Origin of the sequence: Sphingomonas fuzhouensis, from assembly GCF_034659795.1 — a bacterium.
Lineage (GTDB): Bacteria > Pseudomonadota > Alphaproteobacteria > Sphingomonadales > Sphingomonadaceae > Sphingomonas > Sphingomonas fuzhouensis.
Genome location: NZ_JAXSQY010000007.1, coordinates 108,339 through 162,917, shown reverse-complemented (window position 1 = coordinate 162,917; position 54,579 = coordinate 108,339). Strand labels below are relative to the sequence as shown.

58 protein-coding genes and 1 tRNA gene (2 of these 59 running past the window's edge) are annotated in these 54,579 nt (G+C 66.3%); 28 read left to right on the top strand and 31 right to left on the bottom strand.

The genetic code is table 11. The features are described from left to right. Window positions 1-862: the 5' portion of a glutamate-5-semialdehyde dehydrogenase gene (locus U1H82_RS15260; RefSeq protein ID WP_322965786.1), read on the bottom strand. 413 nt of this gene lie to the left of the window's left edge; the window shows 862 of its 1,275 coding nt (coding positions 1-862); it begins with the start codon at window positions 860-862; its stop codon lies beyond the left edge, outside the window. Window positions 863-1,126: 264 nt separating this feature from the next. Between U1H82_RS15260 and U1H82_RS15255 the strand changes: the two genes are divergently transcribed. Beyond that, on the top strand, window positions 1,127-3,871 hold the full coding sequence (locus U1H82_RS15255; protein ID WP_322965785.1) for a [protein-PII] uridylyltransferase: 2,745 nt from the start codon (window positions 1,127-1,129) through the stop codon (window positions 3,869-3,871). A 389-nt stretch (window positions 3,872-4,260) separates the two neighbouring features. Here the strand turns inward: U1H82_RS15255 and infC are convergent, their stop codons facing one another. The 6 genes from infC to U1H82_RS15225 all read right to left on the bottom strand — a co-directional run bounded on the left by infC (window position 4,261) and on the right by U1H82_RS15225 (window position 9,910). Then, window positions 4,261-4,794, bottom strand: a complete 534-nt coding sequence (infC, locus tag U1H82_RS15250) for a translation initiation factor IF-3 (protein WP_037569087.1) — start codon at window positions 4,792-4,794, stop codon at window positions 4,261-4,263. 114 nt (window positions 4,795-4,908) lie between these two features. After that, a complete protein-coding gene (gene thrS / locus U1H82_RS15245; protein WP_322965784.1) occupies window positions 4,909-6,912 on the bottom strand; it encodes a threonine--tRNA ligase in 2,004 nt (667 codons plus the stop codon). Between the two features lie 90 nt (window positions 6,913-7,002). Continuing rightward, the gene (locus U1H82_RS15240; RefSeq protein ID WP_322965783.1) at window positions 7,003-7,752 is read right to left on the bottom strand and encodes an EAL domain-containing protein; all 750 of its coding nucleotides are present in this window, start codon (window positions 7,750-7,752) and stop codon (window positions 7,003-7,005) included. Window positions 7,753-7,870: 118 nt separating this feature from the next. Then, entirely contained in the window at window positions 7,871-8,080 is a 210-nt protein-coding gene (locus U1H82_RS15235) for a con-10 family general stress protein (RefSeq protein ID WP_322965782.1), read from the bottom strand. A gap of 238 nt (window positions 8,081-8,318) precedes the next feature. Continuing rightward, complete coding sequence (locus tag U1H82_RS15230; protein ID WP_322965781.1) at window positions 8,319-9,002, bottom strand: SIMPL domain-containing protein; 684 nt, start codon at window positions 9,000-9,002, stop codon at window positions 8,319-8,321. 92 nt (window positions 9,003-9,094) lie between these two features. Beyond that, a complete protein-coding gene (locus tag U1H82_RS15225) occupies window positions 9,095-9,910 on the bottom strand; it encodes an LD-carboxypeptidase (RefSeq protein WP_322965780.1) in 816 nt (271 codons plus the stop codon). A 74-nt stretch (window positions 9,911-9,984) separates the two neighbouring features. Between U1H82_RS15225 and U1H82_RS15220 the strand changes: the two genes are divergently transcribed. The 4 genes from U1H82_RS15220 (at window position 9,985) to U1H82_RS15205 (ending at window position 12,363) form a co-directional block, all read left to right on the top strand. Further along, window positions 9,985-11,376, top strand: coding sequence for a UDP-N-acetylmuramate--L-alanine ligase (locus U1H82_RS15220; RefSeq protein ID WP_322965778.1), 1,392 nt, complete (start codon window positions 9,985-9,987; stop codon window positions 11,374-11,376). A gap of 63 nt (window positions 11,377-11,439) precedes the next feature. Beyond that, window positions 11,440-11,850, top strand: coding sequence for a hypothetical protein (locus tag U1H82_RS15215; RefSeq protein ID WP_322965776.1), 411 nt, complete (start codon window positions 11,440-11,442; stop codon window positions 11,848-11,850). Beyond that, window positions 11,847-12,047, top strand: coding sequence for a helix-turn-helix transcriptional regulator (locus U1H82_RS15210; protein ID WP_322965775.1), 201 nt, complete (start codon window positions 11,847-11,849; stop codon window positions 12,045-12,047). Before U1H82_RS15215 ends, U1H82_RS15210 begins: the two co-directional genes overlap by 4 nt. 61 nt (window positions 12,048-12,108) lie before the next feature. After that, window positions 12,109-12,363: a DUF6356 family protein gene (locus U1H82_RS15205; protein ID WP_322965774.1), complete on the top strand. Its 255-nt coding sequence runs from the start codon at window positions 12,109-12,111 to the stop codon at window positions 12,361-12,363. A 42-nt stretch (window positions 12,364-12,405) separates the two neighbouring features. Here U1H82_RS15205 and U1H82_RS15200 read toward each other — a convergent pair whose 3' ends face one another. After that, a complete protein-coding gene (locus U1H82_RS15200) occupies window positions 12,406-13,266 on the bottom strand; it encodes an alpha/beta fold hydrolase (RefSeq protein ID WP_322965773.1) in 861 nt (286 codons plus the stop codon). A gap of 37 nt (window positions 13,267-13,303) precedes the next feature. Between U1H82_RS15200 and U1H82_RS15195 the strand changes: the two genes are divergently transcribed. From U1H82_RS15195 to U1H82_RS15165, 7 genes are all read left to right on the top strand, one after another. Further along, window positions 13,304-14,680: a protein adenylyltransferase SelO family protein gene (locus U1H82_RS15195; protein ID WP_322965890.1), complete on the top strand. Its 1,377-nt coding sequence runs from the start codon at window positions 13,304-13,306 to the stop codon at window positions 14,678-14,680. 10 nt (window positions 14,681-14,690) lie between these two features. Beyond that, a complete protein-coding gene (gene astD / locus U1H82_RS15190; RefSeq protein ID WP_322965772.1) occupies window positions 14,691-16,106 on the top strand; it encodes a succinylglutamate-semialdehyde dehydrogenase in 1,416 nt (471 codons plus the stop codon). Between the two features lie 63 nt (window positions 16,107-16,169). Beyond that, window positions 16,170-16,961 carry a uroporphyrinogen-III C-methyltransferase gene (gene cobA / locus U1H82_RS15185; protein ID WP_322965771.1) on the top strand — a complete coding sequence of 264 codons (792 nt, stop codon included), beginning with the start codon at window positions 16,170-16,172 and terminating at the stop codon, window positions 16,959-16,961. Further along, on the top strand, window positions 16,958-17,254 hold the full coding sequence (locus tag U1H82_RS15180) for a DUF2849 domain-containing protein (RefSeq protein WP_322965770.1): 297 nt from the start codon (window positions 16,958-16,960) through the stop codon (window positions 17,252-17,254). The genes cobA and U1H82_RS15180 overlap by 4 nt, the downstream gene beginning before the upstream one ends. Before the next feature lie 11 nt (window positions 17,255-17,265). Continuing rightward, a complete protein-coding gene (locus U1H82_RS15175) occupies window positions 17,266-18,891 on the top strand; it encodes a nitrite/sulfite reductase (RefSeq protein ID WP_322965769.1) in 1,626 nt (541 codons plus the stop codon). After that, window positions 18,884-19,342, top strand: a complete 459-nt coding sequence (locus U1H82_RS15170) for a DUF934 domain-containing protein (RefSeq protein ID WP_322965768.1) — start codon at window positions 18,884-18,886, stop codon at window positions 19,340-19,342. Before U1H82_RS15175 ends, U1H82_RS15170 begins: the two co-directional genes overlap by 8 nt. Then, on the top strand, window positions 19,335-20,081 hold the full coding sequence (locus tag U1H82_RS15165; RefSeq protein WP_322965767.1) for a phosphoadenylyl-sulfate reductase: 747 nt from the start codon (window positions 19,335-19,337) through the stop codon (window positions 20,079-20,081). The genes U1H82_RS15170 and U1H82_RS15165 overlap by 8 nt, the downstream gene beginning before the upstream one ends. Window positions 20,082-20,281: 200 nt before the next feature. Here U1H82_RS15165 and U1H82_RS15160 read toward each other — a convergent pair whose 3' ends face one another. Next, window positions 20,282-21,775 (bottom strand): replicative DNA helicase, encoded by a 1,494-nt coding sequence (locus U1H82_RS15160; RefSeq protein ID WP_322965766.1) that lies wholly within the window; start codon window positions 21,773-21,775, stop codon window positions 20,282-20,284. A gap of 98 nt (window positions 21,776-21,873) precedes the next feature. Here U1H82_RS15160 and U1H82_RS15155 point away from each other — a divergent pair, with 98 nt between their 5' ends. The 4 genes from U1H82_RS15155 (at window position 21,874) to dcd (ending at window position 24,672) form a co-directional block, all read left to right on the top strand. Beyond that, window positions 21,874-22,356 carry a UPF0262 family protein gene (locus U1H82_RS15155; RefSeq protein WP_322965765.1) on the top strand — a complete coding sequence of 161 codons (483 nt, stop codon included), beginning with the start codon at window positions 21,874-21,876 and terminating at the stop codon, window positions 22,354-22,356. Continuing rightward, window positions 22,356-23,030 (top strand): GH25 family lysozyme, encoded by a 675-nt coding sequence (locus U1H82_RS15150; RefSeq protein WP_322965764.1) that lies wholly within the window; start codon window positions 22,356-22,358, stop codon window positions 23,028-23,030. Before U1H82_RS15155 ends, U1H82_RS15150 begins: the two co-directional genes overlap by 1 nt. Further along, complete coding sequence (locus U1H82_RS15145; protein WP_322965763.1) at window positions 23,027-23,479, top strand: cytidine deaminase; 453 nt, start codon at window positions 23,027-23,029, stop codon at window positions 23,477-23,479. Before U1H82_RS15150 ends, U1H82_RS15145 begins: the two co-directional genes overlap by 4 nt. A gap of 638 nt (window positions 23,480-24,117) precedes the next feature. After that, the gene (gene dcd, locus U1H82_RS15140; RefSeq protein WP_007405039.1) at window positions 24,118-24,672 is read left to right on the top strand and encodes a dCTP deaminase; all 555 of its coding nucleotides are present in this window, start codon (window positions 24,118-24,120) and stop codon (window positions 24,670-24,672) included. A gap of 365 nt (window positions 24,673-25,037) precedes the next feature. Here dcd and U1H82_RS15135 read toward each other — a convergent pair whose 3' ends face one another. From U1H82_RS15135 to U1H82_RS15115, 5 genes are all read right to left on the bottom strand, one after another. Further along, window positions 25,038-25,385: a tetratricopeptide repeat protein gene (locus U1H82_RS15135; RefSeq protein ID WP_322965762.1), complete on the bottom strand. Its 348-nt coding sequence runs from the start codon at window positions 25,383-25,385 to the stop codon at window positions 25,038-25,040. 403 nt (window positions 25,386-25,788) lie between these two features. Continuing rightward, on the bottom strand, window positions 25,789-26,214 hold the full coding sequence (locus U1H82_RS15130; RefSeq protein WP_322965761.1) for an ExbD/TolR family protein: 426 nt from the start codon (window positions 26,212-26,214) through the stop codon (window positions 25,789-25,791). A 34-nt stretch (window positions 26,215-26,248) separates the two neighbouring features. Continuing rightward, complete coding sequence (locus U1H82_RS15125) at window positions 26,249-26,722, bottom strand: ExbD/TolR family protein (protein ID WP_322965760.1); 474 nt, start codon at window positions 26,720-26,722, stop codon at window positions 26,249-26,251. Between the two features lie 100 nt (window positions 26,723-26,822). Further along, window positions 26,823-27,617 (bottom strand): MotA/TolQ/ExbB proton channel family protein, encoded by a 795-nt coding sequence (locus U1H82_RS15120; RefSeq protein WP_322965759.1) that lies wholly within the window; start codon window positions 27,615-27,617, stop codon window positions 26,823-26,825. A 55-nt stretch (window positions 27,618-27,672) separates the two neighbouring features. After that, window positions 27,673-28,356, bottom strand: coding sequence for an energy transducer TonB (locus U1H82_RS15115; RefSeq protein WP_322965758.1), 684 nt, complete (start codon window positions 28,354-28,356; stop codon window positions 27,673-27,675). A 215-nt stretch (window positions 28,357-28,571) separates the two neighbouring features. Here U1H82_RS15115 and U1H82_RS15110 point away from each other — a divergent pair, with 215 nt between their 5' ends. After that, window positions 28,572-29,465, top strand: a complete 894-nt coding sequence (locus U1H82_RS15110) for a hypothetical protein (RefSeq protein ID WP_375339541.1) — start codon at window positions 28,572-28,574, stop codon at window positions 29,463-29,465. Here the strand turns inward: U1H82_RS15110 and U1H82_RS15105 are convergent. Both U1H82_RS15105 and U1H82_RS15100 read right to left on the bottom strand, forming a co-directional pair. Beyond that, window positions 29,441-29,728: a Rossmann fold domain-containing protein gene (locus U1H82_RS15105; protein WP_322965756.1), complete on the bottom strand. Its 288-nt coding sequence runs from the start codon at window positions 29,726-29,728 to the stop codon at window positions 29,441-29,443. The genes U1H82_RS15110 and U1H82_RS15105 overlap by 25 nt on opposite strands. A 5-nt stretch (window positions 29,729-29,733) precedes the next feature. Beyond that, window positions 29,734-30,102, bottom strand: coding sequence for a dihydroneopterin aldolase (locus U1H82_RS15100; protein ID WP_322965754.1), 369 nt, complete (start codon window positions 30,100-30,102; stop codon window positions 29,734-29,736). 121 nt (window positions 30,103-30,223) lie between these two features. On the opposite strand from U1H82_RS15100, the gene U1H82_RS15095 reads away from it, so the two are divergent. From U1H82_RS15095 to U1H82_RS15080, 4 genes are read left to right on the top strand one after another with little or no spacing between them, the layout of a single operon-like run. Further along, window positions 30,224-30,733 carry a GNAT family N-acetyltransferase gene (locus U1H82_RS15095; RefSeq protein WP_322965889.1) on the top strand — a complete coding sequence of 170 codons (510 nt, stop codon included), beginning with the start codon at window positions 30,224-30,226 and terminating at the stop codon, window positions 30,731-30,733. Window positions 30,734-30,783: 50 nt separating this feature from the next. Then, window positions 30,784-31,356 (top strand): DUF1285 domain-containing protein, encoded by a 573-nt coding sequence (locus tag U1H82_RS15090; protein WP_322965753.1) that lies wholly within the window; start codon window positions 30,784-30,786, stop codon window positions 31,354-31,356. Next, window positions 31,353-31,946, top strand: a complete 594-nt coding sequence (locus tag U1H82_RS15085; RefSeq protein ID WP_322965751.1) for a CoA pyrophosphatase — start codon at window positions 31,353-31,355, stop codon at window positions 31,944-31,946. The genes U1H82_RS15090 and U1H82_RS15085 overlap by 4 nt, the downstream gene beginning before the upstream one ends. Further along, complete coding sequence (locus tag U1H82_RS15080) at window positions 31,934-33,094, top strand: CCA tRNA nucleotidyltransferase (protein WP_375339544.1); 1,161 nt, start codon at window positions 31,934-31,936, stop codon at window positions 33,092-33,094. The genes U1H82_RS15085 and U1H82_RS15080 overlap by 13 nt, the downstream gene beginning before the upstream one ends. Here U1H82_RS15080 and U1H82_RS15075 read toward each other — a convergent pair. From U1H82_RS15075 to U1H82_RS15065, 3 genes are all read right to left on the bottom strand, one after another. Then, window positions 33,085-34,755, bottom strand: coding sequence for a putative bifunctional diguanylate cyclase/phosphodiesterase (locus U1H82_RS15075; RefSeq protein ID WP_375339540.1), 1,671 nt, complete (start codon window positions 34,753-34,755; stop codon window positions 33,085-33,087). The two genes, U1H82_RS15080 and U1H82_RS15075, sit on opposite strands and share 10 nt — an antisense overlap. A gap of 113 nt (window positions 34,756-34,868) precedes the next feature. Continuing rightward, window positions 34,869-37,121: a DNA topoisomerase IV subunit A gene (parC, locus tag U1H82_RS15070; RefSeq protein ID WP_322965749.1), complete on the bottom strand. Its 2,253-nt coding sequence runs from the start codon at window positions 37,119-37,121 to the stop codon at window positions 34,869-34,871. Between the two features lie 48 nt (window positions 37,122-37,169). Beyond that, a complete protein-coding gene (locus U1H82_RS15065; RefSeq protein WP_322965748.1) occupies window positions 37,170-38,951 on the bottom strand; it encodes a chloride channel protein in 1,782 nt (593 codons plus the stop codon). Window positions 38,952-39,016: 65 nt separating this feature from the next. Here U1H82_RS15065 and U1H82_RS15060 point away from each other — a divergent pair, with 65 nt between their 5' ends. Next, window positions 39,017-39,415, top strand: coding sequence for a MarR family winged helix-turn-helix transcriptional regulator (locus U1H82_RS15060; RefSeq protein WP_322965747.1), 399 nt, complete (start codon window positions 39,017-39,019; stop codon window positions 39,413-39,415). Window positions 39,416-39,490: 75 nt separating this feature from the next. On the opposite strand, the gene U1H82_RS15055 is transcribed toward U1H82_RS15060, so the two are convergent. After that, a complete protein-coding gene (locus U1H82_RS15055) occupies window positions 39,491-39,883 on the bottom strand; it encodes a hypothetical protein (protein WP_322965746.1) in 393 nt (130 codons plus the stop codon). A 277-nt stretch (window positions 39,884-40,160) separates the two neighbouring features. Between U1H82_RS15055 and purC the strand changes: the two genes are divergently transcribed. Genes purC through purQ form a run of 3 tightly spaced genes read left to right on the top strand, consistent with a single transcriptional unit; the run spans window position 40,161 to window position 41,838 of the window. Continuing rightward, window positions 40,161-40,940: a phosphoribosylaminoimidazolesuccinocarboxamide synthase gene (gene purC / locus U1H82_RS15050; protein ID WP_007405170.1), complete on the top strand. Its 780-nt coding sequence runs from the start codon at window positions 40,161-40,163 to the stop codon at window positions 40,938-40,940. Then, window positions 40,940-41,170 (top strand): phosphoribosylformylglycinamidine synthase subunit PurS, encoded by a 231-nt coding sequence (gene purS / locus U1H82_RS15045; RefSeq protein WP_175313981.1) that lies wholly within the window; start codon window positions 40,940-40,942, stop codon window positions 41,168-41,170. Before purC ends, purS begins: the two co-directional genes overlap by 1 nt. Beyond that, complete coding sequence (gene purQ / locus U1H82_RS15040; RefSeq protein WP_322965744.1) at window positions 41,170-41,838, top strand: phosphoribosylformylglycinamidine synthase subunit PurQ; 669 nt, start codon at window positions 41,170-41,172, stop codon at window positions 41,836-41,838. The genes purS and purQ overlap by 1 nt, the downstream gene beginning before the upstream one ends. Before the next feature lie 320 nt (window positions 41,839-42,158). Here purQ and U1H82_RS15035 read toward each other — a convergent pair whose 3' ends face one another. Beyond that, complete coding sequence (locus U1H82_RS15035; RefSeq protein ID WP_322965743.1) at window positions 42,159-42,893, bottom strand: queuosine precursor transporter; 735 nt, start codon at window positions 42,891-42,893, stop codon at window positions 42,159-42,161. A gap of 83 nt (window positions 42,894-42,976) precedes the next feature. Between U1H82_RS15035 and U1H82_RS15030 the strand changes: the two genes are divergently transcribed. Then, window positions 42,977-43,053 (top strand) — tRNA-Arg (locus tag U1H82_RS15030). 222 nt (window positions 43,054-43,275) lie between these two features. On the opposite strand, the gene U1H82_RS15025 is transcribed toward U1H82_RS15030, so the two are convergent. From U1H82_RS15025 to U1H82_RS14980, 10 genes are all read right to left on the bottom strand, one after another. Further along, the gene (locus tag U1H82_RS15025; protein ID WP_375339539.1) at window positions 43,276-44,529 is read right to left on the bottom strand and encodes a spinster family MFS transporter; all 1,254 of its coding nucleotides are present in this window, start codon (window positions 44,527-44,529) and stop codon (window positions 43,276-43,278) included. A gap of 282 nt (window positions 44,530-44,811) precedes the next feature. Further along, window positions 44,812-46,365 (bottom strand): glutamine-hydrolyzing GMP synthase, encoded by a 1,554-nt coding sequence (gene guaA / locus U1H82_RS15020; RefSeq protein ID WP_322965742.1) that lies wholly within the window; start codon window positions 46,363-46,365, stop codon window positions 44,812-44,814. 32 nt (window positions 46,366-46,397) lie between these two features. After that, window positions 46,398-46,946 (bottom strand): hypothetical protein, encoded by a 549-nt coding sequence (locus U1H82_RS15015; protein ID WP_322965741.1) that lies wholly within the window; start codon window positions 46,944-46,946, stop codon window positions 46,398-46,400. Window positions 46,947-47,200: 254 nt separating this feature from the next. Further along, complete coding sequence (rplQ, locus tag U1H82_RS15010) at window positions 47,201-47,623, bottom strand: 50S ribosomal protein L17 (RefSeq protein WP_322965740.1); 423 nt, start codon at window positions 47,621-47,623, stop codon at window positions 47,201-47,203. 258 nt (window positions 47,624-47,881) lie between these two features. Continuing rightward, the gene (locus U1H82_RS15005; protein WP_219019082.1) at window positions 47,882-48,946 is read right to left on the bottom strand and encodes a DNA-directed RNA polymerase subunit alpha; all 1,065 of its coding nucleotides are present in this window, start codon (window positions 48,944-48,946) and stop codon (window positions 47,882-47,884) included. Window positions 48,947-49,034: 88 nt separating this feature from the next. Beyond that, window positions 49,035-49,424 (bottom strand): 30S ribosomal protein S11, encoded by a 390-nt coding sequence (rpsK, locus tag U1H82_RS15000; RefSeq protein WP_042486392.1) that lies wholly within the window; start codon window positions 49,422-49,424, stop codon window positions 49,035-49,037. 93 nt (window positions 49,425-49,517) lie between these two features. Next, window positions 49,518-49,886 (bottom strand): 30S ribosomal protein S13, encoded by a 369-nt coding sequence (rpsM, locus tag U1H82_RS14995; RefSeq protein ID WP_322965739.1) that lies wholly within the window; start codon window positions 49,884-49,886, stop codon window positions 49,518-49,520. A gap of 158 nt (window positions 49,887-50,044) precedes the next feature. Then, on the bottom strand, window positions 50,045-50,293 hold the full coding sequence (locus U1H82_RS14990) for a hypothetical protein (RefSeq protein WP_322965738.1): 249 nt from the start codon (window positions 50,291-50,293) through the stop codon (window positions 50,045-50,047). Between the two features lie 169 nt (window positions 50,294-50,462). Further along, window positions 50,463-51,818: a sensor histidine kinase gene (locus U1H82_RS14985; protein ID WP_322965737.1), complete on the bottom strand. Its 1,356-nt coding sequence runs from the start codon at window positions 51,816-51,818 to the stop codon at window positions 50,463-50,465. Continuing rightward, entirely contained in the window at window positions 51,815-52,507 is a 693-nt protein-coding gene (locus U1H82_RS14980; protein WP_230481979.1) for a response regulator transcription factor, read from the bottom strand. The genes U1H82_RS14985 and U1H82_RS14980 overlap by 4 nt, the downstream gene beginning before the upstream one ends. A gap of 353 nt (window positions 52,508-52,860) precedes the next feature. On the opposite strand from U1H82_RS14980, the gene U1H82_RS14975 reads away from it, so the two are divergent. Both U1H82_RS14975 and U1H82_RS14970 read left to right on the top strand, forming a co-directional pair. Beyond that, window positions 52,861-54,321: a diguanylate cyclase domain-containing protein gene (locus U1H82_RS14975; protein WP_322965736.1), complete on the top strand. Its 1,461-nt coding sequence runs from the start codon at window positions 52,861-52,863 to the stop codon at window positions 54,319-54,321. Between the two features lie 40 nt (window positions 54,322-54,361). Continuing rightward, on the top strand, window positions 54,362-54,579 hold the 5' portion of the coding sequence (locus U1H82_RS14970) for a primosomal protein N' (RefSeq protein ID WP_322965735.1). It continues 1,954 nt past the right edge of the window; 218 of the gene's 2,172 nt are visible here — the first part of the coding sequence; its start codon is at window positions 54,362-54,364; its stop codon lies off the right edge, out of view.

The window sequence follows — 54,579 nt, the reverse complement described above, 5'->3', positions numbered from 1 at the left end:
CCGCCGCGACCAGCGCGGCGATCAGTTCGGCGGCATGGCAATAGGCGCGGTCGATCAACAGCGTCTCCATCGCGCCGCAAATGCCGGTGCGGCGCATCTTGGCATCGCGCACGATCCGGGTCGCCATGGCGTGATCCGCCGAGCCGTCGACATAGACGTGATTGATCCCGTCGAGATGCGCGAGCACGGGCACCTTCGCCTCGGCCTGGACCCGCGCGACCAGGCTCTTGCCGCCGCGTGGGATCAGCAGGTCGATCAGCCCATTGGCGGCCAGCATCGCGCCCACCGCCGCCCGGTCGGTGGTCGGCACCAGCTGCACCGCATCCGCAGGACCGCCCGCCGCCGTCCAGCCCTGAACGAAGGCGGCGTGCAGCGCACGGTTGCTGTGCACCGCCTCCGAACCGCCGCGCAGGATCGCGGCATTGCCCGCCATGGCGCAGAGCGCGGCGGCGTCGACCGTGACGTTGGGACGGCTTTCATAGACGATGCCGATCACCCCCACCGGCACGCGGATGCGCGACAGGTTCAGGCCGTTGGGCCGGGTGCGCTCGTCGATTCGCTCGCCCACCGGATCGGGAAGGCTCGCCACCGCCTCGACGCCGGAGACGATGCCGTCGATCCGCGCCTCGTCCAGCTTCAGCCGGTCGAGCATCGCCAGGGACAAGCCATTTGCCGCGCCCGCCGCGACATCCTGCGCATTGGCCGCCAGAATGGCCGGGGTCACCTGACGGATCGCCTCGGCGGCGGCGCGTAGGGCTTTGGCCTTGGCCTCGGTCGGCATCTGCGCCAGCGTGACGGCGGCGCTGCGGGCGCGCTGCCCCATGTCGGCGATCAGGGCGGGAATGTCGTGATGGTCGGCCATGGCGGGGGCGGTATCATGGTCGGGCGTGAGCCCCAAGCATCGGAAATCTTGGTCGGTGGAAAGGGCGGGACCTTGCCCCTCCACCATGTTGCGCATGGTCCCCCTCCCCAAGCACAGCTTGGGAAGGAATGGACCGCTCAAATCCTCCCCAAGCTGTGCTTGGGGAGGGGGACCGCGCCCGCAGGGCGTGGTGGAGGGGCATTTCCCGCTGCTTCCACCGCAGCCCCTCTCCATTTGTTCATCCCGACGCCCTATGATGCCCCCATGCACAGCCGTTTCGAAACCCTCCCCAACCGCCGCGCCATCGTCGATCGCCGCGCGCTCGCCGAACAGGTCGCAGCACTTGGGATCACGGGGCCGGAAGGCCGCACCCTGGTCACGCCGGTCCTTCGCGCCGCGCTCGACGCCGGGCGGCAGGAGGTGGCGCGGCGGCTGGCGCTCCATCCCTCGCGCGGGCTGGAGGCGGCGGCGGCGCAGGCCTATCTGACCGATCAGGTGCTGAAGGTGCTGTTCGATTTCACCACCGACACGCTTTATCCGTTGAGCAACCCCACGGCGGGTGAGCGGCTGACCCTGATCGCGGTGGGCGGCTATGGCCGGGGCGAGATGGCGCCCTATTCGGATGTCGATATCGGCTTTCTCACCCCGTTCAAGCAGACGCCGCATGCTGAGCAGGTCATCGAATCGATGCTCTATTCGCTCTGGGACCTGGGGTTGAAGGTCGGCCATTCCAGCCGCTCGATCGACGAGATGATCCGTCAGGCGCGCGGCGACGTGACGGTGCGCACGGCCCTTCTCGAGGGGCGATTCCTGTGCGGCGATCAGGCGCTCTATGACGAGGCGTCACGCCGCTTCAAGGCGGAGATTCAGACCGATTCGCACCGCCAGTTCATCGCCGACAAGCTGGCCGAGCGCGACCTACGCCACCGCAAGATGGGCGACACCCGCTATGTCGTCGAACCCAATGTCAAGGAGGGCAAGGGCGGCCTGCGCGATCTCCACGCGCTCTTCTGGATCGGCAAGTACGTCTATGACGTGGACCGCGCCGCCGACCTGATCGACCGGGGCCTGTTCACCCGCGAGGAATATCGCCAATTCCACCGCGCCGACAATTTCCTGTGGGCGGTGCGCTGTCACCTCCACACCATTACGGGGCGCGCCGAGGATCGCCTCACCTTCGACGTGCAACGCCAGATCGCCGAGCGGATGCGCTTCTCCGACCGGCCGGGCAAGGCCAAGGTCGAACGGTTCATGCAGCTCTATTTCCTGCAGGTGAAGACGGTCGGCGCGCTGACCGGCGCGTTCCTGGCGCATCTGGACGAGCGGTTCGCGGCGCGCGGGCATCGCTTCGGCCTGCCCACCATCCGCAGGCGACCGCGCCGGTTGAACGGCTTCGTGCTCGATCGCGGACGCCTCGCCCTGCCGCGCGACGATTTCTTTCAGGAAGACCCGGTCCGGCTGATCGAGATTTTCCAGCTCGCCGACCGGTATGAGCTGGAGGTCCATCCGCTGGCGATGCGCGCCGCATCGCGCGACGCGAAGCTGGCGGACGATATCCGCCGCGACCCGCGCGCCAATGCGCTGTTCTTGGACGTGCTGACCAGCCGCCACGACCCCGAACTGGTGCTGCGCTGGATGAACGAGGCGGGCGTCTTCGGCCGCTTCGTGCCCGATTTCGGGCGCGTCGTCGCGCAGATGCAGTTCGACATGTACCACCATTACACCGTCGACGAGCACACCATCCGCGCGCTTGGCCTGCTCGCCCGGATCGAGCGGCAGGACATGGTCGAGGAGCATCCTGTCGCCTCGGCGATCATCGACCAGATCGTGTCGCGGCGCGTCCTCTATGTCGCGGTCCTGCTCCACGACATCGCCAAGGGGCGCGGCGGCGACCATTCGATCCTGGGCGCGGAGGTGGCCGAGCGGCTGTGCCCACGCCTGGGCCTGAGCGATGCCGAGACCGAGACGGTCGCGTGGCTGGTCCGCTGGCATCTGCTGATGTCCGCCACCGCGTTCAAGCGCGACCTGTCCGACTTCAAGACGATCCTCGATTTCTGCGAGACGGTGCAAAGCCCGGAGCGGCTTCGCCTGCTGCTCCTGCTGACCATCGTCGATATTCGCGCGGTGGGACCGGGCACCTGGAACGGGTGGAAGCGCCAGTTGCTCGGCGATCTCTACGAAGCGGCCGAAGAGGTGCTGCGCCTCGGTCACAAGCAGCGCGGCCGGACCGAGCGGATCGCGGCCAAACAGGCCCGTCTGCGCGAGGCACTGGACTGGCCCGAGGATCGGTTCGCCGCCCATGTCCGCCGCCTGCCCGAAGCCTATTGGATCGCCGAGCCCGAGGATGTGCTCGCCCATAACGCGCGCCAGATGGCGGCGGCGGGCGATGCACAGCTGTCGATCGATGCGCAGGTCTATGGCGAGCGGGGCGCGACCTTGGTCTCGATCTACGCCGCCGACCATCCGGGGCTGTTCTACCGCATCGCGGGCGCGATCCATGTCGCGGGCGGCAATATCATCGACGCGCGCATCCACACCACGCGCGACGGCATGGCGATCGACAATTTCCTGGTGCAGGACCCGCTCGGCCGTCCCTTTGATGATCCGGGCCAGCTGGGCCGCCTGCGCCGCGCGATCGAGGATGCGCTCGCCAATCGCAGCAAGCTCGCCGACCGTTTGGTCGCCAAGCCCCTGGTCCGCCCACGCGCCGACGCCTTCCCAATCGCGCCCAATGTGCTGATCGACAACCGGGCGTCCAACCGGTTCACCGTGGTCGAGGTCCATGCTCGCGACCGCCCGGCGCTGCTCAACCAGCTCGCCCATGCGCTGTTCCAGTCGAAGGTGACGATCCATTCGGCGCATGTCGCGACCTATGGCGAGCGCGCGGTCGACGTCTTCTATCTGACCGACCTGACCGGGGATCGGATCACCAATGGCGGGCGGCTGAAGACGCTGGAGAAAAGGTTGCTGGGCGCAGCGGCCGGGGAAGCGTTGGAGGTGGCGGCTTAGAGAAGGATGACATGAGCTGGAATCGTCATTGCGAGCGTAGCGAAGCAATGACGAATTGGGTCAAGCTGACGTCATCGCGCTCTAAATCTCCATTCCTCCCCAAGCTGTGCTTGGGGAGGGGGACCATCCGAAGGATGGTGGAGGGGCGGGACGGACCGGCCTTGCCCCTCCACCACGCCCTGCGGGCGCGGTCCCCCTCCCCGAGCAAGCTCAGGGAGGATTGGCGCGTGGGGCCATCGCGCGCACTGCCACCAGTCTGGCGCGATCGGATCTGGTTTCCGTCGCCTTCCGGCTCCAGCGCGAACCCCAAAAAAACCCCGGCAGCCTAAAAGGCTCCGGGGTCTTTCAAAGCCATCACCCGGAAGCCTACACTCCCGAGTCGCACCCGATCACTTCGGGGCCAGCACCATCAGCATCTGGCGGCCTTCCATGCGCGGATAGGCTTCGACCTTGGCGACCTCGGCCACCTGCTCGGCGACGCGCTGGAGCACGTTCATGCCGAGCTGGCCATGGCTCAGCTCGCGGCCGCGGAAGCGCATGGTGACCTTCACCTTGTCACCCTCGCCGATGAATTCGACCACCTTCTTCATCTTGGTGTCGTAATCATGGTCGTCGATGTTCGGACGCATCTTGATCTCCTTGATCTCCTGCGTCTTCTGCGACTTGCGGGCGAGGTTCGCCTTTTTCTGCGCCTCGTACTTATACTTGCCGACGTCGAGGAACTTGGCGACGGGCGGGTCGGCGTTGGGCGACACCTCGACCAGGTCGAGACCGAGCTCCTGGGCCTGGGCCATCGCCTCACGCGTGTACATCACGCCAAGATTCTCGCCCTCATGGTCGATCACGCGAACCTTGGGGCTTTGAATCCACTCGTTGAACCGAGGACCGTTCATCGGCGGCGCCTGCATCGGACGGCGCATCATGGGAGGACGTATGGGTATTTCTCCTGTGGCAATTACGATTTCAATATAAGCGATCGGGCGCAAATTTGAAAGGGCGAGACAAACGTCCCGCCCTTTCCGTTAGTTTAGCGGATTTCAGCCGCGAAGATCGGGCGGAGTCGCTTCCTCGCGCAGCATGGCGATGGCTTCGTCCAGCGTCATGATCTCCTGCGCCTGGCTGCCCAGGCGGCGGACGGCGACCTTGCCTTCCTCGGCCTCGCGCTTGCCGACGACCAGCAGCACGGGGACCTTGGCGACCGAGTGCTCGCGCACCTTGTAGTTGATCTTCTCGTTGCGCAGATCGGTCTCGACCCGGATGCCCGCCGCCGCCAGCTTGGCCGCCACGTCTTCCGCATAGCCGTCGGCATCCGACACGATGGTCGCGACCACCGCCTGCACCGGCGCCAGCCAGACTGGGAAGCGGCCCGCATAATGCTCGATCAGGATGCCGATAAACCGCTCATAGGAGCCGAAGATCGCGCGGTGGAGCATGATCGGGCGGTGCCGCTCGCCATCCTCGCCGATATACGACGCGTCGAGTCGTTCGGGGAGAACCCGGTCCGACTGGATGGTGCCGACCTGCCAGGTCCGGCCGATCGCATCGGTCAGATGCCATTCCAGCTTGGGCGCATAGAAAGCCCCCTCGCCCGGCAGCTCTTCCCAGCCATAGGCTTCGGTCGCCAGCCCCGCCCGCACGACCGCGTCGCGCAGTTCGGTCTCCGCCATGTCCCACATCTCTTCGGTGCCGAAGCGCTTTTCGGGACGCAGCGCCAGCTTGATCGAATAGGTGAAGCCGAAATCCTTGTAGATCCGGTCCGCCAGTTCGCAAAAGGCGCGGACTTCCTCGACGATCTGGTCCTCGCGGCAGAAGATATGCGCGTCGTCCTGGGTGAACTGGCGCACGCGCATCAGGCCGTGCAGCGCGCCGTGCGGCTCGTTGCGGTGGCAGCAGCCATTCTCATAGAAGCGCAGCGGCAGGTCGCGATAGGACTTGATCCCCTGGCGGAAGATCAGGACGTGCGCCGGGCAGTTCATCGGCTTCAGCGCCATCCACTGCGCATCGTCCGACACCAGCGGGCCTTCGTCCTCGGTGTTCGGCACTTCGTCGGGGATCACGAACATATTCTCGCGATACTTGCCCCAGTGCCCGGACTGCTCCCACTGGCGCGCGTCCATCACCTGCGGGGTCTTCACCTCGCGATAGCCGCCAGCGTCGATCGCGCGGCGCATATAGGCCTCCAGCTCGCGCCAGATGCGATAGCCCTTGGGGTGCCAGAAGACCGAGCCATGCGCTTCCTGCTGGAGGTGGAACAGGTCCATCTCATTGCCCAGCTTGCGGTGGTCGCGCTTGGCGGCTTCCTCCAGCCGCGTCAGATGCTCGGCCAGCTGCTTCTTGTTCAGCCAGCCGGTGCCGTAGATGCGGCTGAGCATCGCGTTCTTCTGGTCGCCGCGCCAATAGGCGCCCGACACGCGGGTCAGCTTGAAGGCGTTGGGGTCCAGCTTGCCGGTCGAGGCGAGGTGCGGGCCCCGGCACATGTCGAGCCAGGCGTCTTCGCCCTTGCCCGCACGATAGACGGTCAGTTCCTCGTCATCGGGCAGTTCGGCGGCCCATTCGGCCTTGAAGCTTTCCCCTTGCGCCTTCCAGCGTTCGATCAGCTGCTCGCGGGTCCAGACCTCGCGGATCAGCGGCTCGTCCTTCGCGATGATCTTGCGCATCTCGGCTTCGATCGCGGGCAGGTCCTCTTCGGTGAAGGGGCGATCCTTGGGTGCAAAGTCGTAATAGAAGCCGTCGTCGGTCGCCGGGCCAAAGGTGATCTGCGTGCCGGGGAACAACGCCTGCACCGCCTCGGCGAGCACATGCGCATAGTCGTGGCGCGCGAGTTCCAGTGCGTCGGCCTCGTCCTTCGCGGTCACCAGGGCGAGGGCGGAATCGCCCTCGAACGGGCGCATGATGTCGCGCAGCTCGCCATCGACGCGTGCGGCGATCGCCGCCTTGGCCAGCCCCGGCCCGATCGCGGCGGCGATGTCCGCGGGGGTAGTTCCGGGCGCGACCTCACGGACGGAACCGTCGGGCAGCGTGATACGGAACATCGCAGACATGGATACTCTCTTCGATAATTAGGGTGATGCGCCAGCGGAGCCCGGCGCGAGGGGCTCTATAGGGAAGAAACGGCGCAAGGTATATGGGGGTCAGGCGCGTCCCTGCACGACCGGCAGCGTCTCCAGCGCCGGGCGGGCATACCAATAGCCCTGGTGATAATGAACGCCCAGATCGTTCAGCGTCGCCGCCTCGGCCGCCGTCTCGATCCCCTCAGCGATCAGCAGCGTGTCGAGCTCCGCGCACATACCGACCATCGCACGTACAATGGCGCGGCGGCGGGGATCGGTGTCGATGTCGCGGACCAGTTCCATGTCCAGCTTCACCTCGTCGGGGGCGAAGCGCACGAACCGGTCCAGCCCCGAATGGCCCGCACCGAAATCGTCGATCGCAACCGAAAAGCCGATCTGCTTATAGGTGTCGATGATCCCGGCGACATGCTCGGGCGAGCCCATTTGCTCATTCTCGGTAAACTCGAAGATCAGCCGGTCGACGGGCAGCCCCTGGGCCTGGGCAGTGCGCAGGGTCAGCTGGATACAAGCCATGGGCGAATAGACGGCATTGGGCAGGAAGTTGATCGACAGCCGCGCATCGCCCGCCATGATCCCGGCGGCCATCGCGGTCTCGATCGCCTTGACCCGGCACGCCTGGTCGAAGGAATAGCGGTTCGCCGCGTTCACCTGCGACAGCACGCTATAGGCGCCTGCGCCGTCGACGCCGCGGATCAGCGCTTCATAGGCGAAGGGCCGACCGGTCCGTGTGTCCACGATCGGCTGGAACGCCATGACGAAGGGTATTTCGAAATCGACCCCGTCGCGGCATCCGCTGCAGATGTTGCGCATTCCCATGGCGGCATGGTTAGAGCGCAATGGTTAACGCCGTGCCTCACCAGGATTTTTTGACGAAAAAGGGCGGCAGTGGTCCGACTCCACCGCCGCCCGATTTGCCGGTCAGTGAAGGTCAGCGACCCTGGCCACCGCCGCTACCACCGCCGCCATGGCTGGCCTGGCCACCCTTTGACCCGGCCTCGGCCGCGCGTTCGGGATCGTTCTTGAAGTTGCCGCCGCTTTCCTGACCGCCCTTGCGGCCCGCCTCGGACGCCTTTTCGCGGTCATTGGCGAAATTGCCCGGATTATTCTCGCGGCCACCACCGCCATTGCTGTCTGCCATCATATCTCTCCTACTGCGCCCCGCAGCGGATAGACGGTATTGGGTCACTCTAAGTTTCTGGAATCGCGCCAACAATAATATTCTACATAAGCGCCATATCCTGATCTGATTTATGGAGCGAAGCGGCAGCAGTGGCGCGCCGCTTCACCCATATCATTATCCCGTGGAGAGAAGATTGCCTCGCCGCATCATAAAGGCCGGGCAATACCAGGCCGACGTCATGGGATTTACGAGGCGATCATTGATCGATTGCGTACGACACCATCAAGGTAACGCGGGTCTGGATCGGCTCGGGCGCAAGGGCGATTGCAATGGGCGGCGGCGCCACGACTGTCATCGGCGGGGGCGCATTCGCGGACGACCTGTCCTGTATCATATCCCTATCCTCGCCCAGATAATCCGAGTCCTGCACACGCAGCAACGCCCCCAGCTTCGCGCCCGAGCCTTCGGCAATCAACCGCGCCTGCTCCTCAGCATTGACCAGAGCGGCGCGCATGGCCTGTCGTCGCGCGCCCTGGGGATCGCTCAGTCCGAACTCGCCGACGCTGACACTCTGACCACCGAGCCGACCGATCAGGCTCACTACACTCCCGGCCTCGTCGACCTGCGCGGTTTCGATCGTGACGGGCATCGTCGCTGCATAGCCCTGGATCGCGCAGGAACCGGCGGCAGGTTTTACGAGGGCGGGGAGTTCCGGATCAGCTGGTTCGCAACGGGCGGGCCGAACCGGTCGAATGGAAAACTGCGAAGCCCGCCAGCGCATATTCCCCTTCAGATAGCCGGAAACACCCGCACTGATCGCCTTGGCGTCATCACGGACCTTGGCGGCGGCCTCGTCCGAGGTCTTGCCGTCTCCGGCGACCGTGAAGCCGATCGTGACACGGTCAGGCGGGGTTTGTACGACGCCGGTTGCCGACACCATGATCTGCGGTCGCGACGGCACTTGCGCCCCGGCCGTAGCAGCTATCCCGAGCATCGTTCCAAATAGCAAGGCTCGCATAATCCCCTCTCCCCTCACGCAATCCCGAACGGCACCAGATGATTATCCTGGATATGCCCGATCCGCGCGCGGCCCAGATAGGGCACGCCCATTTCGGTGCACCAGCGCTGGATCATATATTCCAGCGTCTCGCCCCAGGCGGGTTCATTGTCCTGCACATGGCTGACCGCGCCCAGCCGGACGCCCGCGACACCCTTCAACTGGGTGGCGTTCGCCATGGTGAACAGCATCCGGTCGACCGCATACATATGCTCGGACACTTCCTCGATGATGAGGACATGGTCGGTCAGGTCGGGGAGCCAGGGCGTGCCGATCAGCGCCGACAGGATCGACAGATTGAATGCCGCCGCCGGGCGTCCGTCGAGCCCCGGCTCCAGCCCCTGCCGGTCGCCGCTGACCAGCCAGCCGAGCGAACGCGCCACCGTCACGTCGCCCTGCTGGCGCCGTATGTCGCTCGCCATCGGGCCATGCACCGGCCGCCCGATCCGCCGGGCATAAAGCGCGGCCAGCACGAAGCCGAGGTCGGAATAGCCGATATAGGTCTTGTGCCCCGCCGCCGCGTTCAGATTGGGCATGACCCGCGACAGGATGCGGTTCGATCCATAGCCGCCGCGCAGGAACCAGATCGCGTCGATCCCCGGATCATTGGCGAATTCCAGGAAGGCCGAGGCGCGACGCTCGTCGGACCCCGCGAAATGCCCGTCCTGCTCATAGCATTGCGGGTGGAAGATCAGGTCCACGTCCGGATAGGCGATCGCGGCAAAGGCGCTGACCGGCGCTTCGGCGGCGGGGTTGCCGATGCTGGCGGGGGCGAGGATTCCGATCTTCATTCTGTCCTGTCCCCCAGCGTCTCTGTCCGGCCGGGCATTGCCCTGCACCGCGTAACCGCCGATAGCGTGGGCCCATGACCAACGGCAATTCCTGTTTTCTGGTGGGCATCGGCGGATCGGGCATGATGCCGCTCGCCATGATCCTGCGCGCGCGTGGATGGACGGTTTCCGGCTCCGACCGGGGGCTGGATCAGGGGCGGGTCGCGGCCAAGTTCGATGCGCTGCGCAAGGCCGGGATCGCGCTCTACCCGCAGGATGGATCTGGCGTGACTTCCGCCGATCAGCTCGTCATCGCCTCGGCCGCGGTCGAGGAGACGGTGCCCGATATCGTCGCCGCCAACCAATTGGGCTGCCCCCGTGCCACCCGCGCGCAGATGCTGGCCAGCCTGTTCAACGACAGCCGCCTGCCCATCGGCGTGGCGGGGACCAGCGGCAAGTCGACCGTCACCGGCATGATCGCCTTCATCCTGCACGAAACGGGGCGCGATCCGACCGCGATGAACGGCGCGGTGATGAAGGATTTCGTTTCGCCCGACAGCCCCTTCGCCAGCGCGCTGGTCGGCGACGGCGCGGCGTTCGTCAGCGAGGTGGACGAAAGCGACGGCTCGATCGCGCTCTATGACCCGGCGATCGCGGTGCTGAACAATGTCAGCCTGGACCACAAATCGCTGGAGGAATTGCGCGACCTGTTCGGCGGCTTTGCCTCACGCGCGGCCCATGTCGTCGCCAATGCGGGCGATGCCGAGACGGCGGCGCTGCTCGCGGACCTGCCCAACCTGACCACCTTCGCGGTCGAGGGCGCGGCCGATCTGGTCGCCGAAGCACTGAAGCCCGAACCGTTCGCTATCAGCTTCGACCTGGTGACCGGCGGGGCGGGCTATCATGTCCGGCTGTCGGTGCCGGGCCGCCACAACGTCTCCAACGCGCTGGCCGCGATCGGCGCGAGTGTGGCGGCGGGCGTGCCCCTGATCGATGCGATCCGCGCGGTCGAGCGCTTCACCGGTCTGAAGCGCCGGTTCGAGAAGGTCGGCATGGGCGGTGGCGTCACCGTGATCGACGATTTCGGCCACAACCCCGACAAGATCGCCGCGACGCTCGATACGCTCCACGCCTTTCCCGGACGGTTACTGCTCCTGTTCCAGCCGCACGGCTATGGCCCGCTGAAGGTCATGCGGACCGAGCTGGTCGACAGCATCGCCACGCGGATGAAGCCCGGCGACATGCTCGTCCTGCCCGACCCGGCCTATTTCGGCGGCACCGTGGCCCGCGAGGTGACCAGCGCCGACATCGTCGCCGACCTCCGCGCGCGGGGCGTAGACGCCCGCCACATCGCCGACCGCGCCACGGCGGCGAACATGTTGATCGCCGAAGCGCGCGACGGCGACCGCATCGTGGTGATGGGCGCGCGCGACGATACGCTCAGCCTGCTCGCGCAGGATATGGTGGAGAAGCTCGCAACGACGTAAAGGACGCTTGACGTACAGCGCGCTTTTCATGTAAAACCTCCTTTACATACCAAGGAGGTTGCCATGCCTATGCCGCCGGAAATGAAGCGCTATACACGCCGCCTGTTCGTCACGATGACGTTGTACGGCATCACCCTGATGGGTGCCAATTTCTGGTTCCGCCATGCCCCGCCTTCCGGGTTGCTTGCCTATTGCGTGGCGATTCTGCCCGCGCTGCCGATCATGGGGGTGTTCGTCGTCATCGGGCGGCTGATGATGGAGATGCGCGACGAATATATCCGTATGCAGTTCGTCCGGCATTCCCTGATCGCCACCGGGATCACCTTGTCGTTCACGACCGCCTGGGGATTTCTGGAAGGCTTTGGATTGGTCGCGCATATGCAAGGCTATTGGGCCGCGACCCTATGGTTCAGCGGATTGGGGTTCTGCGTGATGGCCAATGCCGTCCGGGAATATTGGTGCGCGCGGGCGTGAATAACCATCTCCGCACCCTGCGCGCCGAACGCGGCTGGAGCCAGCAGGACCTGGCCGAACGGCTGGAGGTCAGCCGCCAGAGCGTCAACGCGATCGAGACGGGACGCTACGATCCGTCCCTCCCCCTCGCCTTCAGGATCGCCGAGCTGTTCGGCCGTGCGATCGAGGAAATTTTTGTCAGCCCCTCCAAGGGCTGATTTGGTCAATCCCCACCGGCATGATAGGATCGGCGCGAACGGCCATAGGAGAACGCCCGTCATGTTCCGTCGCCTGTTTACCGAGCATCCCGCAAGCGTCGGCGAAAGCTATGTCCAGCATTTCGGCGTGGCGGCGCGGTTCGGGGGGATCATGATCCTGGGCGGGCTGGGCGCGATCGTCCATGCGGTGGTGCCGGGACTGTGCACCACGACGGGCAGCGACACGGTGGCCCGGCTGCATGCCGAAATGGTCGCCAAGCGGCGCAAGCAACAGGCCGCGCAGACGCAGATGAAGAGCGTCGAATATGTGATCTGAGGGGTAAGCGCGGACGTCCTGCCGCGCTGCGCTGAACTCGACCTATTCCGCCACCCGATCGAGCAAACGCCCGATCCCGGCCAGCGCCTCCGGCTCGGTCAGCAAGGGCGTATGGCCGACATTGGGCACCGTCACCAGCTCGGACGGCGCGATCGCCTGCACCATCCGCTCGGCGACATTCGCGCTCAGGATATCCGACCGCTCGCCGCGTACCACCAGGGTCGGCACGCCGTTCAGTGCGTCGAGCGCGGCCCACATGTCCGACCCGCCCTCGGTATTGGGCACGCGGAAGGGCTCGGCGATCTTCATGTCGTAATCGAGCACGATCCTCCCTGCGCTGGTCAGGCGATGGGTCCGCTTGGCCATGGCCAGCCAGTCCTCGATGCCCCAGCCGGGATAGACGCCCTCGTTATTCTCCTGGAGACAGCGCGCGGCGTGGAGCCAGGTGGGAAAGCTCTGCCCCTTGCCGACATAGCCGCGGATGCGAGCCAAGCCCGCCGCCTCGATCTCCGGCCCGATATCGTTCAGCACCGCGCCGGCCAGCCGCCCGCGCGCGGTCGCCGCCAGCACCATCGTCACGATCCCGCCGAGCGAGGTGCCGACCGCCACGAACCGGCCGATGCCCAATTCGTCCAGCATCGCCTCGACATCCTGGACATAGGTCAGGGGAACATAGGTCATCGGGTCCTTGGCATAGGCGCTCTCGCCCCGCCCCCGAAAACTGACCGCGATGACGCGCGCGCGGCCGTCCAGCGCCTCGGCCAGCCCCTCGAAATCACGGGCGTTGCGGGTCAGGCCGGGCAGGCAAATGACCGGAGGCAATGCATCGTCCCCCGGATAATCGCGCGCATGGAGCCGCAGGCCGTCTTTCGACCACCAATATCGATTCTCATGAGGGATCATGCTTGAAGGTCCTCCGGTGCCGTCTCCATATCGCGGTATGCCCGTGTCCCCGCAAGCCTATCGCCCCGCCCGCGCCCTGACCGAGATCGCCGATGTCCTTGCCGATCCCGTCGCGCCCGCCGATTTCCCGCAGACCATCATCCGCTTCCGCAATGACAGGGCCGCCGCCGAGATCGGGCTAGAGACGCTGACCGACGACGAATGGGTGGCGCATCTGGGCCGGTTCCAGCCCTTGCCCGACACGCTGCCCGGACCGCTCGCACTGCGCTATCACGGGCATCAGTTCCGCCAGTATAATTCCGACCTGGGCGACGGGCGTGGCTTTACCTTCGCACAGATGACCGCGACCGATGGCCGGTTGCTCGAACTCGGCACCAAGGGGTCGGGGCAGACGCCCTATAGCCGCTTCGGCGACGGCCGCCTGACGTTGAAGGGCGGGGTGCGCGAAATCCTGGCGACCGAGATGCTGGAGGCGTTGAACGTCCCCACCTCGCGCACGCTGTCGCTGATCGAGACGGGCGAGGCGCTGCACCGGGGCGACGAGCCCTCCCCCACCCGATCGGCGGTGATGGTGCGGATGAGCCATGGTCATATCCGCATCGGCAGTTTCCAGCGGCTCGCCTTCGAACGCGACGAGGCGGGGATGACGCGGCTGGTCGGTTATGTGCTGCGCCATTTCTACGATGAGGAGTCGGACGATCCGGTCCGGCTGCTGACGCTGGTCGCGCAACGGACGGCGACCTTGGCGGCGCGGTATATGGCCGCCGGGTTCGTCCACGGCGTGCTCAATTCGGACAATATCAACGTCACCGGCGAGAGCTTCGACTATGGCCCCTGGCGGTTCGCCCCGACCTGGGACCCGGCGTTCACCGCCGCCTATTTCGACCAGACGGGCCTGTATGCGCTGGCGCGTCAGCCCGAGGCGATACAGTGGGACGTGATGCAACTCGCCTCCAGCCTGCGCCTGATCGCGGAGAGCGATCCGCTGATCGCCGCGCTGGACGGATTCGCCACCGCCTATCAGGCCAAGATCGTGACCGCGATCCTGTGGCGACTCGGCGTCACGCCGCGTGAGGGAACCGAGGACCGCGCGCTGGTCCAGACGTTCGAACGCGCGCTGCGTACCAGCCAGGCCCATATCGACCGCGTCTATTTCGACCTGTTCGGCGGACAGGTTCCCGATCATTATGACGAGACCTGGAACGATTTGCGCGACTTGATCGAGCCCTATGCTCCCCGCCGCGCGCGCGATCACGCCTATTGGCAGGGTGAGCCCGAATCGATGCTGATCGACGAGGTGGAGGCGATCTGGGCACCGATCGCCGAACGGGACGATTGGGCGATGCTCCACGACAAGGTCGAGCGGGTCCGCGCCATGGGCCAGGCGCTTGCCGACCCGGTCGCGGCGGCCTAGCCTTCCTCCCATGACCGATCATCTCTCGACCTACGAACCCGCAACCGGTGCGCTGATCGCCGACCTGCCTGTCGGTGACGCCGCGCAGGACGTGGCCAGGGCGCGCGCCGCCTGGAGTCCGTGGGCGACGACGCCTTTGGAGCAGCGGATCGCGACGCTACGCCGTTTCGCCGAGCTGGTCCGCGAGCGCGCCGACGCCTTTGCCGACCTGATCGCGCGCGAAACCGGCAAGCCGCTCTGGGAAGCCAGGACCGAGGTCGACACGGTCGTCGCCAAGGTCGCCATCTCGATCACCGCGCAAGCCGAACGGGCGGGCGAACGGTTCACCGATCAGCCGGGCGGCGGTCGCATGGCGCTGCGTCATCGGCCGCATGGGGTGCTGGCGGTGCTGGGGCCCTATAATTTCCCCGCGCATCTGCCCAATGGCCATATCGTGCCGGCCCTGCTGGCGGGCAATGCGGTGGTGTTCAAACCGTCCGAGAAGACGCCTGCGACGGGGGCGTTTCTGGTCGAATGCTATCATGCGGCGGGGGTGCCCGAGGGGGTCGTCCGGCTGCTGATCGGCGGACCGGATCAGGGGCGCTCGCTCGCGGGGCATGACGATATCGACGGCCTGCTCTTCACTGGCTCGGCGCGCACCGGCCTGGCGCTCAACCGCCAGTTCGCCGAGCGGCCGGAGAAGATCCTGGCGCTGGAGATGGGCGGCAACAATCCGATCATCGTCTGGGACGACCCCGATCTCGACGCCGCCGCCGCGTTGATCGTCCAGTCGGCCTATACCACCGCCGGGCAGCGCTGCACTGCGGGGCGGCGGCTGATCGTCGAGGATCGGCTCTATGATCCGCTGATGGCGGCGCTGACCCGCCTGACCGACCGGATCATCGTCGGCGCGCCGCATGACGATCCTGCCCCCTTCATGGGACCGGTGATCGATAACGAGGCGGCCGACCATCTGCTGGCGCGCGTGCACGATCTGGTCGCAGGAGGCGCAACGGTCATCCGCCCGTTGGCACGGGTCACGCCGGACCGCCCCTTGCTGACCCCCGCGATCCTCGATGTGACTGAGGTTGCCGAACGCCCCGACGACGAGCTGTTCGGTCCGGTCCTGCAAGTCTCGCGTGCGACGGATTTTGCCGAGGCGCTCGCCCAGGCCAATGCCACCCGCTACGGCCTGTCCGCCTCGCTGATCTCCCCCTCGCGCGAGCGGTATGAAGAGTTCTGGACCGGTATCCGCGCCGGGATCGTCAACTGGAATCGCCCGACCAATGGCGCGGCCTCCAGCGCGCCGTTCGGCGGTATCGGCTGGTCGGGCAATCACCGCCCCAGCGCCTATTACGCCGCCGATTACTGCGCCTATCCGGTGGCGAGCGCGGAAACGGATCGGGCGGCCGCGACGATCCCGATCGGCCTGCATCCCGAAAGCTGATCTACCCCCGCCCCAAGCATCGCTCGGTTGTGGAGTGCGGCGGGGAGGATCATCTGTCGGAGCATGGCTAGTCTTCTCGATCCCACCGCGCGCGGGCGCGTGATCCTTGTCGGCGCAGGCCCCGGCGATCCGGGCCTGCTGACCGTGCGCGCGGTCGAGGCGCTGAAGACCGCCGATGTCCTGGTCCATGACGGGCTGATCGACCCGCGTGTCCTGGACCTTGCACCGCCAGAGGCGCAGCGCATCTCGGTCGCCAAGCGCCGCGCGCGCCATACCCTGTCGCAGGACGCGATCAACGCGCTGATCGTCGCACATGTGAAGACCGGCGCGATCGTCGTCCGGCTGAAGGGCGGCGACCCGTTCATCTTCGGACGCGGCGGCGAGGAAGTGGAGGCGGTGCGCGCCGCCGGTCTTCCCGTCGAGGTAATCCCCGGCGTCTCGGCCGCACTTGGCTGCGCGGCGGAGGCGATGCTGCCGCTCACCCACCGCGACCATAGTTCTGCCGTCTCGTTCGTCGCGGGCCAGTGCAAGGGGCTGACCGATCAGGACTGGTCGGGGCTGGCGGGCCAGGGGCGCACGCTGGTCATCTATATGGGCGTGGCGACCGCCAACGGCATTGCCGACAAGCTGATGGCCGATGGCGTCGCGCCCGACATGCCGGTGGCGGTGCTGGAGCGCGGCACGCTGGAGGGGCACCGCGCCCTTCGCACCCTGCTCGCCGATCTCGGGGCCATGGTCGAGCGCGAGAAGGTTCAGAGCCCGGCGATCATCGTCGTCGGCGAAGTCGTGACGCTGTCGGATGCCGAGGACAAGCTGGCGCGCTGGGCCCGCGTGGCGGAAGGGATGAGCGCATGAAGCTGTTGACGGGCAATGATCTGGCGACCGGCGATGTCGTCTGGTGGACCGGCCAGGACTGGTCGCGCCATATCGAGGATGCGGTCGATGTCGGCGGACAAGGCGAGGCGATCCTGCGCGCCGAGGAAGGCGCGCGCCGGGTCAACGTGCCCTATCTGATCGACGCCGAGGCGACCGAACAAGGCCCCCGCCCCGCCCATATCAAGGACCGTATCCGCGCGCTTGGCCCCACGGTGCGCCCCGACCTGACGCTCAAGCCCGCCGATACGGACGCCGGCGCCTGGGTCATTTGAGAGATTAGCGCATGTACGTTTACGACGACTATGACCAAAGCATCGTCGATGCCCGTGTCGAGGAATTTCGCGACCAGGTGGAACGCCGCCTGTCGGGCGCGCTGACCGAGGATCAGTTCAAGCCGTTGCGGCTGATGAACGGCCTGTATCTTCAACTGCACGCCTATATGCTGCGCATCGCGGTGCCCTATGGCACGCTGGACAGTCGCCAGATGCGGATGCTGGGCCATATCGCGAGGCGATATGATCGCGGCTACGGCCATTTCACGACGCGCCAGAACATCCAGTATAACTGGATCAAGCTGGCCGATGCGCCCGATATCCTGGCCGAACTGGCGACGGTGCAGATGCATGCCATCCAAACCTCGGGCAACTGCATCCGCAACATCTCGTCCGACCAGTTCGCCGGAGCCGCCGCCGACGAGGTCGCCGATCCGCGCCCCTGGGCCGAGCTGATCCGGCAATGGTCGACCTTCCACCCGGAATTCACCTACCTGCCGCGCAAGTTCAAGATCGCGGTGATCGCGGCGGACGAAGACCGTGCGGCGATGCGGCTGCACGATATCGGCATCCAGCTGCTGGAGCGGGACGGCGTGCTCGGCGCAAAGATCTTCGTCGGTGGCGGCATGGGGCGCACCCCGATGATCGCGCATGAGGTGAAGGACTTCATCACCGCCGATCACCTGATGAGCTATCTGGAGGCGTGCCTGCGGGTCTATAACCGCTATGGCCGCCGCGATAATATCTACAAGGCGCGGATCAAGATCCTGCTCCACGAGATCGGCGTCGACGCGTACCGCGACCAGGTGGAAGCGGAGTTCGCCGCGATCCGCGACCTCGGCATCGACCCGCCGCTGGCCGAGCTGGAGCGGATCACCGCGATGTTCGCTGGGCCCGACTTCGCGGCGGATGCGCCCGATACGGTGGACCGTTCGGACCCCGACTTCGCGGTTTGGCTGGACCAGAATGTCGTCGCCCACAAGCAACCCGGCCATGCCATCATCACGATCAGCCTGAAGCCGATCGGCGGCATCCCCGGCGACGCCTCGGCCGACCAGATCGACCTGATGGCCGACCTCGCCGAGCGTTACGGCCATGACGAACTGCGCGTGACCCATGCCCAGAACATCGTCCTGCCGCATGTCCGCAAGGCCGATCTCTACACCATCTGGACCGCATTGCGCGACGCCGGACTGGCCGAGGCCAATCTTGACCTGATCTCCGACATCATCGCCTGCCCCGGTCTCGATTATTGCAGCCTGGCCAATGCCCGCTCCATCCCGCTGGCGCAGAAGATCGGCGCGCGTTTCGCCGGGCGGCAGCGCGAGCTGGGCGAGCTGAAGCTGAAGATTTCGGGCTGCATCAACGCCTGCGGCCACCATCATGCCGGGCATATCGGCATATTGGGCGTCGATAAGAAGGGCACCGAGAATTACCAGCTGCTGCTCGGCGGATCGGGCGCGGAGGATGTGTCGCTCGGCAAGATCACCGGCCCCGGTTTCGACGAGGACGGCGTGGTCGATGCGATCGAGCGCGTGACCGACCGTTATGTCGAATTGCGCGAGGGCTGCGAGCGCTTCCTCGACACCTATCGCCGCGTCGGCATGCAGCCGTTCAAGGAAGCCATTTATGGTTGATCCCATCACCGTGAACACGAATGCGGGCGAGACGCTGCTGCGCTTCCGCGACGATGTGGTGCATGACGAACCGGCGGTGACGCTGGACGCGTTCCTGGGCCAGACCAACGCCACCGCCGTCCGACTGGAAGCGGGCGACGATGCGCGCGAACTGCTCGACCATCTGGGGCAGATCGCGCTGGTCGAGATCAGCTTCCCGACCTTTCGCGACGGGCGCGGCTATTCGGCGGCGCGAATCCTGCGCGAGGCGGGGTTCGAGGGCGAGCTGCGCGCGGCGGGCGACGTGCTGGTCGACCAGATCCCGCATATGCGTCGCTGCGGCTTCGACAGCTTCGCGCCCGAAAAGCCGGTCGACGCGGCGACGCTGACCAAGCTGCTCGCGCTCTATCCCCAGCCCTATCAGAAGGCCGCCGACGCGCGCGTGCCGGTGTGGAAACTGCGCCATGGCTGAGCGGGCGCTCGACCGGATCGACGTTCGGCCCGCCTATACGGCCGAGGATGCGGCGGCGTATGAAGCGCGGTTTGCTGGCGTGCCAGCGCCGGAGATGCTGCGCACCCTGTTGACCGGCGAACTGCGCGGCGGAATCGCGGCGGTGTCGTCCTTCGGCACCGAGTCCGCCGTGCTGCTCCACATGGTCGCGCAGGCCGATCCGGCGACGCCGGTGGTCTTCACCGACACGCTGAAGATGTTTCCCGAAACGCTGGCCTATCGCGACACGCTGATCGAGCGGCTGGGCCTGCTCGACGTCCGCGTTATCCAGCCCGACCCCGCGCGGCTGGCGGCGAAAGACCCCGAGGGCATCCGCCACGGATACGACCCCGATGGCTGCTGCGACCTGCGCAAGGTCGAGCCGCTGGCACGCGGCCTTGCGCCCTTCGAGGCCTGGATTTCGGGCCGCAAGGGTTTCCAGGCGGGCACCCGCCGCGCCCTGCCCCGCTTCGAGGTCGAGGATGGCCGGTTGAAGCTCAATCCCCTGGCGGATTGGGACAAGGCCGCGCTCGACGGCTATTTCGCCGCCCACGATCTGCCGCGTCATCCGCTGGAGGCGGAGGGCTATCTCTCGATCGGCTGCGCGCCGTGCACCAGCCAAGTGAAGCCCGGCGAAGACCCGCGCGCGGGCCGCTGGCGCGGGTTCGACAAGGTGGAATGCGGCATCCACCGGCCGGTGGAAGCCGTTCGGCCGGGTTGATCCCTACATAGCTTAACGGAACCTCCCCGGCGAAGGCCGGGGTCCAGTTGCGATGCGGCCGGTAACACACGAAACAGCCAAGCGGTGAGGTGGCCTCCCACGCCCCGCCTGGCGCGCCTCAAACTTCGTGGCAGCTGGGCCCCGGCCTTCGCCGGGGTCGTCGGGGGTGTACAGCGTATCATCCCCTCAACGACAGCGGATCAATACCCCGCGAAATCCGTGAACCGCGTGATCGTCGGATCGAACTTCATCACCACCTTGCCGGTCGCACCGTGACGCTGCTTGGCGACGATCAGCTCGGCGAGGCCATAGACCCGCTCCACCTCGGTCGCCCATTTCGCGTGATCCTCGAAGACCTTGCCGTCATCGCCTTCCATCGGGCGCTTGGGCTCGCGCTGCATCATGTAATAGTCTTCGCGGAACACGAACCAGACCATGTCGGCGTCCTGCTCGATCGAGCCCGATTCGCGAAGGTCGGACAGCATCGGCCGCTTGTCCTCGCGCTGTTCGACCGCACGGCTCAGCTGCGACAGCGCCAGCACCGGCACGTTCATGTCCTTGGCCAGCGTCTTCAGCCCGCGCGAAATCTCGGAGATTTCCTGCACGCGGTTGCCCTCCGACGACTTGCCCGAGCCGGTCAGCAGCTGGAGATAGTCGACCACGACCAGACCCAGCTCGTTGTTCAGCCGCCGCTGGAGCCGCCGGACGCGGGTGTGCAGCGCGGAGATGGTCAGGCCGCCGGTATCGTCGATGAACAGCGGCAACTGCTCCAGCTCGGCGGCGGCAGCGGCGAGCTGGGCGAACTCGTTGCGGCTGATCTTGCCCATGCGCAGCGCTTCGGAGCTGATCCCCGACTGTTCGGCCAGGATACGCGTCGCCAGCTGGTCGGCCGACATTTCGAGGCTGAAGAACGCGACCTTGGCGCCGACCGACTCGGAGGGCGGAATGCCGTCCTGCATGTCGCGCATCCAGCGCCGCGCCGCGTTGAACGCGATGTTGGTGGCCAGCGAGGTCTTACCCATGCCCGGACGGCCCGCCAGGATCATCAAGTCGGAGCGGTGCATACCGCCGATCTTGGCATTGACCGAGTCGAGACCCGTGGTGATGCCCGAGACATGGCCGCCGGAGTTCAGCGCCCGCTCGGCATTCTTCACCGCCATGGTGGTGGCCTGGGAGAAGCTCTTCACCGCATTTTCGGAACCGCCATCGGCCGCAACCTTGAACAGCTCATTCTCGGCCAGCTCGATCTGGGCGCGCGGGTTCACCTCTTCGGAGGTGTCCATCGCCCGGTCGACCAGCGTCCGCCCCACCGTCACCAGCGCGCGCAGCATGGCGAGGTCGTAGATCTGCGTCGCGAACTGCCGCGCGCCGATCAGGCCCGCGCCAGAGCCCGTCAGTTGCGCCAGATAGGACGGGCCGCCCAGCGCCTTCATCCCCTCATCCGCCTCGAACATCGGACGCAGGGTGACGGGGGTCGCCAGCATGTCGGTGGCGCGCAGATTCTTGATCGCGGCGAACACCCGGCCATGCACCGGCTCAAAGAAATGCTCCGGGTCCAGCCGGTCGACCAGGTCGTCGGCCAGCCGGTTGTCGATCATCATCGCGCCGAGCAGCGCGGCCTCCGCCTCGATATTGCGGGGAAGTTGCTGCGGCTCGGTGGCGGCAGCCGGGTTCTGAAATGCGAGGGTGGCCATTCCTTTGGCGTTAGCGCGAAGAGGCCCCGGATGAAAACGCATTCAGTCGATCAGCGGGGGATTTGCGGCGCACGCGCTTCGCGACTATCCCGGTTCGCATGGCCGATCCCCGGATCATATCCATCGAACTCGACGAGCGCAGCCTGGGCTGGCGCTCGGCCGATGTCGAGCAGGAGCGGCGGATCGCGATCTTCGACTTGATCGAGGAAAATTATTTCGCGCCGCAGCGGCCGCAGGCGGACGGCTATGCCGGGCCCTATCGGATCAAGCTGGAGTCCGAGGAGGGACGGCTCGGCATCCATATGTACCGCGAGGACGGCACGCATATCGAGACGTTGGTGCTGGCGCTGGGGCGGTTCCGGCGGCCGATCAAGGATTATTTCGCGATCTGCGACAGCTATTATCAGGCGATCCGCGCCGCCACGCCGCAACAGATCGAGACGATCGATATGGCCCGCCGGGGCATCCATAACGACGCGGCGCAGATGCTGAAGGAGCGGCTGACCGGCAAGATCGAGGTCGACTTCGACACCGCACGCCGCCTCTTCACACTGCTCTGCGTCCTGCATATCCGCAACTGATGGCGATTCTCTGGAAAATCGGGGCCGGGCTGCTGGCCCTTGGCGCGATCAGCGCGGGCGGGCGGCATTGGGTCACGCATTGGCAGCCCTCGACCGAGCATTATCCGCTGCAGGGCATCGACCTGCCCGAAAACCCGCCCGCCGTCGAATGGCGGACGCTGCGCGCGAACGGCGCGGACTTCGCCTATCTGGTCGCAACCTCGGGCACCGACCGGCGCGATCCGTCGTTCGAGGGGAATTGGGACGCCCTGCCCGAGGCGGGAATGCGGCGTGGCGCGATCCATATCTATTCGCTGTGCCAGCCTGCCGCGGCGCAGGCGGATGCCTTCAACATCTTCGTGCCGCGCGCGGGCGATGCGCTACCCACCGCGATCGACCTGTCCTTTCACGACGACTGCACCGCCCGGCCCGACCGCGCGCAACTGGTCGCCGACCTGACCCGTTTCGTGTCGATGGTCGAGACGCATACCGCCAAGCCGGTGATGCTGCGCGTCTCCAAGCCGTTCGAATCCGAATATACCATCACCGCCGCGATCGACCGCCCGGTCTGGGCGATCGGCAATCTGTTCAAGCCCGATTATGCCGCGCGCCCCTGGCGCATGTGGCGTGCCAGCGATTTCCGCCGGGTCGAGGGGGTGGAAGGCCCCGTCAACTGGGACGTCGTCACGCCATGAATGCCACCGATCCGCACGCTCTTATCGCCGCCGCCCGCGATGCTGCGCGTAATGCCCATGCGCCGTACAGCCGCTTTGCAGTCGGCGCGGCGCTCTTGATGGCGGACGGGTCGGTCGTGACGGGCGCGAATTTCGAGAATGCCAGCTACGGCCTGTCGCTCTGCGCCGAGACGGTCGCGATCGCCACCGCCTCGGCCGCCGGGCGACTGCGCGAGATCGTCGCGATCGGCGTGATCGGCGGCGCGATGGACGCCGATGGCATGCCCACCGGCATGACGCCGGTCAGCCCCTGCGGCCGTTGCCGCCAGGTCATCAACGAAGCCGCGCAAATGGGCGGCCGCGACCTGCCCGTCCATTGCGGCGCGGCGGAGGGCGATGCGGTGCGGACCTATCGTTTGTCGGAACTGCTGCCCGACGCCTTCGGCCCGGCGGATCTGGGGATCAGTTGAAGATCCACGCGAAGGCGCGGAGATTCGGTTCGCGCAGAGGCGCAGAGAGCGCAGAGTCGAAGTCCAAGTCCCCTCCCCTTCAGCGATAGCGGGTCATGGCCCATGACCTCGCACGTCCCCTCTGCGTCCTCCGCGCCTCTGCGCGAACAAATAACTTGGCGCACACGGCGTAGCTGCGGCTGATGCTCCCACGCGACGACACGAAGATTTGTTCACGCGGAGGCGCGGAGAAGAAGTGTTTAAGTCTCCCGCTCCCCGGCGATAACCGGCAGTCGTTGACGATCGGCTACACCCCCTCCGCGTCTCCGCGTGAACAAATCAACTTACCGTCCGGCAGCGCCGCCGCGATCCGCTCGCCCCGATGGATGGCTCCGTGAATTTCAGGAGGGCGACAGTGTCCGCTTCCGACCCCAACAATTTTTGTCTGGCCGGTCGAGCATCAGCCCTATCGCCGCCCGCGTGAAGCTCGCGCGTTTCAACGCAACGACGGGGTGGAACGGCTGAAATTCACCCGCGCACAAGATGCATTGAGCGCCTTACTGCGCGACGCGGCGCCAACGGCCAGCCCCTTTTTACGGTTGCCGCTTGCCCTGTCCGCACGATCCGGCGATGAGCGGCCACGCTTAAGGGGAATGAAGATGTCGATCCTGTCCGACCGCTGGATTCGCGAAGCCGCGCAGACCCAAGGCATGATCGAACCCTTTGTGGAGAATCAGCGCCGCGACGGCTGCATCAGCTATGGCCTGTCCTCCTATGGCTATGACGCGCGGGTGGCGGACGAGTTCAAGATTTTCACCAATGTCGACAGCGCGGTGGTGGACCCCAAGGACTTCGCCTCGAACAGCTTCGTCGACCGCAAGACCGATGTCTGCATCATCCCGCCCAACAGCTTCGCGCTGGCCCGCACGGTCGAGTATTTCCGCGTACCGCGCGACGTGCTGGTCATCTGCCTGGGCAAGTCCACCTATGCGCGTTGTGGCATCATCGTGAACGTCACCCCGCTGGAGCCGGGTTGGGAGGGCCATGTGACGCTGGAATTTTCCAATACCACGCCGCTGCCCGCGAAAATCTACGCCAATGAAGGCGCGTGCCAGTTCCTGTTCCTGAAGGGCAACGAGCCGTGCGAGACCAGCTATGCCGACCGCGCGGGCAAATATATGGGCCAGCGTGGGGTCACCCTGCCGCGGTTGTGAGGGCATTGGCCGCTTGACGGCGTACAGAAGCGAGCCGCTAACGACGTGCCCGCTTATCGGTAAGCCGTGTCAGCGGGGCTATAATGCCTTGTCCTAAGCGACGCATATGGGGCCGTTGCCCAGCGTTCGAAGGGATTTCCGAAATTCCTCCCCCTTGCACGGGAGGATGAAGTTAACCGGGTCGGGTCTTATCCACGTGATGAGGCGCTTCAGGGCATAAGCCCAAGCTTACTGACTGCGATCCGAAGGCCGATGCCAAAAACTCAGCATCGTCACGATCAGCCCAAGCCCACCCCTACCCGTAAACATCAGCGCCGAATCCGATCGGGCAAGTCCGGTCATCCGCCGGACTTGCCCCTAATGGCTCAGCGCGAGGCGACCGTTTGCGGCAGATGGCGCAGCCCCGACCTGGCGACCGTGTGCGACGACAGGATCGCTCCGGACGGCATGTCCATGGCGATCGCCTTTTCCTCCAGCACCGCGCCGTACAGCGCACGCGCTTCGGCGGCGCGACCGGTCTTGGCGTAGACGGCGGCGAGGTTCAGCATCAGTTCCGGGCTCCTCGGATCGGCCCGGCGCTCCTGAAGCAGGGTGCGTTCGGCCGCGGCAAAATTGCCTGCGGCGATATCCTGATACCCCGTCCGCTGCGGCCAAGCATCCTGGGCCATGGCCGGGGCCGCCATGCCCGCCGCCGCCACAAGCAGAACCGACACCACTCCACGCATCGCTCTTCTCCTATGTTTCATTTTTGTGACTTCAGAGTGTCACTTTTATGAAACGTCGGCAAGAGGGCGAGGATATATCGCAGGGCAGATCGTCAGAAGCGCCACAAACTGGGCCTGAAGATAGACCGACTGTCATGCCGATCACCGCCGTCAGGAACGTCCGTCATGGCCGAACGCCATCGGCAGAAGGGTGGGATTTGTCGCTTGGGATCAGTGCCGATCGGATAAAGACCCCAGCCGTCCGCTGGAGCGGCGGGGCCAGCCGCAGGCGCCTGATCGGGCGGCGTTTCGCGAGGTCCGTTGGGTCTCGTCCTAACACCGCCCCTGCCCCAACGAAAAAGGGCGGCCTCCGAAGAGACCGCCCCGTTTCATCATCGACCTGACCGAAGGATCAGAAATCCTTGCGATACTGCTCGTTGCCGATGAAGCCGAGCTTCGTCACCGCCGAACGCTTGATGACGGCCAGGATCTCGTCGACCTTGGCGTACTTCGCGTCGGGCGCGGGCTGGAAGTGCAGTTCCGGCTCCGGATTCATCGCGGCGGTCTGATCCAGATATTGGCGCAGCGTCACCTCGTCGACCGGGGCACCGTTCCAGGTGACCGTACCGGCGGCGTCGATGCCGATCTTGTTCTTCTCGCTGTTCACGACCGGCGAGGGGGTCTTCGAGTTGACCGGCAGGTCGACCTTCACCGCGTGAGTCTGGATCGGGATGGTGATGATGAACATGATGAGGAGCACGAGCATGACGTCGATCAACGGCGTCGTGTTCATGTCCATCATCGGCTCGCCATCATCAGATCCGGCGCTCATTGCCATGGCGTGCTAACTCCTATTGTGTCCGCCCGGCCGATCAGGCGCGGGGGTTGCCGCCGGGGGGCGGCTCGGAGATGAAGCCGACACGGGCGAAACCGGCCTGCTGCATCGTGTAGATGGTGCCACCGACGCACCGGTACGGCGTGTTCACGTCAGCGCGGATGTGAACTTCGGGCAGCTGATCGGCCGTGATGTTGGGGCCCAGCCGCTCGATCTCGGCCTTCAGCTTTTCGACCGCGCGGGTGCGCAGTTCGTCCGACGTCACCGGCGTCAGGTTCCAGTACACCTTGCACTGGCCATTCTCGCTGGTGACCGAAAGCGACACGTTTTCCGGCTTCGTCGTCGTCGGTTCGAAGCGGACGTTCGGCAGCTTCAGAGGAACGGTCTGAATCACGACCGGAACCGCGATCAGGAAGATGATGAGGAGCACCAGCATGACGTCCACGAGGGGCGTCGTGTTGATCTCCGACATCGGTTTCTCGGCGGAGTCCCCGCCAACGCTCATCGCCATGAGAGAGCTATCCTATCCATGCATTCTATCGCCGCCCTGAATGGGTCGGCGGGGGGTGGCGGGGCCGTGTCCCGAAGGATCGGTCCCCGCCCCCTTAAGCTCAGGCGCGCGTCTGAACGCCACCGGCCTGACCGGCGGTGGTGGTGCCAGCAGGCGCCTTGACGGCGGCCGGCTTGGCCGCACCGGCAACCGCCGGACGAACCGCACCGTTCGAGGCCAGGAAGCCCAGCACGTCGTTCGAGAAAGACGACAGGTCTTCGGCAATGCCCTTGTTACGACGCTGCAGCCAGTTGAAGGCGAGCACGGCCGGAACCGCGACGACGAGGCCCAGCGCGGTCATGATGAGCGCTTCACCGACCGGACCGGCGACGGCGTCGATCGACGCCTGGCCCGACGAGCCGATCTTGATGAGCGCGCGGTAGATGCCGATAACCGTACCGAACAGACCGATGAACGGCGCGGTCGCGCCGACGGTCGCCAGGAAGGCGAGACCGCCGCCCAGCTTCGAGTTGATCGCGGCTTCCGAACGCGCCAGCGAACCGTGCAGCCAGTCATGCGCCTCGACCGGATCGGTCAGCTTGGCATGCTGGTCCTGCGCGGCCAGACCGTCGTCGACGATCTGCTTGTAGGCCGAGTTCTTCTCGAGCTTGGCCGAACCCTCGCGCAGCGAGTTCGACGACCAGAAGCTCTGACGCACGCGCTTGGCCTGGTTGATGATCTTCTGCTGCTCGAACAGCTTCGAGAACAGGATGTAGAACGACACGATCGACATCAAGCAGAGGATGGTGAACACCGACTGCGAGATGAGGCCGCCTTCCTTCAGGGCCTGGCCGAGACCGTAGGGGTTTTCGGCACCGGCCGCAGCGCCGCCTGCGGCGAGGATGGTGGTGAGCATGGTTGGTTAGGTCCTCTGACTAAAGCGTTGAATTTTTACGTTCGGCCTTGGGCCGTTATTCCTGTGGCAGCTGCCAGCGAACCGGAAGCGTGTACGACGACACGATCGGGTTACCGCCGCTGTCGAGCGCAGGCGAGAAGCGAACGCGCGCCTTCGCAATCCGGCACGTCGTATCGTCGAGCGCACGGTTGTTGCTGCTCGTCGTTACGACGCAATCGGTCACGCGTCCGTCGGTGCCGACGGTCAGCTTGGCGACCACGCGACCTTCCGCGCCTTCGCGCTGGGCCGAGGGCGGGTACTGGTCGGGACCAAAGAACTGGCCCGGATTACCCTTCAGACCGGCGGCCTTCGAGATAGCGGGCGGTGCCGGCGGCGCAGGCGGCGACGGCGGCGCAGGCGGGGCCGGCGGCGCGGTCGGCTGGCTCAGCGGAATGACGCTCGTCGTCTGAATCGCCGGTGCCGGGCTGGGCACGTTGACGATCGGCGGCGGGGTCACGACCGTCGTCGGCGGCGGCGGAACATTGGGCTGTTCCGGCGGCGGCGGGGGCGGCGGTTCTTCCGGCGGGGGTGGGGGCGGCGGCTCTTGCACGTCGAACGTGTTGAGCTTTTCGGTCGCCTTCTTCACGTACTGGTAAGCCAGCCCCGTGACGAAGGCATAGCCCAGAGCAGCATGGATGAGCACGACGATAACGATCGCGACCACCTTGCCCCCGGACATCTTCTGGTCAGTATAGGCCATTCAGCAACGAAACTCCTCAGTCTGCCAGTTTCGCCTCGCCGTAGCGTGGGGACGTGGGAAACTCCTGCCATGCTCTTTCGGCATGCGGCAGAGCCTTGAACCCTATCGTGACGGCTGGCGCGGCGCAATCAGTTTGTCGGACGTAATAAACGTACAACCGGCGCGTGACGAAATTATTTCTGTACCGTTAACGTGCAAAGGAGTAGCGCGAAGCTATGAATCCCCTGTCCCACGCCATTCGTGCTGGCGCTCTGACGCTGGCGATTCCCCTTGTCGCAGCCCCCCTTCCCGCCCAGATGGCGACCGCGCCGTCGGCTCGTCCGGGTGATTCGATGGTAGCGCAAACAGGACCGGGCTATGCCGACCTCGCCGATCTGGTCCTGTCGGCCCCCGTCATCGCCGATGTGACGATCCGATCGGCGACCCCGATCAAGGGTGCCGAGGCCGCCGGAGTCGCCCCCGGTCATCAACGATTTTATGTCGAGGCCGATGTCGGCACGCTGATCCGCGGCGCGGGCGGCCTGCCCGCGCGGGTCGGTTATCTGTTCGACGCCGCGACCGATGCACGGGGCCGCGCGCCCAGGCTGAAGAAGATGCGCGTCCTGATCTATGCCCGCCGCGTGCCCAACGCTGCCGACCAGCTACAGCTCGTCGCGCCCGACGCGCAGCTGGCCTGGACCCCGGACACCGAACAGCGCAGCCGCACCATCGCCCGCGATGCGCTGTCGCCCGACGCGCCGCCGGTCATCACTGGGGTCGGCAATGCCTTTTACGTACCCGGCAGCCTGCCCGGCGAAGGCGAGACCCAGATTTTCCTGACCACCGCCAACAATCGGCCGGTGTCGCTGTCGGTGCTGCGCCGTCCGGGCGAGGAGCGTCGCTATGCCGTGGCGCTGAGCGAGATCGTCGACGAGTCCGCCGCCCCTCCGGCACGCGACACGCTGCTCTGGTATCGTCTGGCCTGTGCGCTGCCGGAGTCGCTGCCCGATCGCAGCACCGCCTCGCTGTTGCCGGAGAATGCGCAGGCGGCGCGGGAGGATTATCACTTCGTGCTGCAGAAGCTCGGCCCGTGCGGGCGCGAGCGTCAGGTGCCGACGATCAGCAACTGACCGGTGACGGCGTGTGCGGCGGCGAGATAGGCGACCGCCGCCGCGATCGCCGCCTTTCCTGCCCCCTCGGTCGGAATGACCGCATTGATCCGGGCATCGGGGGCCGCCGCGATGGCGAGTGGCGCGATGGCCGCCTCGACCATCGCCTGTGCGACCGCGTCACGGCCGGGATGGATCACCAGCACCAGATCCTCGCCGGGATGGGCCGCCACCACGGCCGCGATATCGGCGTCTTGGGCCAGATCGACTCGCCGCGCCGTCATGGGGATCAGCGCCGATGGCGGACCAGGGTGATGCCGATCGCCTCGCCCTCTTCGGCGATGGCCAGCTTCACGATCTTCACCTGCACCCGCCGCACGCGCCCATCCTGAAGGAACAGCGTGTCGCAGATATGGTCGGCAACCCCCTCGATCAGCGTGAAATGCACGCCCTCGGGCAGCTGGGTCGCGGCGTGTTTCAGGTCGAGATAATTTTTCGACTCGGTCAGCGGGCTGTCGGGCGTGTAACGCGCCGGACAGTCGAGATCGACGGTCAGCGAGATGCGCAGCGGCTGCGGCAGGTGCGTTTCCTCGGAGTAGATGCCGGTCAGCACCTGGACTTCGAGGTCGTGGACTTCGAGCTGGAGACGGTCTTCCATGCCCGCGCCTCTAGCAGAGGGGGTGCGCGGAAGGAAAGCATCAGGGAAAGCTTGCATCGCCCCGCCGTCGCGCTAAGGGCGCGCGTCCCCTTCCCGCCACCGGACGCTGCCCGTGACCGTGATGACCGCCCTTGTCCCGCTCGACGCGGTCGCCCCCGATGCGGTCGAGGCCTTGCTGGACCGCGCCTTTCCGCCCGGACGGCAGGCGCGGACCGCCTATAAGGTGCGCGGCAGCGTGCGGCCGATCGCCTCGCTCTGTTTCGCGGCGATCGAGGAGGATCGGCTGATCGGATCGATCCAGTGCTGGCCGGTCGCGCTGACCGACGAGGAAGGCCATGCGCATCCGATGGTAATGGTCGGCCCGGTCGCCGTGGAGCCGGATCGCCAGCAGGGCGGGATCGGGCGCGAACTGCTCCGGCACATGCTGGACGCCGCCGCCGCGCAGGGGCTGGACCGGGCGATGATGCTGATCGGCGACCCGGAATATTATGGCCGCTTCTTCGGTTTCTCCGCCGAGCGGACGACCGACTGGCGGCTGCCAGGCCCGGTCGAGCGGCACCGGCTGCTGTCGCGTGGGCCCGATGTTCCTGCGCTGGCCGGAATGCTGGGCCCCGATCTGAGCCAGGGCTAACGCGCACAGGGCTTTACCTGCCCGCCCCGCATCCCTACCTCGGGTGCATCATGCCGATGGCACCGCCCCCCGATCTGTCCGCGCTGAGCCTGGCCGAAATCGTCCAGGCGATGGAGGCGCAGAAGCTGCCCCCCGTCTCGCAATGGCACCCCAGCCATTGCGGCGACAGCGAGATGCGGATCGCGCGCGACGGCACCTGGTTTCATCAGGGCAGCCCGATCACGCGGGCTGCCATGGTGCGGCTGTTCTCGACCATATTGCGGCGCGAACCCGATGGCCGCCATGTCCTGGTCACACCGGTCGAAAAGCTCGACATCGCGGTGGAGGACGCGCCCTTCGTCGCCACCGCCTTGAAGGCGGAGGGGGAAGGCCAGAGCGGGCGGCTGGTGTTCCAGCTCAATACCGGCGACCTCGTCGCGGCCGGGCCCGATCACCGCTTGCGCTTCGTCGAGGGCGAGGATGGCCCCCGCCCCTATCTTCAGGTCCGCGACGGGCTGGAGGCGCTGATCGCGCGGCCGGTCTATTATGAACTCGCCGAACGCGCGCTGACCGGCGTGGGCGATGTGCCGGGCGTGTGGAGCGACGGCGTCTTCTTTCCCCTGACGGCATTGCCCGCCGCATGACGCTGGCCGAAAGGCTGGCGGCGGCGATGGCGCGGATACCGGCGCCCGACCTGCTGACCGGCGACGGAGTCGAAGCACATGAGCTGACGGCGACGCCGACCGCCGCCGCCGTGCTGATACCCGTCACCGATCGTGCCGAACCGGGTGTGGTCCTGACCCAGCGGACCGACAGCCTGCGCACCCATGCCGGGCAGATCGCCTTTCCCGGCGGCCGCGCCGATCCGGGCGATGTCGATCTGGTCGCGACCGCGCTGCGCGAGGCGGAGGAAGAAATCGGGCTTCGGCCGCGCGCGGTGACGGTGGTCGGGCTGGCCGATCGCTATCGCACTGTCACCGGGTTCGAGGTGACGCCGGTCGTCGGCGTGATCCCCCCCGATCTGACGCTGACCCCCGCCGAGGCGGAGGTGGCCGATCTGTTCGAGGTGCCGCTGTCCTTCCTCCTCGATCCTGCCCATCACCACCGGGTCAGCGCGCCGTGGCGCGGGCGGACCCGCCATTTCTACGAGATTTTATGGAACGACCGGCGCATCTGGGGCGCGACCGCGGCGATGATCGTCAACCTGTCGCGGCGGCTGCAATGGGCGGCATGATCCCGGCGACCGCGCCCTGGGCCAACCGGCCCGATCTGATCGCGCTGGCCGAGCGGTTGCAGGCGCGGTTCGTCGGCGGCGCGGTGCGCGACATGCTGCTGGGGCTGGCCGTCGCCGATATCGACCTGGCCACGCCGCTGTCGCCGGAAACCGTCATCGAACGGGTGCGCGACGCCGGGTTCAAGCCGGTGCCGACCGGCATCGCGCATGGCACCATCACCGCCGTCCTGCCCGAGGGCCCGGTCGAGGTCACGACGCTGCGCCGCGACGTGTCGACCGATGGCCGCCATGCCGTGGTCGCCTTCACCGACGACTGGCGCGAGGATGCCGCGCGGCGCGACTTCACGATGAACGCGCTCTATGCCGATCCCGCCACCGGCGAACTGTTCGATTATTTCGGCGGGCTGGACGATCTGAAGGCCGGCCGCGTGCGCTTCATCGGCGACCCGTTGCAGCGGATCGCCGAGGATCATTTGCGAATCCTGCGCTTCTTCCGATTCCATGCGCGTTTCGGCCATGCGATCGACGAGGCCGGGCTGGCCGCCTGTGCCGCGCGCGCCAACGACCTGATGGCATTGTCGCGCGAACGGATCGCGGCGGAGTTGCTGAAGCTGTTGGTCGCCGTCCGCGCGGTGCCGGTCGTCACGCTGATGGTCGAGCAGGGCATTTTCCGCGCCGTCCTCCCCGAAATCGACGCGGCCGGGGTCGAGCGGCTGGCCCGACTGGCCGAGCGCGAAGCCGCGACGGGCGTTGCCCCCGACGCGATCCGGCGACTCGCCGCGCTGCTGCCGCCGGGCGCTGCCGAGCCGGTCGGCGCGCGGTTGAAGCTGTCCAATACCGATCGCAAGCGCCTGATCGCCGCGACCGCCGGGCCGGGGGATGAGGGGCCGCGTGCGCTGGCCTATCGCATGGGGCTGGTCAGTGCGATCGACCGGCTGCTGCTGGCGGGCGAGTCGATCGCGCCGATCCGGGACTGGACGCCCCCTGCCCTGCCGCTGACCGGCGGTGCGTTGGTCGAACGCGGGATCGGCAAGGGCCCCGATGTCGCGCGCCTGCTCCGGCGGATCGAGAGCCAGTGGATTGCCGAGGGCTTTCCCGATGCCGCACGCGTCAACCAGATCGCCGACGCGGTCGTGGCTCAGGCCTGATCGGCGATCATCGCCCAGGCCGCCTCGGGCGACAGCGGGCGGGCGTAATAATAGCCCTGGCCATGGCTGCACCCCAAAGCGGCCAGCGTCTGGCCGAGTTCGACCGCCTCGATCCCTTCCGCGGTGGTCTTCATGCCCAGCGCCTGGGCGAGACCCAGGATCGCGCGGACGATCGCGATCTTGTCGCGGTCGGCGAGCATCCCCGAGACGAAGCTGCGGTCGATCTTCAAAATGTCGATCGGCAGCTTCTGAAGATAGGCGAGGCTGGAATAGCCGGTGCCGAAATCGTCCATCGCGATGGTCGAGCCCAACGCCTTCAACGCGTTCATGATCGCGCTGACCCGATCGGGATCGCCGACGATCGCGCTTTCGGTCAGCTCCAGGATCAGGCGCTCGCCCGAGACGCCCGCCTTGGCCAGCGCCGATTCGATCAGGGCGGGGATATCGTCACGCTGTAACTGGATCGCCGAAACGTTTACGGACATGCGGACGCCGCAATGTCCGCCCGCCATGTGATCCCAGGCGGCGAGCTGCGTCAGCGCCTGGTTCGCCGCCCAGCGACCGAGCGGCACGATCAGACCGGATTCTTCGGCGACCGGGATGAAATCGACCGGCGAATGCTCGCGGCCCTCGGCATCGCGCCACCGTGCCAACGCCTCGAACGCGACCGTCCGGCCCGACCCCAGGTCGCAGATCGGCTGATAGGCGAGTTGCAGTTCCTCCTGCTCGATCGCGCGGCGCAGCGCGGTTTCCATCGCGAACTGGGCGCGGGCGATGGTGAAGGCCTGAGGGTGATAGACTTCGGTACGGCCCGCCGCCTTGGCGTGCTTGACCGCGAATTGGGCGTGGCGGATCAGTTCCTCGGCATCGCCGTCCGGCCCTTCGTTGAAGGCGATACCGACCGACGCTTCGACATTGACCTCGTAATCGGTCAGCCGGAACGGCGCACGCAGGGCCCGGTCGATCCGGTCGGCGAGGACATGGGCTTCCTCCTCGCTGCCGTCGATCATCATCAGGATGCCGAACTCGTTGCCGCCGATCCGCCCGATCGAGTCGCGGGAGCGCAGGGCTCCCTTCAGGCGGCGCGCGACGGTGATGAGCAGTTCATCCCCAACCAGCGAGCCCATACAGGCGTTCAACCGGCCGAATCGGTTCAGGTCGATCACCAGCACCGCATGGCGCTGGCCCTCGGCCATCATCGCCTCGATCAGATCGCCGAAGCCCTGGCGATTGGGCAACCCGGTAAGGCTGTCGGTCATCATCTCACGCCGCAGGCTGCGTTCGGTATGGTGCTGTGCGGTCTGATCGACCAGCATCAATACGCAACCATCGGCATGCCCCTCGGACGAGCGGGTCAACGTCGCCTGGAAATAACGGCAGTCGATAACGTCGCCGACCGACAGTGGAAATTCGATCGAGGCGCGGTCGGACGACAGGAAGCCGTCGATTCGCGCCGCCACCTCGGCCAGCAGAATGTCCTGTGTCCGCGCCTCATGCAGGGCGGCGCGGCGATAGGCGTCGTTGGCGGCGGCAACCTTCGGCTGACCTTGCGCGACGGAAATCTCCGCCGCCGGGATCGCCATGATGTTGATGGCGCACGACGTCAGCGACCCGAAATGCCGGTTCGAAAAACGCTGTGTCGGATGAGCCATCGTTGCCATCAGACACCGGATTAATCCCGGAACGTTAAGAGCCCCTAAAATTTCCCCGAAAATCGGGTTAACAAAGGATTGTGCCGCCGCCCGGTTTTGGGGTCGTTCCGGCTGGACCGCGCCTAATCGAAACGATTGTCGCGCGGAAAGCCGGTCGGCGGCATCCGCCCCGCCGCGCCGCGCGCGGTGCGCCAGGCCGACAAATCCGATTCGGTGCGAACCCGCCCGCTCTCGCCGCCCATCGTCCAGCTAAGCCCGTCCTTGAACACGAAGGTCGTCGCATCCGACAGCCCGCCGTCCCGATAGCGCTGAAGCTGGACGCCGGTGCCGCGCGACAGCTCGACGAATTCGCTCAAGGGGAAGACCAGCAATTTGCGGTTGTCGCCGATCGCCGCGACATAATCATCCTCGGCCCCGACCGGCCGCACGACCTTCAGCGTCGCGCCCGCGCGCGGGGTCAGCACGGTCTTGCCCTTGCGGGTTTCGGCAATGGTGTCGGCGCTGGGCACGATAAAGCCACGTCCGTCCGACGCCGCGACCAGCAGCTTGGCCGCGCGCGCGGCGGGCAGGAAGCCGACGATGCCGATCGAGCCGTCCAGATCGATCATCGCGCGCACCGGCTCGCCAAAGCCGCGCCCGCCGGGCAGCTTGTCCGCCGCCAGCGTGAAGAACCGACCATTGGCCGCCGCCAGCAGCAGCTTGTCGGTGGTCTGCGCATGGAAGGCGAAGGCGGGGCCGTCGCCTTCCTTGAACTTGGCGGTATCGGCCGAGGCGAGGTCGACATGCCCCTTCATCGCGCGAATCCAGCCGCGCTGCGACAGGATGACGGTGATCGGCTCGCGCTCGATCATCGCCTCCAAGGGTATGTCGCGGGTCGGCGCGGCTTCCTCGATCAGCGTGCGGCGCGCACCCAGCGGGGTTTCGGGGCCATAGCGGTCGCGGATCTTGCCCAGATCCTTCTTCATCCGCGTCCGCTGGCGCTGTTCGGAACCGAGCAACAGGGTCAGCTGCTCGCGCTCCTTGTCGAGCTTGTCGCGCTCACCCCGAATCTCGAACTCTTCCAGACGGCGCAAGGACCGCAGCCGCATGTTGAGGATCGCCTCGGCCTGGCGGTCGGTCAGGCGGAACTCGTCGATCATCACCGCCTTGGGCTCGTCCTCGGTACGGATGATCTCGATCACCCGGTCGAGGTTGAGATAGGCGACCAGATAGCCGTCGAGCAGTTCGATCCGGTCGGCGATCTTGCTCAGGCGGTGTTCGGAACGGCGGCGCAGCACCACGAACTGATGCTCGACCCAGGCCGCCAGCGCCTCGCGCAAGCTCATGACGCGCGGCGTGCGGTCCTTGTCCAGCACGTTGAGGTTCAGGCTGACCCGCGTCTCCAGATCGGAGAAGCGGAACAGACCATCCATCAGCACCTGCGGATCGACGGTGCGCGCGCGCGGCTCCAGCACGATGCGGACCTGGGCATCCGACTCGTCGCGCACATCGGCAAGGATCGGCAGCTTCTTGTCGTTGATGAGCGTGGCGATCTGTTCGATCAGCTTGCCCTTGGCGACGCCGTAGGGAATTTCGCTGATGACGATCTGCCAGCCGCCGCCCTTTTCGCGCTCGATCTCCCAGCGCGCACGAACGCGGAAGCCGCCCCGCCCGGTCGTATAGCTTTCGCGCAATATGGCGGGCGCATCGACGACCATGCCGCCCGTCGGGAAGTCGGGTCCCTTGACCAGCGCCAGGATCGCATCATCATCGGCATCCGGCTGATCGACCAGCAGGATCGCGGCCTCCAGCAGCTCGGCGGCGTTGTGCGGCGGAATGCTGGTCGCCATGCCAACCGCGATGCCGCTCGCGCCATTGGCCAGCAGGTTCGGGAACAGGCCGGGGAACAGCTCCGGCTCCTGCTCCTCGCCATTATAGGTCGGGCGATAGGCGACGGCGTCTTCGTCCAGCCCGTCCATCAGGTCGATCGCGACCTGGGTCAGCCGCGCCTCGGTATAACGATAGGCGGCGGCGTTATCGCCGTCGATATTGCCGAAATTGCCCTGCCCGTCGACCAGCGGATAACGTAGCGCGAAATCCTGCGCGAGGCGGACCATCGCGTCATAGACCGACTGGTCGCCATGCGGGTGGTATTTACCGATCACGTCGCCGACGACGCGCGCGCATTTCTTGTAGCCCGAGGCCGGATCGAGCTTCAGCAGCCGCATCGCCCAGAGCAGCCGCCGATGCACGGGCTTCAAGCCATCGCGCACATCGGGCAGCGAGCGCGCGGTGATCGTGGACAGCGCATAGACCAGATACCGCTCCGACAGCGCACTGTCGAAGGGGGCATCCAATATGCCGACGGGAGGATTGTCGCGGAGATCGATCGCCATGGAAGCCCAGCTTCTAGCAAGCCATGGCGCAGGGAGCAATCACGCGGATCAAATCGAGAACGGTTGCCGCATGCCGGCAAAGCGCCGCTTGTCCTGCTCGTCACTCAACCAGCCCGACCGGGCACGCAGCAGATCGCGCCGCGCCAGCAGTCCGATCAGCACACCTTGCCCGTCGACCACCGACAGGCGATCGACATCCTCGGCCAGCATCCGCTCCGCCGCGCGGTCGACCGGCCATTCGGGCGACACGATGGGCAATGCCGCGTCCGACACCACCTCGCGCAGCGTCGCCCCGATCTCGGGCGGGGCGTCGAACCAGCGCAGTGCATCGGCCCGCGACACCAGACCAACCGGCCGCCCCTCGCCGTCCACCACCGGATAGGCGCGGTGATCGGCATTGGCAAAGAAGCGCGCCGCCTCGTTCACCGTCATGGTCGCGGGCAGCGTTGCGGGGGACCGCGTCATGATCTGGGCGACGCGGACCAGGCTCAGCGGATCGACGGCATATTCCTGGCTCAGATGGCGGCCGCGCCGCGCGATCTTCTCGGTCAGGATCGAGCGGCGCAGCACCAGCACCGCAATCGCATAGGCCGCCACGCTCGCCGCTGCCGTCACCGGTAGCGCATCGAACCGCCCGGTCAACTCGACCGCAAAGATCGACGCGGTCAGCGGCGCGCGCATCGACGCGCTCATCATCGCTGCCATCCCCGCCAGCGCATAGAGCGGCACCCCGCCGGGCAGGGCCTGCCCCGCCAGTGCACCCAGCGCCGCGCCGAGCATCAGCAACGGCGCCAGGATGCCGCCCGACGTGCCCGATCCCAGCGCGATCAGCCACACCACCGCCTTGACGACCAGGAGCATCAGGACCGCCTTCACCAGCATCGACCCGAGCAGCAGCGCCTGGATATTGTCATACCCCGCCCCCAACACGCGGGGATCGACCATCCCGCCCAGGCCGACCACGACCGCGCCGATGGCGGGCCACCACATCCAGTGGACCGGCAGGCCATGGAACCCGTCCTCGATTCGATAGAGCGCCCAGGACAGCCCCGAGGCGATCACCCCGACACCCAGCCCCAGCGCCACCGCGCCCACCAGCGCGACGGCATCATAGGACAGCGCCATGGGCAGCGGAAACATCGGCCCCGCCCCGATCAGCCAGGGCCGCCAGGCGATCGCCGTCAGCGCGGCGACCGCGACCGGCACGAAGCTGCGCGGCTTCCACTCGAACAGCAACACCTCGACCCCCAGCAGCATCGCGGCAAAGGGCGTACCGAAGATCGCCGTCATTCCCGCCGCCGCGCCCGCGACCAGCAGCGTCTTGCGCTCTGCCGCGCTCAGGTGAAAGCATTGCGCCAGCAGCGAGCCGATCGCGCCGCCGGTCATGATGATCGGCCCTTCCGCGCCGAACGGCCCGCCCGAGCCGATCGAGACGGCGGCGGACAAGGGCTTCAGCACCGCGACCTTGGGCGACAACCGGCTTTGGCCGAACAGGATCGCCTCGATCGCCTCGGGGATGCCGTGGCCGCGAATCTTGTCCGACCCGAACCGCGCCATCAGGCCGATGATAAGGCTGCCGACGACCGGCACGATCAGCGTCCGCAACCCTTGCGCCACGGGCACGATCGCGACCGGCGCAAAGGAGAATTGCCCATACCAGCCGATGTTCGTCGCCAGCGCGATCAGCTTCAACAGCACCCAGGCCGCCGCCGCGCCGCCGCTACCGATGACCAGCGCCGCCACCGCCAGCGCGAGCATACGCCGGTCCGCGCTATGATCGGCCAATCGAACGGAAGGAGCGGGAAGCGGCGCAGCGCGGGGGATCGTCATGCCCGCGCCAATATATCGCACTACGATATTTCTCAAGAGACCCGATGTGTGGCATGGGCGGCGCCATGGACGATCCGATCAGTGACCGGGATTATCGCGCCCTTGCCGGGTTCCGGCGGCAGCTCCGCACCTTCCTGTCGTTCAGCGAGGAAGCGGCGGCGCAGGCGGGCATCACCGCGCAACAGCATCAGGCCCTGCTGGCCCTGCGCGCCGCGCCCGACCGCGCGCTGCTGATCGGCGAACTGGCCGAACATCTCCGCCTGCGCCCGCACAGTGCGTCCGGGTTGGTCGATCGGCTGGAGAAGCTGGGGCTGGTGCGGCGCGCGACGGGGGTGGATCGGCGACGCGTGCCGGTCACGCTGACCGAGCAGGGCACCGAGACGATCGCGACCCTGGCCATCGCCCATCGTGCCGAGTTGCGCCGATTGCGGCCGTTGCTAATGGATATGCTGTCGGCGCTTTGAGGCGCTCCTTCCCAAACGCGACAAAGCGAGCGCGATCGGGATCGCACCCGCTTCATCTGCAGCGCCATCAGTCGATTACGGCTGAGTCGCGACGGCCTGGGTCACATCCTGCTGGAACTGATTGCCACGGGCGACCGTGCAGTTCTGGAAGGCGACGGGCGTGAAGGTCTCGACCCCGGCGACATCCTCGTCGGTCTTCACCTTGCCATGCGGCCCACGGACCGGCTGGAAGGCGATGGCCTCCGGATGGAAGGTGGCGAGAACGTCGGCGGTGTCGCGGCATGCCACGGTGCGCTCGGCACCACGGTTGTTCTTGATGACCGCGATCGCTTCCATGCCATTGGGCTGCGGGATATGGGCCTGTTCATAGATCAAAGGCTGCTGCGCCATCTGCATCGGCCGCGCCATTGCAGTTCCGGCGGTCAGCATCAGGGCCCCACCAACAACACCGATCATCAGCTTGTTCATGACTTCCTCCTTTGCAAGCATCGACAGAACCCGCAACTTGGAGGATGGGTTTCCTATACTTTCGACCTTACCGTTTTTTAATCCATCTTCAAAACCCTCTTCATCATGTAGCGAATATTACCGGATTTTAATCTTCCGGCGTTCCCCAGGCATTGCGCAGGCACGCGCCACCCAACTCCATTGCGCCGTCGCACGGCATCCATTATAGGCCGCGCCATCCCGCCTCGGGCCTCAGCATGGGGGCGCCGGGGCTGTACTCATTTCAGGGGACCGCCGCATGGCTCGCCGCCGCCAAATCTACGAAGGCAAGGCCAAGATCCTGTACGAGGGCCCCGAGCCCGGCACGCTGATCCAGTATTTCAAGGACGACGCCACCGCGTTCAATGCCCAGAAGAAGGGCACGATCAACGGCAAGGGCGTGCTGAACAACCGTATCTCCGAGCATGTCTTCACCATGCTCGACCATATCGGCGTGCCGACCCACTTCATCCGCCGCCTGAACATGCGCGAGCAGCTGATCCGCCAGGTCGAGATCGTGCCGATCGAAGTCGTGGTGCGCAACGTCGCGGCAGGCTCGCTGTCCAAGCGTCTGGGCATCGAAGAGGGCGTGAAGCTGCCCCGCACGATCATCGAATATTATTACAAGGACGATGCGCTGGGCGACCCGATGGTCACCGACGAGCATATCGCCTGCTTCGGCTGGGCCAGCCAGGAAGAGATGCACGACATCGCCGACCTGGCGATCCGCGTGAACGACTTCCTGTCGGGCATGTTCGCCGCGATCGGCATCCGCCTGGTCGACTTCAAGCTGGAATTCGGCCGCATCTGGGACAACGACTTCGGTCGCATCATCCTGGCCGACGAGATCAGCCCCGATGGCTGCCGCCTGTGGGACATGACCACCAACGAGAAGCTGGACAAGGACCGCTTCCGCCGGGATCTCGGCGGCGAGGTCGAGGCCTATCAGGAAGTGGCGCGCCGTCTGGGCCTGCTGCCCGAGGGGGGCGACACCGCCGTCCTCGACCTGGAAGAACACCGCAAGAGCCGGGGCAAGTAATGAAGCTGAAGATTTTCGTCACCCTGAAGCCCGGCGTGCTCGACCCGCAGGGCAAGGCGATCCAGCACGCGCTGGGCAGCCTGGGCTTTGCGGGCGTCGATGACGTGCGCGCGGGCAAGCTGATCGAGATGCAGGTCGCCGACGAGACGACCGATGCGCAGATCGACGAGATGTGCCGCCAGCTGCTCGCCAACACCGTGATCGAGAATTACCGGGTGGAGCGCGCCTGATGAAGACCGCAGTCATCGTCTTTCCGGGCTCGAACTGCGACCGCGACCTCGCCGTCGCGCTGGAGGCGGTGACGGGCGTCAAGCCGGCCATGGTCTGGCACGGCGACAGCGAACTCCCCGAAGGGCTGGGGCTGATCGGCGTTCCGGGCGGCTTCTCCTACGGCGATTACCTGCGCTGCGGCGCGATCGCGGCCCGCTCGCCGATCATGCGCGCGGTGGTGGAGCAGGCGAACAAGGGCACGCCGGTGTTCGGCGTGTGCAACGGCTTCCAGGTACTGGCCGAAACCGGGCTGCTGCCGGGCGCGCTGATGCGCAACCGCTCGCTCAACTTCGTGTGCCGCGACGTGAACCTCGAGGTCGCCAACACCGACAGCGCCTTCACCCGCCTGTACGAACAGGGCGAGACGATCCGTATCCCGGTCGCGCATCACGACGGCAATTACTTCGCCGATGCCGACACGCTCGACCGCCTCGAAGGCGAAGGCCGCGTGGCCTTCCGCTATGCCGAGGACGTCAACGGCTCGGCCCGCAGCATCGCGGGCGTGCTGAACGAGAAGCGCAACGTGCTGGGCATGATGCCCCACCCCGAGCGCCGCATCGAAGCCGCCCATGGCGGCGACCATGGCCGCCGCCTGTTCGAGGGCCTGCTGGAGATGGTCGGGGCCTAATCCCATCCTCCGGTCAGCTTGAGCGAAGTCGAAGGCCATCGGATTCTGAACGGGGAGGCGAGGCAACTCGCCTCCCCTTTTCATTTGGGTTCACGCGAAGCCGCGATGGCGCGAAGAAGAAGGTTGGTTCGCGCGGAGGCGCGGAGAACGCGGAGGTGTTTCGTCCCTGGAGACGTCTTCCTGCTTCATTCAGGCGTGTAAAAGATTCATGCAGCAGCCGCTGCGCACACCCTCTCTGCGTCCTCCGCGCCTCTGCGCGAACCCAATTACTTCTTAAAACCCTTCGCGTCATCGCGGCTTCGCGCGAACTCAAAATCCCCTCACACCCGCGCCCGGAACGGCGAAAAGTCCGTGCCCTCGTCGAACACATCCACCCCCTCGGCCCGCTTCAGCCAGCCGACGATCAGATAGGTCACGGGGGTCAACAGCACCTCCCAGCCGACCTTCAGCGCCCATTGCGTGAACAGCACGACGATCACCAGATGCGGCGTCCATCCCACCGCGCCCCAAAAGGCGAGCGGATAGAAGATCAGGCTGTCTACCCCCTGCCCCACCAGCGTCGAGCCGATCGTCCGCGACCAGAGATGCCGCCCGCCGGTCCAGATCTTCATCCGCGCCATGACATAGGCATTGGCGAACTCGCCCGCCCAAAAGGCGCAGACGCTGGCGAAGACGATGCGCGGCACCTGGCCGAAGATCACCTCATAGGCCGCCTGGTTGGTCCAGCTCGGCGCGGGCGGGAGTACCACGACGACGAAGCTCATGAACGCCATGAACAGCACCGCCGCCGTCCCCGCCCAGATCACGCGCCGCGCACGGGCATAGCCATAGACCTCGGTCAGCACGTCACCGATGACATAGCTCAGCGGAAAGAACAGGATGCCCGCCCCGAACGGCCACTCGCCGACCAGCGGCAGGGTGATGACAGCGACCTTGCCCGCCCCAATGACGTTGGACAGCAGCAAAATGGTGACGAAGGCCGCCATGACGAAGTCGAACCAGCGAAACGCCCCCCGTTCGATCTCGCGCGCCGTAACCACCCGCTCCACGCTCATGCCGATCCCTTCCACCCGGTTGGAAGGCCCATTTATCGCCATTCCCAACCCGCGCAAACCACGCTAGGGACATCGCCGTCCGCGCGTCCGTAGCTCAGTTGGATAGAGCAAGGAGCTTCTACCTCCTCGGTCGGGGGTTCGAATCCCTCCGGGCGCGCCATATCTCTGTGCTGGCGTGCCCGAACTGGCTATTGGGAAATGCGCCGGAATATAGACAGCGATATCGGACAGCATCGACGGCGCGTACTCATCCGATCCTCTGTGGCCGCACCCGCTCCATCACTGCCCATCGGGGCGGACCGGCCCCGGAAGACGCTATGATGCAGAGTTATGCCGCTTGTATGCAGCTTGGCTGTGCAACCCCCATAAAATCGCCGCAGGCCTATCCGACCCAGTCGCGACGCAAGCACGGGCCCGCCAGACCGACCAGCAGTCCGGCCAACGCGTAAAGGCCAAGGCCATAGAGCATCGCGTGACGCAGCGCGTCGGCCCCATAAAATGGGGTCAGCGAATCGGACAGCACGCCCAGCGCATAGATGCCGCCGCCCAACCCGATCAGATTGTTGATGAGTAGGAACAGCGCCGCTGCCGTAGCCCGCGCCGGGGGCTCGACCAGATGCTGTATCGCCGACACCACAGGTCCCAGCCACGCATAGGACAGCGCCTGGGGCAGCAGAAACAGCGCAAAGGCGATCCGCACATCGCCGCCATGGATGCCGCCTGCGAAGAAAGGAATGCTAACGAGATAGGCGATGGCGGGCACATAACCGAACCACGCCCGGTCGCGCGCGCCCAGCCGGTCGGCAAGCCAGCCTCCGCCCAGGATGCCGCTCACCCCGCCAATCAACAGGATCGCCGCCAGGACATGCGAGGTCCCGATCAGATCCAGCCCGAAGCTGCGCCGCAACAGGCTGGGCAACCAGAAGGCCAAGCCATAGCCGATCATCGATCCGCTCGCCGCACCGAAGGACAGCAGCCAGAAGGACGGCTTGCCCGCCAAGGTGCGTGCGACCTGTCCCAGACCAGGCGCCCGTGCCTGGCTCCCCTGCAACGCGGGAACGGGCCGATCGCGCACGATCCAGCGAACCAGCGGCGCGACAGCCATACCCGCCAGCCCCACCACGACGAACGCGGCCCGCCAGTCGACCCGCGCCGCGATATAGCCACCTGCCAGCACCCCGGCGGCCGAACCCAGCGGAATGCCCAGCGAATAGAGGGACAGCGCCAGCGCGCGCCTATGTGGCGGAAAATAGTCGCTGATGATCGCATAGGACGGCGCGACGCCGCCCGCTTCGCCGATGCCGACACCCAGCCGCGCCAGGAATATCTGCCAGAAGCCGGTCGCCAGTCCGCACAGCGCGGTAAAGCCGCTCCACAGGACGAGCGAGCCGGTGACGACCCAGCTCCGGCTCGTCCGATCGGCGACCCAGGCCAACGGAACGCCCAGCGTCGAATAGAGCAACGCGAAGGCGATGCCGCCGAGCAACCCCATCTGCCGGTCGCTCAACCCCAGTTCCTGCTGGATCGGCGCGGCGAGGATCGCCAGAATCTGCCGGTCGACGAAGTTGAAGATGTAGACGACGAGGAGCATCGCCAGCACCAGCCGGGGGCGGGTGGATCGGGTTTTCATGGCCATAAATCAGATTCCTCCCCTGCAAGGAGGGGCAGGCGGATTGCCTCCCAGGCAATCCAGATCATGCCGGGGGCATGATCGACCTGCCGCTGGGGACCATGCGCAGCATGGTGGAGGGGTGTCCCCGCCCGCACATGAAGCCCGACCTCGCCAGCCGGGACACCCCTCCGTCAGGGCTTCGCCCTGCCCCCCCCCTTACAGGGGAGGATGAAACGCCCTCTATGTCAGCGGTGCCTCATGGCACCGAATACCCAAGCCGCAGCCCCGCGGGGCCGCGAGTCTTGGTTATTCCCACTCGATCGTGCCGGGCGGCTTGCTCGTATAGTCGTAGACGACGCGGTTGATGCCCTTCACCTCGTTGATGATGCGGGTCGTCACGCGCGGCAGGAAGTCGCCGGGGAAGTCGAACGCCTGCGCCGTCATGCCGTCGACCGAGGTCACCGCGCGCAGCGCCAGCACCGAGTCGTAGGTGCGGCCATCGCCCATCACCCCGACCGAGCGCACCGGGAGCAGCACCGCGAATGCCTGCCAGATCGCGTCGTACAGACCCGCCTTGCGGATCTCCTCGAGATAGATGGCGTCGGCCTTGCGCAGGATGTCGCAACGCTCGCGCGTCACTTCGCCGGGGATACGGATCGCCAGGCCGGGTCCGGGGAACGGGTGACGGCCGACGAACACGTCCGGCAGGCCCAGCTCGCGACCCAGCACGCGGACCTCGTCCTTGAACAATTCGCGCAGCGGCTCGACCAGCTTCATGTTCATGCGCTCAGGCAGGCCGCCGACATTGTGGTGGCTCTTGATCGTCACCGACGGGCCGCCGGTGAAGCTGACGCTCTCGATCACGTCCGGGTAGAGCGTGCCCTGCGCCAGGAACTCCGCCCCGCCGATCTTCTTGGCCTCGGCCTCGAAGACGTCGATGAAGGTCTTGCCGATGAACTTGCGCTTGGCCTCGGGGTCGGTGACGCCTGCCAGACCGTCCATGAACAAATCCTGCGCATCCACATGGACGAGCGGGATGTTGTAATGGCCGCGGAACAGGCTGACGACCTGCTCGGCCTCGCCCTGGCGCAGGATGCCGCCATCGACGAACACGCAGGTCAGCTGGTCGCCGATCGCCTCATGGATCAGCAGCGCCGCGACCGACGAGTCGACCCCGCCCGACAGGCCGCAGATCACCTTGCCCGTGCCGACCTGCTCGCGGATCTCGGCGATCTTGGCGGCGCGGAACTCGGCCATGGTCCAGTCGCCCGAAAGCCCTGCGACATGGCGAACGAAATTGGCGATCAGCTTGGCGCCGTCGGGCGTATGCACGACTTCCGGGTGGAACTGCATCGCATAGATGCGGCGCTCGTCATTGGCGATGATCGCGTAAGGCGCGCCAGGGCTGGTCGCGGCGACGCGGAAGCCCGGCGCCAGCGCGGTGACCTTGTCGCCATGGCTCATCCACACCTGATGCCGCTCGCCCGTGGTCCACAGGCCGTCGAACAGCGTGCATTCGTCCTCGACGGTGATGAACGCCTCGCCAAATTCCCCGCTGTCGCCCTTCTCGACCTTGCCGCCCAGTTGCTCGGTCAGCGCCTGCTGGCCATAGCAGATGCCCAGCATAGGCAGGCCGCTGTCGAGGATGACCTGCGGGATGCGAGGAGAATTCGCGTCGACGACCGAGGCGGGGCCGCCCGACAGGATGACCGCGGCGGGGTTGATCCGCGCGAACGCCTCTCCGGCGGATTGGAAGGGCACGATCTCGCTATAGACCCCCGCCTCGCGCACGCGGCGCGCGATGAGCTGGGTGACCTGGCTGCCGAAATCGACGATGAGGATGCTGTCCGGGTGCTCCATGGCGGTCCGATAGCGATGTCTCCGGCGAAAATCTACCGCGCCGCGTGCGTTTCGGGTGCGTCGATCGCGACCATCCGCACCGCCTGCGCATCGACCCGGCAGCGGAAGCCGCGCAACTCGCCGGGGTCGGCTTTCGTCTCGCGTAGCCGCACGGTGCCGCGCACCAGCAGGCCGTCGCCAAGCGGATCGACCGACTCCACCGCTTCGAGCAGCGCATGGGGGTGTTGCCGCCGCGCCTCGTCCTCGGTCGCCAGTTTGCAGGCGCGGGTCGCCGCCTCCTGATCAATGTCGGCGCGTATGATCATTGGTGTTTCGCCCCCGCGCACCGGAGCGAGTGGATCAGCGGGCGGCGGCACGGCGGGTTTCGGACGGCTCGGGTCATAGCCCGCCGCCTGGAGTCCCAGCGCCGCAGCCACCACCGCCCCCACGCCACCCGGGCTCGTCTTGGTCTGTTCGCGTTGGTAATGGAGCCAGGTGGCACTAGGCGTCGCGATGCCCTTGTTCCAGTCCTTGTCCGGTGTGGCACAGCCGGACAGCGACGTGATCGTCGCGAGGCTCAACGCGATGCTGGCTTTCCCCATGTTTCTCTCCCCCTGTTGTCGGGAGAAGAAACCACACCTGCTTGCAGAATGCTGAACGGCAGCACTTGGCACGCACCTCCCGTAAACGGGAGGGGTTGGGGGAGGGAAAGCCACGGGCGATAGTCTCGGTGAGACACCCTGCCCTCCCCCGACCCCTCCCGCCTGCGGGAGGGGAGAAGAAGGGGTGTTGATACGAAAAAGGGCCGCCCCATCGCTGGAGCGGCCCTTCCTCGAAGGCAATCGAGAAGCGCGAATTACGCCGCTTCGTCGAAATCTTCCTCGCTCATGACCGGACCCGAATCCTGGCCCTTCGCCGAGACGTCGCGGTCGACGAACTCGATGATCGCCATCGGCGAGGCGTCCGACGCGCGGATGCCGGCCTTGATGATGCGGGTGTAACCACCGTTACGGTCGGCATAGCGCGACGCCAGAACGTCGAACAGCTTCACCAGCTGTGCGTCGTCGAGCAGACGGGCATGGGCCAGACGACGGTTCGACAGACCGCCCTTCTTGGCCAGCGTCACCAGCTTTTCGACATAGGGACGCAGTTCCTTCGCCTTGGCGACGGTGGTGGTGATCTGCTCATGCTTGATGAGCGCGGCCGACATGTTGCGGAAAAGCGCAATACGATGAGCCGAGGTACGCTGCAGCTTACGGCCGCCGACGCGATGACGCATGGTAGTTCCTTCGTTCGTTAAGGGGCCGTGTCACGGAACCCCAGAGCTGGTGACCGTTAAGGCCGTCACCTTCGCCTATTCAAATCCTCCCCAAGCTAACTTGGGGAGGGGGACCGTCGCGAAGCGATGGTGGAGGGGCCAGGCCGAAGGACCGGATCACGGCAAAGCCGCGATCCTGACGTCGAATGGGCCGCCCTGGGGCGGCCCACCGGCCGGGCTTTCGCCGTCTCGCGGATAGCATCGCTACCCGCGTGCGGCTCAGCCCATGATCTCCTGTTCCAGCTTCTTGGCCATTTCCTCGATATTCTCGGGCGGCCAGCCGGGGATTTCCATGCCCAGGCGCAGACCCATGGACGACAGCACTTCCTTGATCTCGTTCAGCGACTTGCGGCCGAAATTGGGAGTGCGCAGCATCTCGGCTTCGGTCTTGCCGACCAGATCGCCGATATAGATGATGTTGTCGTTCTTGAGGCAGTTCGCCGAACGCACCGACAGTTCCAACTCGTCGACCTTCTTGAGAAGGTAACGGTTGATCTGCTGCGCGTCGCTCTGCGGCTCGCCGCCAGCGGCGGGGATCGCCGCCTGGCCCACGGGGGCCGCGCGGGTGAGCGCCGAGTCGTCGAAGTGCACGAACAGCGCCAGCTGGTCCTGGAGGATGCGCGCGGCATAGGCCACGGCGTCTTCCGGGGTGACGGTGCCGTCGGTCTCGACCGAGAGCGTCAGCTTGTCATAGTCCAGGTCCTGACCGACGCGGGTCGGGTCGACCTTGTACGACACCTGGCGAACCGGCGAGTAGAGCGCATCGACCGGGATCAGACCGATCGGCGCATCGGCCGGACGGTTCGACGCGGCGGGAACATAGCCCTTCCCGATGTCGGCGGTCAGTTCCATGTTGAACGTCGCGCCTTCGTCGAGATGGCAGATCACCAGGTCCTTGTTCATGACCTCGATGTCACCCGACACGGCGATGTCGCCGGCCTTGACGGTGGCGGGACCGGTCGCCGAGAGCTGGAGCCGCTTGGGGCCCTCGCCCTGCATGCGGATCGCGAGCTGCTTGACGTTCAGCACGATGTCGGTGACGTCTTCACGCACACCGGCCAGCGACGAGAACTCGTGCAGCACGTTCTCGATCTTGATCGAGGTGACCGCCGCGCCCTGGAGCGACGACAGGAGAACGCGACGAAGCGCGTTGCCCAGCGTCAGGCCGAAGCCACGCTCCAGCGGTTCGGCAACGAACGTCGCCTTCCGCTTGCCATCGCCGCCCTTCTTTTCGAGCGCGTTGGGCTTCTTCAGTTCCTGCCAGTTCTTTGCGTTGACAGACACGTGGTTCCCCTGAGTTATGGGCCGGAACGGGGACGGTTCCAGCCGTGGAGAGAGGCATGGCCGACTCGTCAGCCGGCCATGGGAAGCATCAGACGCGGCGACGCTTGGAAGGCCGCACGCCGTTGTGCGGGATCGAGGTCACGTCACGGATCGAGGAGATCTGGAAACCAACCGCCTGCAGCGCGCGCAGCGCCGACTCACGGCCCGAACCCGGACCCTTGACTTCGACTTCCAGGGTGCGGACGCCGTGCTCGGCGGCCTTCTTGCCCGCGTCTTCCGCTGCGACCTGCGCCGCATACGGGGTCGACTTGCGCGAGCCCTTGAAGCCCATCATGCCCGCCGACGACCACGAAATGGCATTGCCCTGCGCGTCGGTGATGGTGATCATGGTGTTGTTGAAGCTGGCGTTCACATGGGCGACGCCGGCGGTGATGTTCTTGCGCTCGCGACGGCGAATGCGCTGCGGTTCACGTGCCATTGGATGAAAGTCCTGACCTAGTATCCTGGTACGGAGAGCGGCGGGCGGTCAGCCACAAGCCTGCCTCCGGCGGAGTAATTCGCCCGGGGCGAATTACTTCTTCTTGCCTGCGATCGGCTTGGCCTTGCCCTTGCGGGTGCGCGCATTGGTGTGCGTGCGCTGGCCGCGAACCGGCAGGCCCTTGCGGTGACGCAGGCCGCGATAGCAGGCCAGGTCCATCAGGCGCTTGATGTTCATCGCGGTTTCGCGACGAAGATCGCCTTCCACCGTGTGATCGGAGTCGATGGTCTCACGGATCTGGAGCACTTCCTGATCCGACAGGTCCTGGACGCGACGATCGGCAGTGATGTTCAGCTTGGCGGTGATTTCCTTCGCCTTGGCCGGACCGATGCCGTGGATATAGGTCAGCGCGATCAATACGCGCTTGTTGGTCGGGAGGTTGACACCCGCGATACGTGCCATGAAACTTGTTCTCCTAGCTCCACGGAGCATGGCATGGCCGCACATGCTCCATCTCAACGCGATGGTTCCGCCACGCGGAAGCGCGACGCACGCAAGTCGCACGTCGTTCAACCGGGGGTGTTGGAAGGACGGTCAGTTAGGCCCCGCGCAACACCCTGTCAAGCGATCGGTTCCCGAATCCTCGTCGATTGAAGCCGCTTGAGCGTCAGCCAGCGACGAAAGGAGACCATCGCCCAGACGATCTCCACCACCCCGAACGGCCATGCCCCTTGGAGAAAGCCATAGGCCGACCCCGCGACGCACCCCAGACAGAAGCCCAGCGTCCACCAATGCGAACCCGATTCCATCGCGTAGCAGACCAGGGTGAACGAGACGGCAAACAGGCCGAACAGGGAAAGCGAATCCATGGCGCGGGGTGTAAAGCGCTGAGGCTGTGGGGCAAGTGCCTGTCATTCCTCCCCTTGCAGGGGAGGTGGCAGGCCGTCAGGCCTGACGGAGGGGTGTCCACGCCATCGAGAGGAGGACACCCCTCCGACGCGCTATGCGCGCCACCTCCCCTTGCAGGGGAGGAATAGGTTACGGAATCACCAGCCGCGCGATCAGCCCCGGCGCATTGTCGGCCAGTTCGAACCGGCCGCCATGCAACCGCGCCACCGCCTCGATCAGCGCCATGCCCAGCCCGGCGCCTGGCGTCGTCCGCGCTGTGTCGAGTCGCCCGAACCGCTTCAACGCCTGCGCCCGGTCCGCTTCGGCAATGCCGGGGCCGTGATCCTCGACCTGGAAGACGATCCCCTCCGGCCCCTCGCGCAGGCGCAGCGTCACCTGTCCGCCCGACGCGCCATGTTTCAGCGCATTGTCGATCAGGTTGGACAGCGCCTGGCTCATCAACTCCCGGTGCAGCGGGAGCGGCGCGGGCCGGGCCTCGACCTCGATCAGGAAGTGAAGTCCCGCATCCTCGGCGACCGGCGCATAGAGCTCGCCAATCTCCTCGACCAGCTCGACCGGCGAGGCCAGGGTAAAGCGGTCGCGTGTGACCGATTCGGACCGGCTGATCTCGATCACCATGGTCAACATCCGCATGATGAGATCGGTTTCGACCAGCAGGCCGCCCAGCGCCGCCTCGCGCTGCGCCGGATCGGCGATCAGCACCGCCTGTTCGGTCTTGGTGCGCAAGCGGGCGAGCGGCGAGCGCAGGTCGTGCGCCAGGCTGTCGGTGACGACGCGCAGCTCGGACATCAGCTGCTCGATCTTGCCCAGCATCGCGTTCAGCCGCTCGGCCAGCCGGTCGAAGGCATCGCCCTCATCGACGCCGCCCCGCATCAACGCAACGCGACGGGTCAGGTCCCCCTCACCCGCCGCGTCGATCACCGCGACGATGGAATTGAGCCGCCCGGCGACATAGCGCGCCAGCACCAGGCCCGTGCCCACCCCCAGCATCAGCGACAGAAAGACCGCCAGCGCCAGCGCGCGTTCGATCGCCACCTGCTGCGCCTCGATCAGGTCGAGGGGCCGCCCGACCAGCAGCCAGTCGTCGCCGATCGGATGCAACGTATAGCCCGCCTCGCGCGCGCTCCATATCCCGTCGCGGCCCAGCACCGCGATACGGAACGGCGTATCGGCCAGCGGCACCGCCAGATGCTCGGGCGCATAGCCCGCCACCCGGTGGCCGCGCGAATCGAAGATGGCGAGGACCAGGCTGACATCGCCCGGCTCGCGCGCCTGGGTGATCGCATCGGCCAGCGCGGGCAGCGCGCCGGTCCGCCATACCGCACGCAGGGCATCGGCCTGCTCGACGATCTCGCGATGAAGCGCCGCCACCGCATCGGCGCTGGTCTGTTTCCAGATGAAACCGACCAGCGCCAGATTGGACAGCAGCGCCAGCACGATCGACAGCAGCGCGATCCGCGCCGAAATCGTCAGCCGGGACTTCACCCTTCGACGGCCAGCCTATAGCCCGCGCCGCGCACGGTATGCAGGATCGGGCTGCCAAACCCTTCCTCCAGCTTGCGCCGCAGCCGCCCGATATGGACGTCGACGACGTTGGAGCCTGGGTCGAAATGATAGTTCCAGATCTTCTCCAGCATCATGGTGCGGGTGACGACCTGGCCCGCATGACGCGCCAGGAACTCCAGAAGGTTGAACTCGCGCGCGCCGACCGGAATGATCTTGCCCGCCCGCGTGACGGTGCGCGCCAGCAGGTCAATCTCCAGGTCACCCACGGAAAGCTTGGTGCGGGTCGGCTCGGACGCCGCGCGGTCGGAGCGGCGGACCAGCGCTTCGATCCGGGCCGACAATTCGGCGAAGGAGAAGGGCTTGCACAGATAATCGTCCGCGCCCGCCTTCAGCCCGTCGACCCGGTCGTCGACCGTGGCCAGCGCCGACAGGATCAGGACGGGGGTCGAAATCCCCGCCGCGCGGATCGCGCTGACCATCGCCAACCCGTCGAGGCGCGGCAGCATCCGGTCGGCGATGATCAGGTCGAATATGCCCTCGCTCGCCAGGAACAGGCCGTCACGGCCATCGCCGCATTGCTCGACGGCATAGCCCGCTTCGGCCAGCCCCTTGGCGACATAGGCGGCGGTGGAGGCATCGTCTTCGACGATCAGGATCTTGCGGCTCATCGGCTCGTCTGCTCCGTCATTGGGCGACTATCATTCTAGCGGCGTCGGTTCCGATCGTAAGCCCGCCACCGTGTCCCCGCCGCCATGGAAAGGCCGGCGGAAAGCATGCTCTCCACCGGCCCCGACGGCACCCCCGGGAGTGTCGGGCGCCGAGCTCTTCGAACTCCGTGGGGCAAAGGGCTACAGCGGACCGGCCTACCCACGGGTGACCACCATGTGACAAATGCGTCATACGCTTTATGCTCCCCTTTGCGACAGGCCGAAGCGCGCAGGCAACGAAAAGCCTATTAAACGCTTATGCTTTCAAGAATTTTTAAGATTCCTCAAACTCTCTACGCTATGGTCGACGCATCATGATGGCCGCGCCCTTCCCCATCCCCGAATCACTTGACGAGGAGCGGCGTCTCGCCACGCTTCAGGCGCATGCCCTGCTCGACAGCGAGCCGGAGGCGGAGTTCGATGCGCTCGTCTCGCTGGCCGCCGACATGCTCGGTTGCCCGCTCGCCGCGCTGATCCTGGCCGACCGCGACCGGTTCTGGGTCAAGTCGGCGATCGGCCCCCTGCCGCGCGAGATGCCGCGCGAGGTCGCCTTTTGCGACCACACGATCCGGCAAACCGATGTGATGGTCGTGCCCGACCTGGCCGAAGACCCGCGCTTTGCCCTCAATCCCTTTGTCGGGGGCGAGGCGGGGACGCGTTTCTACGCGGGTATGCCGATCCGCGTTCCCGGTCTCGACGGATCACCCCAGGCGATCGGGACGCTGTGCGTCATGGACGCCGCGCCGCGGTCGCTGAGCCCGGTGGGCGAGCAGACGCTGCGCCATCTCGCGCGGCTGGCCGAAGCACTGATCGCGGCGCGGGCGATCGCCCGGCGGGCCAATGCCATGGCGGAACTCAGCGAGCGCCAGGCCGCCGATCTGCGCGCCAAGGACCGCACCGTCCGCCAGGTCGAGCGACTGGCGCTGATCGGCTCCTGGCGTATCACGCTGGAAAACGGCCAGGCCATGTGGTCCGAGGGCGTCTACCGCATCCACGAACTGCCGCCGGGTCAGGAATTTTCGGTCGAGCAGGGCCTGTCCTATTATCCGCCCGCCGCGCGCGACATCCTGCGTCGCACGATCGCCGAGACGGTGCGGACAGGCGCCCCGTTCGATATCGAACTGGACTTCGTCACCGCCATGGGCCGCCAGCGGCGCGTGCGCGTGATGGGCGAGCGCGAGATGCTGGACGGCCAGCCGCACGGCCTGATCGGCATGTTCCAGGATGTGACCGAGCGCCATGCCCTGGAAACCCAGCTTCGCCGTAACGCCGATACCGATGCGCTGACCCTGCTCGCCAACCGCGCCGCGTTCGACCGGACGCTGGAGGCCGCGATCGCCGAAGCGGTGGATAGCGGTACGGCATTGGGGCTGGTCCTGATCGATCTGGACGGCTTCAAGCTGATCAACGACACGCTCGGCCATCCGGCGGGCGACGAGGTGCTGCGTATCGTCGGCCAGCGGCTGCGCTCCGACTGGCTGGACGGCAGCTTCGTCGCGCGGCTGGGCGGGGACGAGTTCGGCGTGATCGTCCGCGACCCCGCCTTGCTGGCCGATACCGACGCGCTGCGGATGCGGATCGAGACGTTGCTGACCATCGCGATCACCATCGAGGGGCTGACCATGCGCTGTGCCGGCACCGTCTGCGTGACGTTGCGGCCCGAAGATTGCCGGACCAACCGCGATTTCATGCATCATGCCGACAGCCGACTCTACGGTGCCAAGCGCGACCGGGTCGGCGAACGGCGGCGCAGCGACCGACGCCGGGCGGGATAGCCCCTTCCCTCGCCCGCGCACCGCCCCATATAGCGGACGCATGTCTTCGCGCGCCCGCGTCCTTGTCCTGAACTCCGCGCTCGGCCCCCTCGACTATCGTGTGCCGCATGGCATGGCGGTCGAGCCTGGCTCGATCGTCGTCGCGCCGCTCGGCCCTCGCCAGCTGCTCGGCGTGGTGTGGGAGCCGGAGCGGATGCCGTCGGATGCGGAGGTCGGCGACAATCGCCTGCGCCCGTTACTGGGCGTGGCCGACGCGCC

What these genes read in the sequence shown, in the direction of transcription:
- U1H82_RS15255 (WP_322965785.1), top strand. Translation starts at nt 1,127, where the DNA reads ATGCACAGCCGTTTCGAAACCCTCCCCAACCGCCGCGCCATCGTCGAT.
- infC (WP_037569087.1), bottom strand. Translation starts at nt 4,794, where the DNA reads ATGATGCGCCGTCCGATGCAGGCGCCGCCGATGAACGGTCCTCGGTTC.
- thrS (WP_322965784.1), bottom strand. Translation starts at nt 6,912, where the DNA reads ATGTCTGCGATGTTCCGTATCACGCTGCCCGACGGTTCCGTCCGTGAG.
- U1H82_RS15240 (WP_322965783.1), bottom strand. Translation starts at nt 7,752, where the DNA reads ATGCGCAACATCTGCAGCGGATGCCGCGACGGGGTCGATTTCGAAATA.
- U1H82_RS15235 (WP_322965782.1), bottom strand. Translation starts at nt 8,080, where the DNA reads ATGGCAGACAGCAATGGCGGTGGTGGCCGCGAGAATAATCCGGGCAAT.
- U1H82_RS15230 (WP_322965781.1), bottom strand. Translation starts at nt 9,002, where the DNA reads ATGGTGTCGGCAACCGGCGTCGTACAAACCCCGCCTGACCGTGTCACG.
- U1H82_RS15225 (WP_322965780.1), bottom strand. Translation starts at nt 9,910, where the DNA reads ATGAAGATCGGAATCCTCGCCCCCGCCAGCATCGGCAACCCCGCCGCC.
- U1H82_RS15220 (WP_322965778.1), top strand. Translation starts at nt 9,985, where the DNA reads ATGACCAACGGCAATTCCTGTTTTCTGGTGGGCATCGGCGGATCGGGC.
- U1H82_RS15215 (WP_322965776.1), top strand. Translation starts at nt 11,440, where the DNA reads ATGCCTATGCCGCCGGAAATGAAGCGCTATACACGCCGCCTGTTCGTC.
- U1H82_RS15205 (WP_322965774.1), top strand. Translation starts at nt 12,109, where the DNA reads ATGTTCCGTCGCCTGTTTACCGAGCATCCCGCAAGCGTCGGCGAAAGC.
- U1H82_RS15200 (WP_322965773.1), bottom strand. Translation starts at nt 13,266, where the DNA reads ATGATCCCTCATGAGAATCGATATTGGTGGTCGAAAGACGGCCTGCGG.
- U1H82_RS15195 (WP_322965890.1), top strand. Translation starts at nt 13,304, where the DNA reads ATGCCCGTGTCCCCGCAAGCCTATCGCCCCGCCCGCGCCCTGACCGAG.
- astD (WP_322965772.1), top strand. Translation starts at nt 14,691, where the DNA reads ATGACCGATCATCTCTCGACCTACGAACCCGCAACCGGTGCGCTGATC.
- cobA (WP_322965771.1), top strand. Translation starts at nt 16,170, where the DNA reads ATGGCTAGTCTTCTCGATCCCACCGCGCGCGGGCGCGTGATCCTTGTC.
- U1H82_RS15180 (WP_322965770.1), top strand. Translation starts at nt 16,958, where the DNA reads ATGAAGCTGTTGACGGGCAATGATCTGGCGACCGGCGATGTCGTCTGG.
- U1H82_RS15175 (WP_322965769.1), top strand. Translation starts at nt 17,266, where the DNA reads ATGTACGTTTACGACGACTATGACCAAAGCATCGTCGATGCCCGTGTC.
- U1H82_RS15170 (WP_322965768.1), top strand. Translation starts at nt 18,884, where the DNA reads ATGGTTGATCCCATCACCGTGAACACGAATGCGGGCGAGACGCTGCTG.
- U1H82_RS15165 (WP_322965767.1), top strand. Translation starts at nt 19,335, where the DNA reads ATGGCTGAGCGGGCGCTCGACCGGATCGACGTTCGGCCCGCCTATACG.
- U1H82_RS15160 (WP_322965766.1), bottom strand. Translation starts at nt 21,775, where the DNA reads ATGGCCACCCTCGCATTTCAGAACCCGGCTGCCGCCACCGAGCCGCAG.
- U1H82_RS15155 (WP_322965765.1), top strand. Translation starts at nt 21,874, where the DNA reads ATGGCCGATCCCCGGATCATATCCATCGAACTCGACGAGCGCAGCCTG.
- U1H82_RS15150 (WP_322965764.1), top strand. Translation starts at nt 22,356, where the DNA reads ATGGCGATTCTCTGGAAAATCGGGGCCGGGCTGCTGGCCCTTGGCGCG.
- U1H82_RS15145 (WP_322965763.1), top strand. Translation starts at nt 23,027, where the DNA reads ATGAATGCCACCGATCCGCACGCTCTTATCGCCGCCGCCCGCGATGCT.
- dcd (WP_007405039.1), top strand. Translation starts at nt 24,118, where the DNA reads ATGTCGATCCTGTCCGACCGCTGGATTCGCGAAGCCGCGCAGACCCAA.
- U1H82_RS15130 (WP_322965761.1), bottom strand. Translation starts at nt 26,214, where the DNA reads ATGGCAATGAGCGCCGGATCTGATGATGGCGAGCCGATGATGGACATG.
- U1H82_RS15125 (WP_322965760.1), bottom strand. Translation starts at nt 26,722, where the DNA reads ATGGCGATGAGCGTTGGCGGGGACTCCGCCGAGAAACCGATGTCGGAG.
- U1H82_RS15120 (WP_322965759.1), bottom strand. Translation starts at nt 27,617, where the DNA reads ATGCTCACCACCATCCTCGCCGCAGGCGGCGCTGCGGCCGGTGCCGAA.
- U1H82_RS15115 (WP_322965758.1), bottom strand. Translation starts at nt 28,356, where the DNA reads ATGGCCTATACTGACCAGAAGATGTCCGGGGGCAAGGTGGTCGCGATC.
- U1H82_RS15110 (WP_375339541.1), top strand. Translation starts at nt 28,572, where the DNA reads ATGAATCCCCTGTCCCACGCCATTCGTGCTGGCGCTCTGACGCTGGCG.
- U1H82_RS15105 (WP_322965756.1), bottom strand. Translation starts at nt 29,728, where the DNA reads ATGACGGCGCGGCGAGTCGATCTGGCCCAAGACGCCGATATCGCGGCC.
- U1H82_RS15100 (WP_322965754.1), bottom strand. Translation starts at nt 30,102, where the DNA reads ATGGAAGACCGTCTCCAGCTCGAAGTCCACGACCTCGAAGTCCAGGTG.
- U1H82_RS15095 (WP_322965889.1), top strand. Translation starts at nt 30,224, where the DNA reads ATGACCGCCCTTGTCCCGCTCGACGCGGTCGCCCCCGATGCGGTCGAG.
- U1H82_RS15090 (WP_322965753.1), top strand. Translation starts at nt 30,784, where the DNA reads ATGCCGATGGCACCGCCCCCCGATCTGTCCGCGCTGAGCCTGGCCGAA.
- U1H82_RS15085 (WP_322965751.1), top strand. Translation starts at nt 31,353, where the DNA reads ATGACGCTGGCCGAAAGGCTGGCGGCGGCGATGGCGCGGATACCGGCG.
- U1H82_RS15080 (WP_375339544.1), top strand. Translation starts at nt 31,934, where the DNA reads ATGGGCGGCATGATCCCGGCGACCGCGCCCTGGGCCAACCGGCCCGAT.
- U1H82_RS15075 (WP_375339540.1), bottom strand. Translation starts at nt 34,755, where the DNA reads ATGGCAACGATGGCTCATCCGACACAGCGTTTTTCGAACCGGCATTTC.
- parC (WP_322965749.1), bottom strand. Translation starts at nt 37,121, where the DNA reads ATGGCGATCGATCTCCGCGACAATCCTCCCGTCGGCATATTGGATGCC.
- U1H82_RS15065 (WP_322965748.1), bottom strand. Translation starts at nt 38,951, where the DNA reads ATGACGATCCCCCGCGCTGCGCCGCTTCCCGCTCCTTCCGTTCGATTG.
- U1H82_RS15060 (WP_322965747.1), top strand. Translation starts at nt 39,017, where the DNA reads ATGGACGATCCGATCAGTGACCGGGATTATCGCGCCCTTGCCGGGTTC.
- U1H82_RS15055 (WP_322965746.1), bottom strand. Translation starts at nt 39,883, where the DNA reads ATGAACAAGCTGATGATCGGTGTTGTTGGTGGGGCCCTGATGCTGACC.
- purC (WP_007405170.1), top strand. Translation starts at nt 40,161, where the DNA reads ATGGCTCGCCGCCGCCAAATCTACGAAGGCAAGGCCAAGATCCTGTAC.
- purS (WP_175313981.1), top strand. Translation starts at nt 40,940, where the DNA reads ATGAAGCTGAAGATTTTCGTCACCCTGAAGCCCGGCGTGCTCGACCCG.
- purQ (WP_322965744.1), top strand. Translation starts at nt 41,170, where the DNA reads ATGAAGACCGCAGTCATCGTCTTTCCGGGCTCGAACTGCGACCGCGAC.
- U1H82_RS15035 (WP_322965743.1), bottom strand. Translation starts at nt 42,893, where the DNA reads ATGAGCGTGGAGCGGGTGGTTACGGCGCGCGAGATCGAACGGGGGGCG.
- U1H82_RS15025 (WP_375339539.1), bottom strand. Translation starts at nt 44,529, where the DNA reads ATGGCCATGAAAACCCGATCCACCCGCCCCCGGCTGGTGCTGGCGATG.
- guaA (WP_322965742.1), bottom strand. Translation starts at nt 46,365, where the DNA reads ATGGAGCACCCGGACAGCATCCTCATCGTCGATTTCGGCAGCCAGGTC.
- U1H82_RS15015 (WP_322965741.1), bottom strand. Translation starts at nt 46,946, where the DNA reads ATGGGGAAAGCCAGCATCGCGTTGAGCCTCGCGACGATCACGTCGCTG.
- rplQ (WP_322965740.1), bottom strand. Translation starts at nt 47,623, where the DNA reads ATGCGTCATCGCGTCGGCGGCCGTAAGCTGCAGCGTACCTCGGCTCAT.
- rpsK (WP_042486392.1), bottom strand. Translation starts at nt 49,424, where the DNA reads ATGGCACGTGAACCGCAGCGCATTCGCCGTCGCGAGCGCAAGAACATC.
- rpsM (WP_322965739.1), bottom strand. Translation starts at nt 49,886, where the DNA reads ATGGCACGTATCGCGGGTGTCAACCTCCCGACCAACAAGCGCGTATTG.
- U1H82_RS14990 (WP_322965738.1), bottom strand. Translation starts at nt 50,293, where the DNA reads ATGGATTCGCTTTCCCTGTTCGGCCTGTTTGCCGTCTCGTTCACCCTG.
- U1H82_RS14980 (WP_230481979.1), bottom strand. Translation starts at nt 52,507, where the DNA reads ATGAGCCGCAAGATCCTGATCGTCGAAGACGATGCCTCCACCGCCGCC.
- U1H82_RS14975 (WP_322965736.1), top strand. Translation starts at nt 52,861, where the DNA reads ATGATGGCCGCGCCCTTCCCCATCCCCGAATCACTTGACGAGGAGCGG.